At 69.4% G+C, this 53,360-nt stretch carries 67 protein-coding genes (1 of these 67 running past the window's edge); 58 read left to right on the forward strand and 9 right to left on the reverse strand.

What is annotated here, in order from left to right:
- Window positions 1-130: 130 nt before the first annotated feature.
- The 3 genes from ACWDD7_RS09180 to ACWDD7_RS09190 all read right to left on the reverse strand — a co-directional run bounded on the left by ACWDD7_RS09180 (window position 131) and on the right by ACWDD7_RS09190 (window position 2,190).
- Window positions 131-730, reverse strand: a complete 600-nt coding sequence (locus tag ACWDD7_RS09180; RefSeq protein WP_351871107.1) for a phage tail tube protein — start codon at window positions 728-730, stop codon at window positions 131-133.
- Window positions 731-885: 155 nt separating this feature from the next.
- Complete coding sequence (locus ACWDD7_RS09185) at window positions 886-1,299, reverse strand: hypothetical protein (protein ID WP_351871110.1); 414 nt, start codon at window positions 1,297-1,299, stop codon at window positions 886-888.
- Between the two features lie 411 nt (window positions 1,300-1,710).
- Window positions 1,711-2,190 (reverse strand): helix-turn-helix domain-containing protein, encoded by a 480-nt coding sequence (locus tag ACWDD7_RS09190; RefSeq protein ID WP_351871111.1) that lies wholly within the window; start codon window positions 2,188-2,190, stop codon window positions 1,711-1,713.
- A gap of 304 nt (window positions 2,191-2,494) precedes the next feature.
- On the opposite strand from ACWDD7_RS09190, the gene ACWDD7_RS09195 reads away from it, so the two are divergent.
- The 9 genes from ACWDD7_RS09195 to ACWDD7_RS09235 all read left to right on the forward strand — a co-directional run bounded on the left by ACWDD7_RS09195 (window position 2,495) and on the right by ACWDD7_RS09235 (window position 11,333).
- The gene (locus tag ACWDD7_RS09195; RefSeq protein WP_450456913.1) at window positions 2,495-2,782 is read left to right on the forward strand and encodes a WhiB family transcriptional regulator; all 288 of its coding nucleotides are present in this window, start codon (window positions 2,495-2,497) and stop codon (window positions 2,780-2,782) included.
- Window positions 2,775-3,470 carry a hypothetical protein gene (locus tag ACWDD7_RS09200; RefSeq protein ID WP_450456914.1) on the forward strand — a complete coding sequence of 232 codons (696 nt, stop codon included), beginning with the start codon at window positions 2,775-2,777 and terminating at the stop codon, window positions 3,468-3,470. The genes ACWDD7_RS09195 and ACWDD7_RS09200 overlap by 8 nt, the downstream gene beginning before the upstream one ends.
- Window positions 3,467-3,664, forward strand: coding sequence for a hypothetical protein (locus tag ACWDD7_RS09205; RefSeq protein WP_450456915.1), 198 nt, complete (start codon window positions 3,467-3,469; stop codon window positions 3,662-3,664). The genes ACWDD7_RS09200 and ACWDD7_RS09205 overlap by 4 nt, the downstream gene beginning before the upstream one ends.
- Before the next feature lie 1,459 nt (window positions 3,665-5,123).
- Complete coding sequence (gene rpsL / locus ACWDD7_RS09210) at window positions 5,124-5,495, forward strand: 30S ribosomal protein S12 (protein ID WP_003948652.1); 372 nt, start codon at window positions 5,124-5,126, stop codon at window positions 5,493-5,495.
- Window positions 5,496-5,497: 2 nt separating this feature from the next.
- Complete coding sequence (gene rpsG / locus ACWDD7_RS09215; RefSeq protein WP_003992340.1) at window positions 5,498-5,968, forward strand: 30S ribosomal protein S7; 471 nt, start codon at window positions 5,498-5,500, stop codon at window positions 5,966-5,968.
- 39 nt (window positions 5,969-6,007) lie between these two features.
- Window positions 6,008-8,134 carry an elongation factor G gene (gene fusA / locus ACWDD7_RS09220; protein WP_450456916.1) on the forward strand — a complete coding sequence of 709 codons (2,127 nt, stop codon included), beginning with the start codon at window positions 6,008-6,010 and terminating at the stop codon, window positions 8,132-8,134.
- Window positions 8,135-8,290: 156 nt separating this feature from the next.
- A complete protein-coding gene (tuf, locus tag ACWDD7_RS09225; protein WP_285561837.1) occupies window positions 8,291-9,484 on the forward strand; it encodes an elongation factor Tu in 1,194 nt (397 codons plus the stop codon).
- 128 nt (window positions 9,485-9,612) lie between these two features.
- On the forward strand, window positions 9,613-10,530 hold the full coding sequence (locus ACWDD7_RS09230) for a hypothetical protein (protein WP_450456917.1): 918 nt from the start codon (window positions 9,613-9,615) through the stop codon (window positions 10,528-10,530).
- A gap of 134 nt (window positions 10,531-10,664) precedes the next feature.
- Complete coding sequence (locus ACWDD7_RS09235) at window positions 10,665-11,333, forward strand: serine/arginine repetitive matrix protein 2 (protein ID WP_450456918.1); 669 nt, start codon at window positions 10,665-10,667, stop codon at window positions 11,331-11,333.
- Window positions 11,334-11,392: 59 nt separating this feature from the next.
- On the opposite strand, the gene ACWDD7_RS09240 is transcribed toward ACWDD7_RS09235, so the two are convergent.
- On the reverse strand, window positions 11,393-11,836 hold the full coding sequence (locus ACWDD7_RS09240) for an ATP-binding protein (protein WP_450457052.1): 444 nt from the start codon (window positions 11,834-11,836) through the stop codon (window positions 11,393-11,395).
- 129 nt (window positions 11,837-11,965) lie between these two features.
- On the opposite strand from ACWDD7_RS09240, the gene ACWDD7_RS09245 reads away from it, so the two are divergent.
- From ACWDD7_RS09245 to truA, 40 genes are all read left to right on the forward strand, one after another.
- Entirely contained in the window at window positions 11,966-12,811 is an 846-nt protein-coding gene (locus tag ACWDD7_RS09245; protein ID WP_285561832.1) for a helix-turn-helix domain-containing protein, read from the forward strand.
- Window positions 12,808-12,987 (forward strand): DUF397 domain-containing protein, encoded by a 180-nt coding sequence (locus tag ACWDD7_RS09250; protein WP_285561831.1) that lies wholly within the window; start codon window positions 12,808-12,810, stop codon window positions 12,985-12,987. Before ACWDD7_RS09245 ends, ACWDD7_RS09250 begins: the two co-directional genes overlap by 4 nt.
- A gap of 178 nt (window positions 12,988-13,165) precedes the next feature.
- Entirely contained in the window at window positions 13,166-13,522 is a 357-nt protein-coding gene (locus tag ACWDD7_RS09255) for a hypothetical protein (RefSeq protein ID WP_450456919.1), read from the forward strand.
- A gap of 19 nt (window positions 13,523-13,541) precedes the next feature.
- Window positions 13,542-15,800, forward strand: coding sequence for a hypothetical protein (locus ACWDD7_RS09260; RefSeq protein ID WP_450456920.1), 2,259 nt, complete (start codon window positions 13,542-13,544; stop codon window positions 15,798-15,800).
- Window positions 15,801-15,820: 20 nt separating this feature from the next.
- The gene (locus ACWDD7_RS09265) at window positions 15,821-16,330 is read left to right on the forward strand and encodes a hypothetical protein (RefSeq protein ID WP_450456921.1); all 510 of its coding nucleotides are present in this window, start codon (window positions 15,821-15,823) and stop codon (window positions 16,328-16,330) included.
- A 102-nt stretch (window positions 16,331-16,432) separates the two neighbouring features.
- A complete protein-coding gene (locus ACWDD7_RS09270) occupies window positions 16,433-16,891 on the forward strand; it encodes a DUF397 domain-containing protein (protein ID WP_450456922.1) in 459 nt (152 codons plus the stop codon).
- Between the two features lie 98 nt (window positions 16,892-16,989).
- Window positions 16,990-17,451, forward strand: a complete 462-nt coding sequence (locus ACWDD7_RS09275; RefSeq protein WP_450456923.1) for a hypothetical protein — start codon at window positions 16,990-16,992, stop codon at window positions 17,449-17,451.
- Window positions 17,452-17,458: 7 nt separating this feature from the next.
- The gene (locus tag ACWDD7_RS09280) at window positions 17,459-19,282 is read left to right on the forward strand and encodes an alpha/beta hydrolase (protein ID WP_285561829.1); all 1,824 of its coding nucleotides are present in this window, start codon (window positions 17,459-17,461) and stop codon (window positions 19,280-19,282) included.
- 25 nt (window positions 19,283-19,307) lie between these two features.
- Window positions 19,308-19,838, forward strand: a complete 531-nt coding sequence (locus ACWDD7_RS09285; RefSeq protein WP_450456924.1) for a hypothetical protein — start codon at window positions 19,308-19,310, stop codon at window positions 19,836-19,838.
- A gap of 460 nt (window positions 19,839-20,298) precedes the next feature.
- A complete protein-coding gene (gene rpsJ, locus ACWDD7_RS09290; protein ID WP_003948644.1) occupies window positions 20,299-20,607 on the forward strand; it encodes a 30S ribosomal protein S10 in 309 nt (102 codons plus the stop codon).
- Between the two features lie 16 nt (window positions 20,608-20,623).
- Window positions 20,624-21,268 (forward strand): 50S ribosomal protein L3, encoded by a 645-nt coding sequence (rplC, locus tag ACWDD7_RS09295; protein WP_285561826.1) that lies wholly within the window; start codon window positions 20,624-20,626, stop codon window positions 21,266-21,268.
- Between the two features lie 8 nt (window positions 21,269-21,276).
- Window positions 21,277-21,936 (forward strand): 50S ribosomal protein L4, encoded by a 660-nt coding sequence (gene rplD / locus ACWDD7_RS09300; RefSeq protein ID WP_351871146.1) that lies wholly within the window; start codon window positions 21,277-21,279, stop codon window positions 21,934-21,936.
- On the forward strand, window positions 21,936-22,355 hold the full coding sequence (gene rplW, locus ACWDD7_RS09305; protein ID WP_070026316.1) for a 50S ribosomal protein L23: 420 nt from the start codon (window positions 21,936-21,938) through the stop codon (window positions 22,353-22,355). Before rplD ends, rplW begins: the two co-directional genes overlap by 1 nt.
- Before the next feature lie 40 nt (window positions 22,356-22,395).
- A complete protein-coding gene (rplB, locus tag ACWDD7_RS09310) occupies window positions 22,396-23,232 on the forward strand; it encodes a 50S ribosomal protein L2 (protein ID WP_285561824.1) in 837 nt (278 codons plus the stop codon).
- Window positions 23,233-23,244: 12 nt separating this feature from the next.
- A complete protein-coding gene (gene rpsS, locus ACWDD7_RS09315) occupies window positions 23,245-23,526 on the forward strand; it encodes a 30S ribosomal protein S19 (RefSeq protein WP_030641188.1) in 282 nt (93 codons plus the stop codon).
- A gap of 45 nt (window positions 23,527-23,571) precedes the next feature.
- Window positions 23,572-23,919, forward strand: a complete 348-nt coding sequence (gene rplV, locus ACWDD7_RS09320) for a 50S ribosomal protein L22 (protein ID WP_019329637.1) — start codon at window positions 23,572-23,574, stop codon at window positions 23,917-23,919.
- Window positions 23,919-24,743, forward strand: a complete 825-nt coding sequence (rpsC, locus tag ACWDD7_RS09325) for a 30S ribosomal protein S3 (RefSeq protein WP_010036723.1) — start codon at window positions 23,919-23,921, stop codon at window positions 24,741-24,743. Before rplV ends, rpsC begins: the two co-directional genes overlap by 1 nt.
- 5 nt (window positions 24,744-24,748) lie before the next feature.
- On the forward strand, window positions 24,749-25,168 hold the full coding sequence (gene rplP / locus ACWDD7_RS09330; protein ID WP_046418010.1) for a 50S ribosomal protein L16: 420 nt from the start codon (window positions 24,749-24,751) through the stop codon (window positions 25,166-25,168).
- Entirely contained in the window at window positions 25,168-25,392 is a 225-nt protein-coding gene (rpmC, locus tag ACWDD7_RS09335) for a 50S ribosomal protein L29 (protein WP_007494763.1), read from the forward strand. The genes rplP and rpmC overlap by 1 nt, the downstream gene beginning before the upstream one ends.
- Window positions 25,392-25,676 (forward strand): 30S ribosomal protein S17, encoded by a 285-nt coding sequence (gene rpsQ / locus ACWDD7_RS09340; protein ID WP_018543912.1) that lies wholly within the window; start codon window positions 25,392-25,394, stop codon window positions 25,674-25,676. Before rpmC ends, rpsQ begins: the two co-directional genes overlap by 1 nt.
- Before the next feature lie 134 nt (window positions 25,677-25,810).
- Window positions 25,811-26,179 (forward strand): 50S ribosomal protein L14, encoded by a 369-nt coding sequence (gene rplN / locus ACWDD7_RS09345; protein WP_003998823.1) that lies wholly within the window; start codon window positions 25,811-25,813, stop codon window positions 26,177-26,179.
- A gap of 2 nt (window positions 26,180-26,181) precedes the next feature.
- Window positions 26,182-26,505, forward strand: a complete 324-nt coding sequence (rplX, locus tag ACWDD7_RS09350; RefSeq protein WP_351871156.1) for a 50S ribosomal protein L24 — start codon at window positions 26,182-26,184, stop codon at window positions 26,503-26,505.
- Window positions 26,505-27,062, forward strand: a complete 558-nt coding sequence (gene rplE, locus ACWDD7_RS09355) for a 50S ribosomal protein L5 (RefSeq protein ID WP_351871159.1) — start codon at window positions 26,505-26,507, stop codon at window positions 27,060-27,062. The genes rplX and rplE overlap by 1 nt, the downstream gene beginning before the upstream one ends.
- A gap of 5 nt (window positions 27,063-27,067) precedes the next feature.
- Window positions 27,068-27,253, forward strand: coding sequence for a type Z 30S ribosomal protein S14 (locus tag ACWDD7_RS09360; protein WP_003948630.1), 186 nt, complete (start codon window positions 27,068-27,070; stop codon window positions 27,251-27,253).
- A gap of 211 nt (window positions 27,254-27,464) precedes the next feature.
- Window positions 27,465-27,863, forward strand: a complete 399-nt coding sequence (rpsH, locus tag ACWDD7_RS09365) for a 30S ribosomal protein S8 (RefSeq protein ID WP_014674378.1) — start codon at window positions 27,465-27,467, stop codon at window positions 27,861-27,863.
- Window positions 27,864-27,887: 24 nt separating this feature from the next.
- Window positions 27,888-28,427: a 50S ribosomal protein L6 gene (gene rplF / locus ACWDD7_RS09370; RefSeq protein WP_351871161.1), complete on the forward strand. Its 540-nt coding sequence runs from the start codon at window positions 27,888-27,890 to the stop codon at window positions 28,425-28,427.
- 3 nt (window positions 28,428-28,430) lie between these two features.
- Window positions 28,431-28,814 carry a 50S ribosomal protein L18 gene (rplR, locus tag ACWDD7_RS09375; protein WP_285561821.1) on the forward strand — a complete coding sequence of 128 codons (384 nt, stop codon included), beginning with the start codon at window positions 28,431-28,433 and terminating at the stop codon, window positions 28,812-28,814.
- A gap of 41 nt (window positions 28,815-28,855) precedes the next feature.
- Window positions 28,856-29,461 (forward strand): 30S ribosomal protein S5, encoded by a 606-nt coding sequence (gene rpsE / locus ACWDD7_RS09380; protein ID WP_007494753.1) that lies wholly within the window; start codon window positions 28,856-28,858, stop codon window positions 29,459-29,461.
- The gene (rpmD, locus tag ACWDD7_RS09385) at window positions 29,461-29,643 is read left to right on the forward strand and encodes a 50S ribosomal protein L30 (RefSeq protein WP_003974250.1); all 183 of its coding nucleotides are present in this window, start codon (window positions 29,461-29,463) and stop codon (window positions 29,641-29,643) included. The genes rpsE and rpmD overlap by 1 nt, the downstream gene beginning before the upstream one ends.
- Before the next feature lie 2 nt (window positions 29,644-29,645).
- A complete protein-coding gene (gene rplO / locus ACWDD7_RS09390) occupies window positions 29,646-30,101 on the forward strand; it encodes a 50S ribosomal protein L15 (protein WP_037657572.1) in 456 nt (151 codons plus the stop codon).
- 189 nt (window positions 30,102-30,290) lie between these two features.
- Window positions 30,291-31,604 carry a preprotein translocase subunit SecY gene (gene secY / locus ACWDD7_RS09395; protein WP_351871165.1) on the forward strand — a complete coding sequence of 438 codons (1,314 nt, stop codon included), beginning with the start codon at window positions 30,291-30,293 and terminating at the stop codon, window positions 31,602-31,604.
- Window positions 31,604-32,269 (forward strand): adenylate kinase, encoded by a 666-nt coding sequence (locus tag ACWDD7_RS09400; protein ID WP_351871168.1) that lies wholly within the window; start codon window positions 31,604-31,606, stop codon window positions 32,267-32,269. Before secY ends, ACWDD7_RS09400 begins: the two co-directional genes overlap by 1 nt.
- Before the next feature lie 102 nt (window positions 32,270-32,371).
- Complete coding sequence (gene map, locus ACWDD7_RS09405) at window positions 32,372-33,208, forward strand: type I methionyl aminopeptidase (protein ID WP_351871170.1); 837 nt, start codon at window positions 32,372-32,374, stop codon at window positions 33,206-33,208.
- 170 nt (window positions 33,209-33,378) lie between these two features.
- Window positions 33,379-33,600 (forward strand): translation initiation factor IF-1, encoded by a 222-nt coding sequence (infA, locus tag ACWDD7_RS09410; protein WP_003948620.1) that lies wholly within the window; start codon window positions 33,379-33,381, stop codon window positions 33,598-33,600.
- Between the two features lie 60 nt (window positions 33,601-33,660).
- A complete protein-coding gene (rpmJ, locus tag ACWDD7_RS09415) occupies window positions 33,661-33,774 on the forward strand; it encodes a 50S ribosomal protein L36 (protein ID WP_003998809.1) in 114 nt (37 codons plus the stop codon).
- A 192-nt stretch (window positions 33,775-33,966) separates the two neighbouring features.
- Window positions 33,967-34,347 carry a 30S ribosomal protein S13 gene (gene rpsM / locus ACWDD7_RS09420; protein ID WP_009300593.1) on the forward strand — a complete coding sequence of 127 codons (381 nt, stop codon included), beginning with the start codon at window positions 33,967-33,969 and terminating at the stop codon, window positions 34,345-34,347.
- 66 nt (window positions 34,348-34,413) lie between these two features.
- Window positions 34,414-34,818, forward strand: coding sequence for a 30S ribosomal protein S11 (gene rpsK, locus ACWDD7_RS09425; protein WP_003956432.1), 405 nt, complete (start codon window positions 34,414-34,416; stop codon window positions 34,816-34,818).
- Between the two features lie 129 nt (window positions 34,819-34,947).
- Entirely contained in the window at window positions 34,948-35,970 is a 1,023-nt protein-coding gene (locus tag ACWDD7_RS09430) for a DNA-directed RNA polymerase subunit alpha (protein ID WP_003966937.1), read from the forward strand.
- 128 nt (window positions 35,971-36,098) lie between these two features.
- Complete coding sequence (gene rplQ, locus ACWDD7_RS09435; protein WP_351871172.1) at window positions 36,099-36,569, forward strand: 50S ribosomal protein L17; 471 nt, start codon at window positions 36,099-36,101, stop codon at window positions 36,567-36,569.
- Between the two features lie 81 nt (window positions 36,570-36,650).
- Window positions 36,651-37,505, forward strand: a complete 855-nt coding sequence (gene truA, locus ACWDD7_RS09440; protein WP_351871174.1) for a tRNA pseudouridine(38-40) synthase TruA — start codon at window positions 36,651-36,653, stop codon at window positions 37,503-37,505.
- Window position 37,506: 1 nt separating this feature from the next.
- Here the strand turns inward: truA and ACWDD7_RS09445 are convergent, their stop codons facing one another.
- The gene (locus ACWDD7_RS09445; RefSeq protein ID WP_450456925.1) at window positions 37,507-38,400 is read right to left on the reverse strand and encodes a hypothetical protein; all 894 of its coding nucleotides are present in this window, start codon (window positions 38,398-38,400) and stop codon (window positions 37,507-37,509) included.
- A gap of 277 nt (window positions 38,401-38,677) precedes the next feature.
- Here ACWDD7_RS09445 and rplM point away from each other — a divergent pair, with 277 nt between their 5' ends.
- From rplM to glmM, 3 genes are all read left to right on the forward strand, one after another.
- Complete coding sequence (rplM, locus tag ACWDD7_RS09450) at window positions 38,678-39,121, forward strand: 50S ribosomal protein L13 (RefSeq protein WP_146463583.1); 444 nt, start codon at window positions 38,678-38,680, stop codon at window positions 39,119-39,121.
- A 42-nt stretch (window positions 39,122-39,163) separates the two neighbouring features.
- On the forward strand, window positions 39,164-39,676 hold the full coding sequence (rpsI, locus tag ACWDD7_RS09455; RefSeq protein WP_010036632.1) for a 30S ribosomal protein S9: 513 nt from the start codon (window positions 39,164-39,166) through the stop codon (window positions 39,674-39,676).
- 193 nt (window positions 39,677-39,869) lie between these two features.
- On the forward strand, window positions 39,870-41,228 hold the full coding sequence (glmM, locus tag ACWDD7_RS09460; RefSeq protein ID WP_450456926.1) for a phosphoglucosamine mutase: 1,359 nt from the start codon (window positions 39,870-39,872) through the stop codon (window positions 41,226-41,228).
- A gap of 100 nt (window positions 41,229-41,328) precedes the next feature.
- Here glmM and ACWDD7_RS09465 read toward each other — a convergent pair whose 3' ends face one another.
- From ACWDD7_RS09465 to ACWDD7_RS09475, 3 genes are all read right to left on the reverse strand, one after another.
- Complete coding sequence (locus ACWDD7_RS09465; protein WP_450456927.1) at window positions 41,329-42,252, reverse strand: DUF389 domain-containing protein; 924 nt, start codon at window positions 42,250-42,252, stop codon at window positions 41,329-41,331.
- Window positions 42,253-42,280: 28 nt separating this feature from the next.
- On the reverse strand, window positions 42,281-43,249 hold the full coding sequence (gene coaA, locus ACWDD7_RS09470; protein WP_351871194.1) for a type I pantothenate kinase: 969 nt from the start codon (window positions 43,247-43,249) through the stop codon (window positions 42,281-42,283).
- 127 nt (window positions 43,250-43,376) lie between these two features.
- Window positions 43,377-44,906 (reverse strand): FG-GAP-like repeat-containing protein, encoded by a 1,530-nt coding sequence (locus tag ACWDD7_RS09475; RefSeq protein WP_450456928.1) that lies wholly within the window; start codon window positions 44,904-44,906, stop codon window positions 43,377-43,379.
- A 163-nt stretch (window positions 44,907-45,069) separates the two neighbouring features.
- Between ACWDD7_RS09475 and glmS the strand changes: the two genes are divergently transcribed.
- Entirely contained in the window at window positions 45,070-46,917 is a 1,848-nt protein-coding gene (gene glmS, locus ACWDD7_RS09480) for a glutamine--fructose-6-phosphate transaminase (isomerizing) (RefSeq protein WP_351871188.1), read from the forward strand.
- A gap of 9 nt (window positions 46,918-46,926) precedes the next feature.
- Here the strand turns inward: glmS and ACWDD7_RS09485 are convergent, their stop codons facing one another.
- A complete protein-coding gene (locus tag ACWDD7_RS09485) occupies window positions 46,927-47,733 on the reverse strand; it encodes an SDR family NAD(P)-dependent oxidoreductase (protein WP_450456929.1) in 807 nt (268 codons plus the stop codon).
- Window positions 47,734-47,782: 49 nt separating this feature from the next.
- Between ACWDD7_RS09485 and ACWDD7_RS09490 the strand changes: the two genes are divergently transcribed.
- The 5 genes from ACWDD7_RS09490 to ACWDD7_RS09510 all read left to right on the forward strand — a co-directional run.
- The gene (locus ACWDD7_RS09490; protein WP_351880246.1) at window positions 47,783-48,154 is read left to right on the forward strand and encodes a holo-ACP synthase; all 372 of its coding nucleotides are present in this window, start codon (window positions 47,783-47,785) and stop codon (window positions 48,152-48,154) included.
- A gap of 51 nt (window positions 48,155-48,205) precedes the next feature.
- Entirely contained in the window at window positions 48,206-49,636 is a 1,431-nt protein-coding gene (locus ACWDD7_RS09495) for an NAD(P)H-hydrate dehydratase (RefSeq protein ID WP_450456930.1), read from the forward strand.
- A gap of 52 nt (window positions 49,637-49,688) precedes the next feature.
- On the forward strand, window positions 49,689-50,753 hold the full coding sequence (locus tag ACWDD7_RS09500) for a hypothetical protein (RefSeq protein WP_450456931.1): 1,065 nt from the start codon (window positions 49,689-49,691) through the stop codon (window positions 50,751-50,753).
- 83 nt (window positions 50,754-50,836) lie between these two features.
- Complete coding sequence (gene alr / locus ACWDD7_RS09505) at window positions 50,837-52,006, forward strand: alanine racemase (protein ID WP_450456932.1); 1,170 nt, start codon at window positions 50,837-50,839, stop codon at window positions 52,004-52,006.
- 144 nt (window positions 52,007-52,150) lie between these two features.
- Window positions 52,151-53,360, forward strand: partial view of an alpha/beta fold hydrolase gene (locus ACWDD7_RS09510; protein WP_450456933.1) — the 5' portion only. 41 nt of this gene lie beyond the right edge of the window; the window shows 1,210 of its 1,251 coding nt (coding positions 1-1,210); its start codon is at window positions 52,151-52,153; the stop codon falls past the right edge of the window.

The following is a 53,360-nucleotide window of genomic DNA, read 5'->3' on the forward strand; positions in this document are numbered from 1 at the left end:
TGGGGGGGGGGGTGGTGTGGGGAGGGTAGTCGTTTTTAATAATAAACAAAAAAAAAACTAATCTTGGGGGGGGGGGGGGGCGGGCGGGGGGGGGGGGGCCCCCCCCCCCCCCCCGCCGGATCCGGCCGGATCAGGCCGTGGCGTACGCCGAGTCCTTCATCACGAAGCTGGCCAGCGCGGAGCCGTCCGCCGCGGACATCGCGGTGAAGGTGATGCCGAGCTGGGAGGCGGCCTTGCGGGCCAGCTTGATGTCGTCCGCCGCCGTGACCTGGCCGCGCGGGATGCCGAAGCGGTAGGTCACGGTGGAGCCGTCGCTCGCCCGGACGTCGGTGAACTCCAGGCCGAGGGCGCGCACATCGGCGAACGGGCGCTCGGCGATGTCGTACTGGTACACGCCGGTCGCACCGGTCACCGGGGCGACGGCGCCGCCGCCCATGAAGAACGGCAGCGTGTCCTCGTTGAACTGCAGCAGCGAGAACTTCAGCGTCAGGTCGCGGTCCGAGTACACGAAGTGCACCGGGCTGACGGCCTGCCACACGTCGATCGGCTCCAGCTTGTCCTTCTTGCTGAAGGTCACGCCGTCGCCGGTGGTGAAACCGAGGTTCTTCCAGCCGGTCCAGTCGGCGGAGCCGTCGGCGGAGAAGGTCGTCGGGACCTTGGTGTCGGGGCCGGCGACGTACAGACGGCCGACGCCGGCGACGCGGATCTCGGAGGTGTTGGTACCTGCCATGGTGGTGTCTCTCCTTCGTTGGGATTCATCCGTGGTGCATCGGGGGTGCCGTGCCCGGCGGTTCCGGGTACGGCGAAGGCCCCGCCGGGATGGGGAGGGCGGGGCCTTCGGTCTGGGGTGGCGCGGTGGCCGTCGGCCGGACGGCCGGGTACGGATCAGTACACGTCGAGGTGGACCTTGTGCACGCTCACGTACCGGTTGGCCGCGCGGTAGAGGTAGTCGGGCAGCCAGCGGGGGCCGTCCTGTTCCTCCACGTCGGTGATGAGGTTGGTGCCGTACTGGTGGTCGGCCGTGGCCAGCAGCGCGCGGCGGGCCTCGTTGGCGAGGACGTGCGCGTCCTGCTTGGTGGGGCCGTACACCTCCAGCTCGATGAGCGGCTGGTCGACGTGGAGTTCGCCGACCCAGGCGCCGCCGCGCCGGTTGACGAGCACGGCGGCGGTGGTGCCGTCGAAGGTCGAGGGGGGCTGTACGGCGACGAGCGCGGTGGCGAGCGCGGGGTCCTGCTTGAGGATGTCGACGACCAGGGCCTCGACGTCCGGGAACGCGCTCGGTGGGGTGGGTGTGGTCATGCCGGGTCACCTCGGGGCTGCGGGGCGCGCGGGGCGCGGGGTGGGTGGCGTGCGGGGACCGGGGCCTCGGCGCCGGGCGCCTGTCACCAGGGCCTGTGGGCACAGCTCCGCCGCTGCGCCAACTGTGACAGAGGAGCGTGCGCGCACGCAACTAAAAAGTGAAAGTGGCGGGGCGGGGCGGGGTGGACGGGGCCGGACATGCCGATGCACCCGCGCGGGGCGGGTGCGTCCTCAGGGGGATGGGTGCCTCTTCGAGCGGGCGCGGGCGCTTCTCTGCGGGGCGGGGTTGCTTCTTCGGGCGGGGTCGGGCGCTCCGCCGGGCCGTGGGCAGCCCCCTCGGGGGCGGGGTCGGGACCCTCTCCGGGAGCGGTCGGGGTGGCGGGTGGTTTCCGTGCGACCGGCCCGCGAAGGTCAGTCGCCCACCGCGGCCGCCTCCGCCGGCCTCCGCGCTCCCTCGCGCTCGCGCGCGACGGCCTCGGACTCCTGCGGCAGGAACTGTTCCACGACCCGTACGAACATCTCGCGCCGGTCGGCCGGGATCCCCAGCAGCTCGGCGACCTCCTCCAGCGTGGGCCGGCGGCCGAGTTCGGTGCTGGGCGCGGGGGAGGCCGGACGGTCGTGCGGGTCGGCCAGTTCCTCCGCGGTCAGCCGGCCGGAGCGGATCAGCATCTCGCGCACCGGGACGCCGAGGACCCGGGCGAGCCGGCGGGTGGTTTCGAGGTCCGGCATGCTCTGCCGCTGCAGGAGCCGGGTGACGGCGGCGCGGTGCACCCCGGCCTCGTCCGCGATCCGCGACTTCCCGCCCCCCCGCGGGCTGTCGATGTCGTATCCGCGTTCGCGCATCAGGTCTTCGACCCACGCGGCGAACGCGTCCAGGTCCTGGCTGGTCATCTGTGTGCTCGCTCTCCCTCGGGGACTCCGAGTTTAGCTTGCTTGCGCGCGCGGTATTACGTGCTTTCGTGCAAGCACGGTGAAGGGGGCGTAAAGGGGGTGAGCCGGAAGGCTGGGCCGCCAGGGGCTGGGCGGGCGTAGGTAAATGTTTGTTGCGAGCGCGCGCGCAATCTGTAAGTCTGGACCGCGCTTCAGCCCGCCCCGTCAGGGGTCCGGGCCGCTCGTGCTCGCCTGTTCCGCCCCCTCAGGAGGCCCCATGTCCGTCTCCGGCTCGTGCCCACCGCGTCTTCCGGACGCCCCCGGGGTGAGTGGTGATGCCCCGCCGCCGGAACCCCCGGGCTGGCGGTCCGCCGCGGCCTGCGTCGGGCTGCCGCCCAAGGTCGTCTTCTCCAAGAAGGTCAAGGAGGCCGCTCCCGCGCTGCGGGCGTGCGCCGGTTGCACGGTCCGCGGTCACTGCGAGCGGGTCGTCGCCCCGGCGGACAACTGGTTCGACGGCGTCTGCGCCGGCCGGCTGTGGCGCTCGGGCCGCCCGGTACCGCTTCCGGCGGGCCTCGCCGCGGCACCCGCCCCGAACGGAGGCCGAGTTGCCTGACGCGTCCACGATGCCCGACGACAACCGTCCGGTGGCCCAGGCCGCCCTGTGGATCGGTCTGCTGCTCCAGCAGTTCCCGGAGCTTTCCACCGAACTGGCCCCCGGCCGCGCCACCCCCTCCCACCGCCCCGCGTCCCCGCCACCCCCGGACCTCGCCGCCCGCCGTCACGAGGAGCGAACGGAGGCCCTGCTCCTCGAACAACGGCACGGACTCGTCGCCCCCGGCTACAGCGCGGCGCCGCTGCGGCTGCACATCTCCGACACCATCCGCGATCTCTCCGACGGGGTGGTCGAGTTGGAGGAGGCGGTGCGTGACCGGCTCGGCCTGCCGCGCGCCCGCCGGGCCCCGGTGCTCGAACGGCTGCGCCGCATCGCCGCGTTGCTCGACGACGTGGCGGGGGACGCCGTACTGGCCGCGCACGTGCGGGACGAGACGCGCCGCATGGCCCGCCGGTGCGCCCGCGCGCTGGGCGACACGGAGACGGTGGTCCGGATGCCGGGCCGCTGCCCCTGGTGCGACTCGGTCTCCCTGCGCGCCTTTCCCGACCGCGGCGCGATCCTCTGCATCAACCCCGCGTGCCGCTGCGCGGACCCGCTCTGCGGCTGCCACGACGACCCGTCGTACCGGCACGCGTGGGAAGAAGGGGAGTGGGAACGCGCGAGCGGCCAGGGGGGCCGCACCCGATGAACGACTGCCCCCTCATCCCGGCTCCCCTGGCCGCCCGGGAGGTCGGCGTCGCCCCCGCGACGATCCGCAAGTGGGTCCAACTCGGCCACCTCCAGCCCGCGGGCAAGTCGGGCCGCGCCCACCTCTTCCGCCTGGCCGACGTCTTCCAGGCCGAACGCACGATCCGCCGCACCGGCGAACGCCCAGCCCCCTGAGCTCGACCGGCCGCCGCGTCCTTCGCTCCCGGCCGGCGGATCCGGTCGGCGCGGCGACGCCCGACGGCTCGTCAGGCTGCCGCCCCGCCGGCCGGGTGACCGCCGTGTCGATTCCCGGCAGCCTGGACGACCACCGCCCGCGGGCGACCGGGCGCCGTGGCGGCCTGCGGCCCTGCCCGTCGCCGGGCGGCACCCCGCGTCCGTCGGCTCCGCTGCCGTATGGCCGGCCGCCGCGCATCGCGGGTGGCCTGCCCCGGCCGGCCGCCGTGGCGGCTCGCACCCGTCGATCGCCGGGCGGCGGCGGGTGGTTGGGGTTTTCCGCGTTGGTGGGATCTGTCGTCGTTCGGCCGGCTGTCGTGCGTCCTGGCGGCTTGTGGCTCCGTCGATCGCCGGACGGCCGGTCTCGCGGCCTTCCGGCGATCGACGGAGCCGCCGTCGTGCGGCTGGGCGCCGCGGATCGCAGCGTCCGCTGGTTGCCGGGTGTCCCTCGCCGGGGCGGACCGCAGCGTCCGCCGATTGCCGGGCGCCCCTCCCCGCGGCGGGCCGCGGCTCCCGTCGGCTCCACGGTCTGTCGGGACGGCTGTCGGCGGTGGCGTCTCATCGGCCGCCTGGCGGGTGAGCGCCTCGGCGGTCGCCCATGGTTGCCGGTATCCGGACGGTGGCTCGCCGTGGCTCCCCGACATGTGGGGGAAACGCGGACGGCCCCGGGAGCCTCCACGGGGTACCGAACGCCTGATGATGGAGCGCGGCTCGCGGCCGTCCGCCCGGCTCCCGTGTCGCCGGATGCCTGCCCGCGGCGCCGCCCGCCGGGTTCGCCCGGCAGCGGCGGCGCACCCGTCGCCTGCCGGGTCTCCGGGGCGGGGCGTGCCGCGGCACCGGGACCGTCGTCCTCTCCCTCGTCGCGACGCCGACGCGAACACCCCCGCGGGTCTGTCGGTGCCGGGCTCCCCGTCGTGGCGTCCGCCGGCCTCGTCCGCCACCGGCTCACGCGACACCTGCTCGCCCTGTCGGCTCGCGCCCGCCCGCCGCCACGCCGTTCCGCGGCTCCGCCCACCGGGCCGCCCGCCCGGCCTCGCCCACCGGACTGCCCGCCCGGCCTCGGCCACCGGACCGCCGCCGCGCCCCTCACTCCGCCCGCCGCCCCGCCCCGTACCTCGCGCGCTCCGGCTCCTGGCGTGCGCCACCCCCGGCCCTGTGGTATAAGGCCCCCTACCTGCGCCCACGCCTCTTTCTGTTTTGACCGGAGTCTGTCGCCTAGGTACGCTCAGACCTTGTGCCTGGGGTGTGCCCTGGCTGCTGTGCGTGCCTTGAAACCGTATGGCGAGCCGCAATCGGCCACCGTAATTCGCGCCCTTTCCGCCTTGCGGCGGGAGTCTGGCGGATTCGACACACCCGACCGCGTGGGTCGGCGATGTTCCAGGTTAGCTGTACCCATCGGCACACAGAAACCGGAGAAGTAGTGCCTACGATCCAGCAGCTGGTCCGCAAGGGCCGGCAGGACAAGGTCGAAAAGAACAAGACGCCCGCACTTGAGGGTTCCCCTCAGCGTCGCGGCGTCTGCACGCGTGTGTTCACGACCACCCCGAAGAAGCCGAACTCGGCCCTCCGCAAGGTCGCGCGTGTGCGTCTGACCAGCGGCATCGAGGTCACCGCTTACATTCCGGGTGAGGGACACAACCTGCAGGAGCACTCCATCGTGCTCGTGCGCGGCGGCCGTGTGAAGGACCTGCCGGGTGTTCGCTACAAGATCATCCGCGGCTCCCTCGACACCCAGGGTGTCAAGAACCGCAAGCAGGCCCGCAGCCGCTACGGCGCCAAGAAGGAGAAGTAAGAATGCCTCGTAAGGGCCCCGCCCCGAAGCGCCCGGTCATCATCGACCCGGTTTACGGCTCTCCTCTGGTGACCTCCCTGATCAACAAGGTGCTGCTGAACGGCAAGCGCTCCACCGCCGAGCGCATCGTCTACGGCGCCATGGAGGGTCTGCGTGAGAAGACGGGCAACGACCCGATCATCACGCTGAAGCGCGCGCTTGAGAACATCAAGCCGACCCTTGAGGTCAAGTCCCGCCGTGTCGGTGGTGCGACGTACCAGGTTCCGATCGAGGTCAAGCCCGGTCGTGCCAACACGCTCGCGCTGCGCTGGCTGGTCGGTTACTCCCGCGCCCGTCGCGAGAAGACCATGACCGAGCGCCTGCTCAACGAGCTTCTCGACGCGTCCAACGGCCTCGGCGCCGCTGTGAAGAAGCGCGAGGACACCCACAAGATGGCCGAGTCCAACAAGGCCTTCGCGCACTACCGCTGGTAGTCGCTACCCACATCGAGACCGAGAGAAGACTGAAGCCTTATGGCTACCACTTCACTTGACCTGGCCAGGGTCCGCAACATCGGGATCATGGCCCACATCGACGCGGGCAAGACGACCACCACCGAGCGGATCCTGTTCTACACCGGTGTGTCCTACAAGATCGGTGAGGTCCACGACGGCGCTGCCACCATGGACTGGATGGAGCAGGAGCAGGAGCGTGGCATCACGATCACGTCTGCTGCCACCACCTGCCACTGGTCGCTGGACGACGTCGACCACACCATCAACATCATCGACACCCCGGGCCACGTCGACTTCACCGTCGAGGTGGAGCGCTCCCTGCGCGTGCTCGACGGTGCCGTGACGGTGTTCGACGGCGTCGCCGGCGTTGAGCCCCAGTCCGAGACGGTGTGGCGTCAGGCGGACCGCTACGGCGTTCCGCGTATCTGCTTCGTCAACAAGCTCGACCGCACCGGTGCCGAGTTCCACCGCTGTGTCGACATGATCGTCGACCGCCTGGGCGCGCAGCCGCTGGTCATGCAGCTGCCGATCGGTGCGGAGGCGGACTTCAAGGGCGTCGTCGACCTGGTGACGATGAAGGCCTTCGTGTGGTCCGCCGAGGCCACCAAGGGCGAGATGTACGACGTCGTCGACATCCCGGACACGCACACCGAGGCTGCCGAGGAGTACCGCGGCAAGCTGCTGGAGGCCGTGGCCGAGAACGACGAAGAGATCATGGAGCTGTACCTGGAGGGCGAGGAGCCTTCCGTGGAGCAGCTGTACGCCGCGATCCGTCGTATCACCATCGCGTCCGGCAAGAGCGACGGCACCACGGTCACCCCGGTGTTCTGTGGCACCGCGTTCAAGAACAAGGGCGTGCAGCCCCTGCTCGACGCGGTCGTGCGCTACCTGCCCTCCCCGGTCGACATCGAGGCCATCGAGGGCCACGACGTCAAGGACCCCGAGGTCGTCGTCAAGCGCAAGCCGTCCGACGACGAGCCGCTGTCCGCGCTGGCGTTCAAGATCATGAGCGACCCGCACCTCGGCAAGCTCACCTTCGTCCGGGTCTACTCGGGCCGCCTGGAGTCCGGCTCTTCGGTGCTGAACTCCGTCAAGGGCAAGAAGGAGCGCATCGGCAAGATCTACCGCATGCACGCCAACAAGCGTGAGGAGATCGAGTCGGTGGGCGCCGGTGACATCGTCGCCGTCATGGGCCTGAAGCAGACCACCACCGGTGAGACGCTGTCCGACGACAAGAACCCGGTCATCCTGGAGTCCATGGACTTCCCGGCGCCGGTCATCCAGGTCGCCATCGAGCCCAAGTCGAAGGGCGACCAGGAGAAGCTCGGCGTCGCGATCCAGCGCCTCGCCGAGGAGGACCCGTCGTTCCAGGTCCACTCGGACGAGGAGACCGGCCAGACCATCATCGGTGGTATGGGCGAGCTGCACCTTGAGGTGCTGGTCGACCGTATGCGCCGTGAGTTCAAGGTCGAGGCCAACGTCGGCAAGCCGCAGGTGGCGTACCGCGAGACGATCCGCAAGGCCGTCGAGCGCGTCGACTACACCCACAAGAAGCAGACCGGTGGTACCGGTCAGTTCGCGAAGGTGCAGATCGGCATCGAGCCGCTTGAGGGTGGCGACACCTCGTACGAGTTCGTGAACAAGGTGACCGGTGGTCGTATCCCGAAGGAGTACATCCCTTCGGTCGACGCCGGTGCGCAGGAGGCCATGCAGTTCGGCATCCTGGCCGGCTACGAGATGACCGGTGTCCGTGTCATCCTCCACGACGGTGCCTACCACGAGGTCGACTCCTCCGAGCTCGCCTTCAAGATCGCCGGTTCGCAGGCCTTCAAGGAGGCCGCGCGCAAGGCTTCGCCCGTGCTCCTTGAGCCGATGATGGCCGTTGAGGTCACCACGCCCGAGGACTACATGGGTGAGGTCATCGGCGACATCAACTCCCGCCGTGGCCAGATCCAGGCCATGGAGGAGCGGGCTGGTGCCCGCGTCGTGAAGGGCCTCGTGCCCCTGTCGGAGATGTTCGGCTACGTCGGCGACCTCCGCAGCAAGACGTCGGGTCGCGCAAGCTACTCGATGCAGTTCGACTCCTACGCCGAGGTTCCGCGGAACGTCGCCGAGGAGATCATCGCGAAGGCCAAGGGCGAGTAACGCACCGCGTTCCCACGCTTTAGGCTTGACTCCGGAGCCTCCAGGGGCAAACAGCCGCAAACCCGGATGTTTGCCCCGGGCCCCGGGCATTAACAGCAAAGATCACCTGGCGCCGATGAAGTAAGGCGTACAGAACCACTCCACAGGAGGACCCCAGTGGCGAAGGCGAAGTTCGAGCGGACTAAGCCGCACGTCAACATCGGCACCATCGGTCACATCGACCACGGTAAGACGACCCTCACGGCCGCCATTACCAAGGTGCTGCACGACGCGTACCCGGAGCTGAACGAGGCCACCCCGTTCGACAACATCGACAAGGCGCCCGAGGAGCGTCAGCGCGGTATCACCATCTCCATCGCGCACGTCGAGTACCAGACCGAGGCGCGTCACTACGCCCACGTCGACTGCCCGGGTCACGCGGACTACATCAAGAACATGATCACCGGTGCCGCGCAGATGGACGGCGCGATCCTGGTGGTCGCCGCCACCGACGGCCCGATGCCGCAGACCAAGGAGCACGTGCTCCTGGCCCGCCAGGTCGGCGTTCCGTACATCGTGGTCGCCCTGAACAAGGCCGACATGGTGGACGACGAGGAGATCATGGAGCTCGTCGAGCTCGAGGTCCGTGAGCTCCTCTCCGAGTACGAGTTCCCGGGCGACGACCTGCCGGTCGTCCGTGTCTCCGCTCTGAAGGCGCTCGAGGGCGACCCGGAGTGGACCCAGTCGGTCCTGGACCTCATGAACGCCGTCGACACCTCCATCCCGGAGCCCGAGCGTGACGTCGACAAGCCGTTCCTGATGCCGATCGAGGACGTCTTCACCATCACCGGTCGCGGTACGGTCGTCACCGGCCGTATCGAGCGTGGTGTCCTCAAGGTCAACGAGACCGTGGACATCATCGGCATCAAGCCGGAGAAGACCTCCACCACGGTCACCGGCATCGAGATGTTCCGCAAGCTGCTCGACGAGGGCCAGGCCGGTGAGAACGTCGGTCTGCTGCTCCGCGGCATCAAGCGCGAGGACGTCGAGCGCGGCCAGGTCATCATCAAGCCGGGTTCGGTCACCCCGCACACCGAGTTCGAGGCGCAGGCCTACATCCTGTCCAAGGACGAGGGTGGCCGCCACACGCCGTTCTTCAACAACTACCGTCCGCAGTTCTACTTCCGTACGACGGACGTGACGGGCGTTGTGACCCTCCCCGAGGGCACCGAGATGGTCATGCCGGGCGACAACACCGAGATGTCCGTCCAGCTGATCCAGCCGGTCGCCATGGAGGAGGGCCTGAAGTTCGCCATCCGTGAGGGTGGTCGCACCGTGGGCGCCGGCCAGGTCACCAAGATCGTCAAGTAAGTTCCGCTTGCTTGAAGGTCGCTGACCGACCTTGGAGAGGCCCGTACGACTTCGGTCGTACGGGCCTCTTCGTCGTACCCTCGGTGCGTGTCACCGCTCCCGTACGGCCGTTCGACGAAAGTGAGCCCGTGAGCACCGTCCCGCCTGCCGAAGGCCCCGACGAGTCCCCGTCCGACGCGCAGTGGGAGGCGTTCCTGCGGGACGCGGCGGCCGGCGGTGCCGGCGCCCCGAAGGAACCGTCCGCACGGGCGCGGTCCCGTCTGCCAGGCGCCCGGATACGACGCCCGCGCCGGCCGGGTCGTATGAGGTCGGCGACCGCGTGGCTGGCGAGCGCGGCTCCCTGGCTGGCGGCCGGGGCGGTGGTCGTCTTCGGCGCCTTCCAGATGGGGCTGATCCCCTTGTCCTCCACGCCCACCTCGGGCCCGGCCGAGGCGGTGCCCCTGCCCGGCGGCGGCACCTCCGACGGCGACCGGTGCGGCACCAAGGGCTACCACCGCTTCCCGCTCCCGAAGAGCGCGACCACCCCGCCGAGGCCGTCCTCCGGCACCGGTGAGCCCGGCCCGAAGCTGGTCCTGAGCCATTACGGCTACGAATGGAACCCCGACGACGGGGGCCGCCTGACCATCGGCCTGCTCTTCGCCACCCCCGGCTCGAAGAAGCCGTTCCATGTCTCGCGTGCGCTGGGCGGTGACGGCGTGGCGGTGGAGATCGAGGGCCCGAAGGGTCTGGTGGCCGGCGCCCACGGCCTCCCTGTCACCTGGCCCTCGACCGAACAGGCGGGCGCCCTCGTCGATGTGAGCGACGGGGGCGGTGGCGAGGTCACCCTCCCCTTGCAGGCCGTGTGCCCCGGCCACGACGGGCGGTCCGTGGCGAAGTCCCTGCAGCCGCCCGTCGATTCCCACAACACCATCACCGGCCAGCCCGCCTACCGCATGGTGGTCTCCCTCCGCGACCCGGCCGTCGGTACCCTGCGCACCTCTCTCGGCCTCCCGGCGGGCGGGAACCTGCTCAGCGCGAACAACCTGGTCCTGCCGGTGGGTTCCTGACGTTCCGGCCGGAACGCGGCGGGGCGGCGGGTACCACCGCTCGGCGGCGGCCACGGCCTCCTCTCGGCCCGTCATGCAGCCCCGCCGCTCAACTCACCGGACACGCCACGATGGTTCCTCTACGATGCGGCGTCATGTCCATACCCAACGCCTGGGGCGCACCGTACGGCGGCTACGGCGGTGCGCCGCCCGCACCGCCCGTCATTCCGGCGAAGGATCTGCGCCCCCGGCGCTTCTGGTACGTGGTGGCGGCGCTGCTCGGCGTCGTCCTGGTCGGTGCCGGGGTCACCTTCATCGTGCTGACGGTCGGGAACACGATGCGCTCGGTCGATGCGGCGCACAGTTTCGCCGGCGGTGACCAGCGCACGTTCAGCTTCACGCGGGGGAGGACCCGGGCGATCTACGTCTCCCCGTACGGCAGGGGGCACGTCGACTGCCGGGTCCCGACGGCGCTGGCCGATTCGATGACCCAGCCGGCCGGCACCTTCCGCGTCACCCGCGGAGCCCGCTCCTGGGACCGCGTCTTCGAGTTCACCCCGAAGACCACCGGCGACTACCCGGTCTCCTGCACCTCGGAGCTGCCGGCCGAGTTCGCCCTCGGCGACAAGCCCGAGGTGGGCGACATGGTCGGCGGCATCTTCGCCGCGATCGGCTGCTTCCTCACGGCGGCCGTCGCGGTCCCGGTCATCTGCGTCGTCACGGCGGTCCGCCGCGGCCGCTGTCGCCGCCGGCTCATCGCGGCGGCGCCCGCGCCCCCGATGCCCCCGATGTGGGGCCCACCGCCCATGGGCCCGTCGGCCTGAGGACGCACGCGGACGCGACGTCCCCCTACCGGTGGGTGCCCGAGTCGCAGGCCGCCCTTCTAGGTGCCCACCGGGACAGTGATCTCGGCCCACACGGTCTTGCGCGGCACGCTGTCCGACGACACGCCCCACCGGTCGGCCAGCGCCTCCACGATGACCAACCCTCGCCCCGACTCCTCGTCGGCGCACGGGCGTCGGGCCTCGGGCAGCCGTTCGCGGCGGGTGTCGGTCACCTCGATGCGCAGCGTGTCGCCGACGACGTGCAGCGTGAGCCGGAAGTTTCTGCCGGGCACCCGGCCGTGGGTCGCGGCGTTCGCCGCCAGCTCGGCGATCACGTGCGTGGCCGCGTCGGACAGGATCCCCCAGGTGCGCAACTGCTCCGTGGCGAGCAGCCGGGCGAGCCGGGCGCCGCGGCGGGTGGGGGACAGCAGGACCATGAAGGCGAGGGTGGGGTGGGCCAGTTCGGCCGGCGGCTCGACGGTTTCTCGATTCACGTCACTCAGCGTGGTCGCCCATGCTTCCCTAAGTAAGGGAAAGCGGCTGTACGTACGGTGACCGTCCCCCCTTTGTCTCGGCTGTCTCGGCTGTCTCGGGCGTTGTCACGAGTACGAGTACGCATCGGAGGAGGCGCGATGAACGAGGGCGTGGACGAGCCGGGCTGGGATGTCGAGCCGGGGGACGAGATCGAGCCGGTGGTGCAGGCGGTGGCGCGTCTGCTCAAGGTGTGCCGGGAGGCCGCCGAGCTGACCGTGGCCGAACTGGCCGAGGCCCTCGGGTACAGCGAGGACCTGATCCGCAAGATCGAGCGTGGGGCGCGGATTCCCCGGCCGGAACTACTGGACAGGGCGGACCAGATCCTGAGGGCGCAGGGACATCTGCGGGCGTTCATGGAGGACATGAGGAGGGCGCGGTATCCGAAGAAGGTGCGCGACCTGGCGGACTTGGAGGGGCGGGCCGTGGAGATGCTGCTCTACGGCAGTCACAACCTCCACGGTCTGTTGCAGACGCCGGAGTACGCGCGATCGCTGTTCGAGATGAGGCAGCCCGCGCTCACCGAAGACCTCGTGGAGCGGGCGTTGGCCGCGCGCATGGCACGGAAGGTGGTCTTCGAGCGTGAGTCGGCTCCGACACTGAGTTTCGTCCAGGAGCAAGTCACACTCGAACGCCCCTACGGTGGGAAGATGGTGCTGCGTCGACAGCTCGAACACCTCTTGGAGGTGGCGCAGTTGCGCAACGTCACGTTTCAGGTGATGCCGACCGACCGGGAGGAACACGCCGGAGCCGGAGGCCTGATCGAGGTGCTGAAGTTCGCAGACGGCACAGCGATCGGACGTTCCAGTGGCGCGTTCAACCGCCGTCCGGTCGTGAGCCCCAAAGATCTCCGCATCCTTGAGTTGCGCTATGGCATGATCCGGGCGCAGGCCCTCACGCCGAGGGAGTCGCAGGCCTTCATCGAGCAAGCGCTGGGGAGACTATGAGCACCACGGAACTCCACTGGTTCAAGAGCAGCTACAGCAGCAGCAGCGAGCCCGACGACTGCGTCGAGATCGCCTCCACCCCCGCCACCATCCACGTCCGCGACTCCAAGAACGCCGACGGTCCCCGAATCGCCCTCGCGCCGGAGGCATGGTCGGAGTTCGTGCGGGGCCTCTGACGGCCTGGCCGCCAGGAACGCGTCAAGGTGCCGCTCGCCCAACCAACTTCACCAGGACGCTTGTTAACGTGGCGTCGGCATGTCAGTACGGTGGGCGGGGGTTGACGCATGTCGGGAAGCGGCCGCGAACAGCCTGTGGGAATGCGGCTCAACCAGTTGCAGATGGACCCGGGTGGCGGTGGGGCGGCCGGACCTCGCGCACTCGCCCGCTGACAAGCAGAGCGCGGCGAACGCCCTCCACAAGGACATCGGGCCGGACACGACGGACGCGGGACGCTGGGCGGACGACGAGACGAGCGCCGTGGTCAAGGCGTTCGACGCGAAGGACGGGAACGGCTGGCTCACCTCCGGCGCCGTGAGCAAGGCGCACAAGACCTGGGGCGAGCAGGTCCAGAACCTGGTGAGCCGGCTGGCGCAGGACGAGACGGCCCTCCGGACCGACAACACTCTGATGACCGGCACGGACGTCGGAGCGGGTGCCGGTGTGCGCAAGGTGTCGATCTTCGACGCGTACTCACCGCCAGCTGAGCACTGACCGACTTCACGGGGGAACCATGCCGACGTACCACGAGATCCTGACGACCGACCTGTCCACGCTCACCACGGCCGCCGAACGCTGGGACGGCATGGCGAAGGAGATGGGCAAGCAGGAGACCGCCTACCGGAAGGACGTTCACGGCATCACCTTGCGTCCGACCTGGGCGGGGGAAAGCCAACAGGCCGCCAACGCGCGCTTCGGCGTCCGGCTCACGGAGTATCAGAGCGCCCAGACCGAGGCCAAGGCCATCGCCTCGCTCCTCCGTGACGCGCACACCCAGTTCGTGGACCTGCGCAAGAAGCTGGAGTCGGCCCGGGACGACGCGGTCGCCAAGGGCATGAAGGTGTCGGACCAGGGCGTGGTCTCCTTCGACACCGAGAAGCTGAGCCAGGGTGCGCGGATGGCCTACGTGCATGATCGTGAATATCAGGACAGCATCGGCAAGGACGTCGCTTCCTGGCAGGCCCGCATAGACCAGTGCGTGAAGGACGTGGACGACGCCGACAAGGGCGTCGAGGTCGCCTTCACCGCCGTCGTGAAGGGCCCAGACATGGGCGACAGCACGGTTCCCGGCTTCAACGGCAAGGCCCAGGGCGACATCGAGAAGTACGAGGCCCGGGAAGCGGACGACATCGCCCGGCGGGTCGCCAAGGGCGAGAAGGTCTCCGCCGCCGACCTCGCCGAACTGCGGCGCGCTTTCCGGGACAACAAGGGCGACAAGGCGTTCGACCGGACGTTCCTGAACGGACTGGGGCCGGACGGCACACTCAGGTTCACGAACAGGCTCGATGACCTGGCGTACTTCGACGACACCAAGAACAAGAGCACGTACCTCGAGATCAATGGTGGCCTTGCGGACTCCCTGGCGGTCGCCACGAGGGTGCCGGATTTCAAGGACTCCGACGGCAGACATCTGCGCTTCGGGAGCGACGCGTACAACCAGGCGTTCCAGGCATGGACGAAGACCGACGACGCCCGGTTCTATAACAAGTGGCGCGCGGAACTTCGTCAGCACGGCGGGGACGAATACGACCTCGAAGCGGCCGGGAACAAGATAGCCGTCGGATACGGGCACGGTCAGAAGATCCGCGGCTACCAGAGCCTCGCCACGCTCATGCAGCAGGGACACGGCTACTCGCCCCAGTTCGTCGCCGACGTGACCGACGACATGATCACCATGGAGAAGAAGGACCCGGATGCCTGGGATCTCTACGGCAGGTTCGGCGAGAAGGACGGCGACGGCTGGTTCGCGAACGACCCCGTCGATGGCGCGCTCGAAGTCATGTCACGCGACCCGGAAGGCGCGGCCGGCTATCTCGACCCCGGCACGTCCGCTGGAAAGGAGCGCTCCGACTACCTCCTCGGCCACGGGCACGGCAGCCGGGACTGGAACGTCGTCAACACCACGCACGAGGGCGCCAAGACCGAGTACGTCGGCCCCGATGTGCAGGACGCCGACGACCGCAAGGGTCTGGGCGACGCTCTGACGGCGGCGGCCACGGGGGTTGACCCGAACGGCCCCCGTCCCATGAGCCCGACTGCACACACCGACGCGAACAACCGGGTGTTCACCCATGCGCTGGGAATCCTCTCTGGGCAGGGCGATGACATGCCGGCATCCCTGCGCGACGACATGGCGAAGATCATGGTCAATCACGGCCATGAGACATACGTGGCGATGAGCGACCCCAGCGGCAATCGGCACCCGGCCGACGGGCCGAACCTGGACCGTGACCAGGTCTTGCAGATGACGGAGCAGATATCGCGGAGCCGGGACTCCTACAACCTGCTTCACGAGGGCATGAACTACGCCATCACGGACGACATCCATGACTCCTCGCGTCGCCCCGAGGACACCCTCCACTCGGCCGGCACCGCGATCGGCTTCATGGAAGAGGGCCGATACCTGGCACTCAAGAGTGATCAGCACGACTACACCTGGGACAAGGCGTGGAGCTATCACGTTTCCGGGGCATTGCTGAACTTCATCCCGGTATACGGGGACATGGCCCAGCGTGGTGCCGACGTGATCACCAGCGCGTGGATCATGGATGAACAACGGGACCAGGCTGCCAAGTTGACCAGTGACAGCCAGGCCACGTTCTCCCTGCGTCAGAAGCAGCTCAACGCCATCGCGGACCAGTGGTACGCGGCCAACTCGAAGTGGGCCGACAGTCATGCCGGCTACTCTCACATTCAGGGCATATACGACCAGATCGACGGGGCGGCCAACAACGGCAATTCACTTGCGCGTGGCCGGGCGGGAGCACAGTGACGATGAGACCGGCTCGCGGAGTGGCGTTTCTGCTGTGTACCGGCGTCATCGCCGCAGCGGCGGGCTGCGGCAGCGATCACGCCGCCGTCCCCGCGGAATTCTGCAAGGTCCCGGTGTCGAAGGCGGCCTTGTCGCCGCTCGTCCCGCAAGGCGGATCGGTGAAGCAGACGTACACGGCCTGGGATGGCCGGCCAGGTGCGGTTTGCGCATTGGGGGTCGATGGCCACAAGGTGCTGTACGTCGCTACCGTCCGCTGGGACCGGGCTCCGGATCCTGTGGATTGGAAGGCCGTGGCCTCACGCTTCAAGTACGCCGCCGGGCGGGACGTGTCATTTCCGGGCCATGCGGTGATCGGAAGCAATGGCGCTGTGGTTCAGGCGACATGTGCATCTCGGGCCGGATACGTATCCTTCGATGTCGATTTCTCCGGTGCCCGTGTCGAGAACAGTCCCGGGGGCTACAGAAAGCTGCAGCGCTTCCTGAACGACTTCGTCCCCAGGGAGACCAAAGAGTTCGACTGCACTCACTGACCATGCCCGTCAGCGCGCGGTGGAGCACCCTGCGCGTGGGCGGCATCCGGAACAGCTCGGGCGCCCTCGCCGAAGGCTGGGACGGGTCGACACTCCCAGAAGGTGCTTGATGTCCCACGAGCGGGAAGAAGGAAGCCGCCTCCTCGCGGAGGCACGGTCCTGCGGGACCGACTGGGACTCGGTGGCTGGCGTCCTCTGAACAGCGCGCTCGCGCCGGCGGTCACTGGTGTCCTCCTCGGCGCGGGCGTCGTCGCCCGGCAGAGCGGCGCCTGGTCCTTCTCCGGACCTTCCTGCCACCCGAGCCAGCAGCTGCAGCAGCGGCGAGCGCGACGACTGCGTCGGGATCGCCCCACCCCCACCCCCACCCCCATCCACGTCCGCGACTCCAAGGACACCGACGGCCCCCGGCTCACCGTCACCCCCACCACTTGGACCACCCTCGTCGTGTACGCACGCCGAGAACCGGCCATGTCTACCCGACTCGGCCCGGACGCGCATGGGTTCAGGTACTCAGCCGCCGTAGTCCCCGCAACGGATCGGGCGGCAGTGACGTCCTGTTAACTTAAGAGGATCGTAAGGAATTCATACCCCGCGCGCAGGAACGCCGGTGTGAGTCGGCCGGAATGCGGGCGACGGGGGCACGGGGGAGGACGACGGGCATGTCCTGGGACGAATGGGAACAGCTGAAGGCCGATGCGGCCTCGCGTTCCGGTTCCGCTCGAATGCGGTTGAACCAGCTGCCGGACGCCGGTAGCGGCGGTTCCTCCGGTGGCGGCCCGGACCCCCTGAAGTCGGACCGGAAGGTGTGGTCGACCGCGGGCGGCGACGTCACGGGCCTGCGGACCGATGTGAGCACGGCGCTGGGGAAGCTGGACCAGGGGCAGTCGGGGCTGGGGGACGGCGCCGGGTGCGAGTCGGCCGCGGCGCAGAAGGAGCTCTTCGATTCCTGGAAGAAGTACGTCGGTGACGTGAGCGGCCGCTGCGGGAAGCTGGGCGGTCTGCTGGAGCGCGCGGGGCGCGATCTGTCGATGACCGACGGAGACGTCCGGGACGGGCTGAACAAGATCAAGACGGAGTACCAGGACACCGAGGCCGTCGGCGGCCAGGCGAAGGGCAAGTGAGCAGGTCATGGATCTTGCCGCGTTGAAGGCCATCAAGCCGTCCGAGTACCAGGAAGCCGCGGACGGCTACCGCGCCACGAGCGAGATGGCCGGCAAGGCCAGGGAAGCGATCGACAACCGGATCTCGGCGGGGATCCGCAACCAGCTCTCCGGGGAGACCGCGAAGGCCGCCCTGCGCGAGCTGAAGGAGTTGTCCAAGGACTTCCACTACGCCGAGACCGAGTGCGCGCTGGCCGGCACCGCGCTGAACGGCTTCGCCTTCGACATGGCCGCGGCCAAGCGGAAGCTGGAGGCGGCGATGGAGGACGCGAAGGCGGCCGGCTGCACGGTCGGCGCGGACGGATCGGTGACCTTCCCGGCCGGGGGCAAGGAGGTCGACGGCAAGGTGCCGGAGGGCGGCACGGTGCGGGTGAGCACCAGCCCGACGGACCCGACGGCGGCCGCTCTGGAGCGGCAGGCCGCCAACATCCACCCCAATCCGAACTTCGGCAAGGCCATCGGCTTCGCCGACCGCATCGGCGACGCCCTGAAGGAAGCCACGGACGCGGATGCCAAGTGGGCCCCGAAGCTGCGCGCCCTGAAGGCCGACGACGACCTGGTGGTCTCCGACAAGGACTGGACCGACGTCAAGTCGGACACGGACGGCGTGCGCGACGCGGGCAAGGGCTACCTCGACTCCTTGCCCCAGCCTCCCCGGCACGGCAGCCCGAAGGACAACGCCGCCTGGTGGAAGGGCCTCACCGACGAGCAGCGGTCGGACTACCTCTCCGTGCACCCCGACGCGGTCGGCGCGCTCGACGGGCTCCCCGCCACGGTGCGGGACCAGGCCAACCGAGTGGTGCTCGACGAGGCCCACGCGAAGGCCCAACTGGATTACGGCGACTGGCTGAAGAAGCATCCGGAGCCCGAGCGGTTCCAGCCCTACATCGACCCGTACACCGGGGCCATGCCGAAGGGCCTCAACGTCGAGAGCCAGGCGTGGAAGGACTGGGACGAGGCACGGAAGAACGCGCGCAAGTCCCTCGACGGCATGGACGCGATCCAGACGCGCTTCGACGCGACGGGTCAGAACGGGCTGCCCGAGGCGTACCTCCTGGGATTCAGCACGGACGGGGACGGCCGGGCGATCATCGCCAACGGCAACCCGGACACCGCGGACCACCAGGCGGTCTATGTGCCGGGCACGACGTCGGAGCTGGGAAACATCGGCGGGAACATCGACCGGATGGTCAAGGTCTGGCACGCGGCCAACGACGAGGCCGACGGGAAGTCCGTCTCCACGATCACCTGGCTCGGCTACGACGCGCCGGACAGCGTCTGGAAGGACGCGCCGTTCGAGCACTACGCGTACGACGGGGCCCCGGCGTTCAACAACTTCCTGGACGGGCTCGACGCCACCCACACCGGCGATACGCATCCGCACCGTACGGTCATCGCGCACTCGTACGGAACGACACTCGTCGGCGCCGCGGCCCAGACGGGCCATGTCAGCGCCGATGATCTCGTCTTCGCCGGCAGCCCCGGGGTCAAGGTCTCCGGTGCCGACGAGCTGGACGTCCCCAAGGGACACGTGTGGAACGAGGAGGCCGACGGTGACGTGGTCCCGGACATCGGTCGATGGGGCCACGGCGGGGACCGCTTCATCATCCCCAGCGACCCGGAATTCGGCGCCAACCAGATGACCACGGACACCGAAGGCCACAGCGGCTACTGGGACGAGACGCCTCACGGGCCCACGCAGAGCCTGGAGAACCAGGCCCTGGTCGTCGTCGGGAAGGGCGATGATGTGGCACTGAAGCCGCCGCCCGACCCGTGGGCGCATGTCAAGTAGCTGCGACGACGTAAGGCTCACCGACGTGAAGACCAGACTGGGCGCCTGTGCGCTCGCCCTGCCTCTTGTACTGACCACCATCACTGGATGCGGCATGACTGAGAAAGACTCCGACACGACCCCGTCCGCCGGCACGAGCACCACGCGTGACGCCTCCGACGCGATGGAAAGGCTGTCCAGCGGCATTTACGATCTCATCGGTGTCAGGGGGAAGACGTCCGGCAGCCGTCCGTTCGTCGCGGAATGCACGGGAAAGGACACGAAGACCCACTTCCGGATCTTCCACTGGTGGAGTTTCTATCCGGCGTCGGCGGAAGACCTCGACGTGGCGATGGAGCGGCTCAAGACCGAGCTGCCCAAGCACGGATGGAAGATCGTCACGTACGGGCCGGACACCAGCAAGAACAGGAACATCAACCTGACCGCCGACAACGATCAGCACAAGGCCGGCGTCAACATCGTCCAGCGGGCCAAGAACGACCCGCCGAAGCTGAGCCTGCATGTCGTGTCCGGGTGCTACAGGGTCCCGGACGGCCAGGAGGTCGAACGCTTCTGAGTGGCCCGCCCGCGGCGTCCGCCCGGCCGGAACCGCCCCGCGTTTGACCTAGGTCACTCCGGGGGTAATCTCTACGGCTCGATTGGCGGAGCCCCCCGCCCGTATGGCAGACTGTCGGAGTTGCTCGGTCGAGTGTTGATGCTGCGCGCCTCCCGCCGGGAGGACCGGAAGCGAGTCCCACAGTACTCGTCGTCCTAACTGCCCCACGGGCAGCACTGGGGCGGACGTACGGGAATCTTCCGGGAAGTGTGAGCGCGACACCGGCCAGGCGCCCGGTGGGCCCGAGGTCCCCGGTCCGCGGTTTCCGGAAGGGCCGTGTGCATTCCCCGCAGGGATGTTCGAACAAGGGACATTCATGTCAGCGGGAGCGCGACACGCCCGACCGCGTGGGTCGGAGGCATTGGGTACCGGAAACCACCGGGTCCCAGAGCGTAAGAAGAGACAGGACTACTGAGTAGCCATGGCGGGACAGAAGATCCGCATCCGGCTCAAGGCCTACGACCACGAGGTCATCGACTCCTCGGCGAAGAAGATCGTCGAGACGGTGACCCGCACTGGTGCGTCGGTCGCGGGCCCGGTGCCGCTGCCCACTGAGAAGAACGTGTACTGCGTCATCAAGTCGCCGCACAAGTACAAGGACTCGCGCGAGCACTTCGAGATGCGCACGCACAAGCGCCTGATCGACATTCTCGACCCGACCCCCAAGACCGTTGACTCTCTGATGCGACTCGACCTCCCGGCCGGTGTCGACATCGAGATCAAGCTCTGAGGCTGGTGGGCTGAGAATGGCTAAGCAGATCAAGGGCATCCTGGGCGAGAAGCTCGGCATGACGCAGGTGTGGGACGAGAACAACCGTGTCGTCCCGGTCACCGTCGTCAAGGCCGGCCCCAACGTCGTGACCCAGGTTCGTACGAACGACGTCGACGGCTACGAGTCGGTCCAGATCGCCTTCGGCGAGATCGACCCGCGCAAGGTGAACAAGCCCCTCAAGGGCCACTTCGCCAAGGCCGACGTCACCCCCCGTCGTCACCTCGTCGAGATCCGCACCGCGGACGCCTCCGAGTACACGCTGGGCCAGGAGATCACCGCGCAGGTGTTCGAGGCCGGCGTGAAGGTCGACGTGACCGGCAAGAGCAAGGGCAAGGGCTTCGCCGGTGTCATGAAGCGTCACAACTTCAAGGGCCTCGGCGCCGGTCACGGCACCCAGCGCAAGCACCGCTCGCCCGGTTCCATCGGTGGCTGCGCCACCCCGGGCCGCGTGTTCAAGGGCCTCCGCATGGCGGGTCGCATGGGCAACGAGCGGGTCACCACCCAGAACCTGACCGTCCACGCCGTTGACGCGGAGAAGGGTCTGCTGCTCATCAAGGGCGCGGTTCCCGGTCCGAACGGCGGCCTCGTCCTGGTCCGCACCGCGGCCAAGGGGGCCTGAGGTAACCGATGAGCACTGTTGACATCCTTTCGCCGGCGGGCGAGAAGGCCGGTTCCGTCGAGCTCCCCGCGGAGATCTTCGACGCCAAGGTCAGCGTTCCGCTGATCCACCAGGTCGTCGTCGCGCAGCTGGCCGCGGCCCGTCAGGGCACGCACAAGACCAAGACGCGTGGCGAGGTCCGCGGTGGTGGCAAGAAGCCGTACCGCCAGAAGGGCACCGGTCGCGCCCGCCAGGGTTCGACCCGCGCGCCGCAGTTCGCCGGTGGTGGCGTCGTGCACGGTCCCGTGCCGCGTGACTACTCGCAGCGCACCCCGAAGAAGATGAAGGCCGCCGCCCTGCGCGGTGCCCTCACCGACCGGGCGCGTCACAACCGCATCCACGTCGTCTCCGGCGTGGTCGAGGGCCAGGTCTCCACCAAGGCCGCGAAGAGCCTGTTCGGCAAGATCTCGGAGCGCAAGAACCTGCTCCTGGTCGCCGACCGCTCCGACGAGGCCGCGTGGCTGTCCGCCCGCAACCTGCCCCAGGTCCACATCCTGGAGCCGGGCCAGCTGAACACGTACGACGTTCTCGTCTCGGACGACGTGGTCTTCACCCAGGCCGCTTTCGAGTCCTTCGTGTCCGGCGCGCCTGCGTCGTCGGCTGCTGACACCGAAGGGAGCGAGGTCTGATGGCTATCCGTCACCCCGCTATTGCCTCGAAGGCCGCCAAGGCCGCCAAGGCCGCGCGCGTCGCCAAGGCGCGTCGCCACGCCGCCGAGGGCAAGAACACCGTCGAGACGCCGCTGAGCAAGTCGTACACGGACCCCCGTGACGTCCTGCTGAAGCCGGTCGTCTCCGAGAAGAGCTACGCGCTCCTCGACGAGAACAAGTACACGTTCATCGTCGACCCGAACGCCAACAAGACCCAGATCAAGCAGGCCGTCCAGGCGGTCTTCGACGTCAAGGTCACCGGGGTCAACACGATCAACCGCCAGGGCAAGCGCAAGCGCACGAAGACCGGCTTCGGTCAGCGTGCCGGCAGCAAGCGCGCGATCGTGACCCTCGCCGAGGGCGACCGTATCGACATCTTCGGCGGTCCGACCGCCTAAGGGCGGTCCGGATCGTCCGATATCGGACGAGGACTGAGAAATGGGAATCCGCAAGTACAAGCCGACTACGCCGGGCCGTCGTGGCGCCAGCGTCGCCGACTTCGTCGAGGTCACGCGGTCCACGCCGGAGAAGTCGCTGGTCCGTCCCCTGCACAGCAAGGGCGGCCGTAACAACGCCGGTCGTGTGACCGTTCGCCACCAGGGTGGCGGACACAAGCGCGCCTACCGTCTGATCGACTTCCGTCGTCACGACAAGGACGGCGTGCCGGCGAAGGTCGCGCACATCGAGTACGACCCCAACCGCACCGCGCGCATCGCGCTGCTGCACTACGCCGACGGCGAGAAGCGCTACATCCTCGCCCCGCGCAACCTGCAGCAGGGCGACACCGTGGAGAACGGTCCCGGGGCCGACATCAAGCCGGGCAACAACCTGGCCCTCCGCAACATCCCGGTCGGTACCACGATCCACGCGATCGAGCTCCGTCCCGGTGGCGGTGCCAAGTTCGCCCGTTCCGCCGGTGCCTCCGTGCAGCTGCTCGCGAAGGAGGGCTCCATGGCCCACCTGCGCATGCCGTCCGGCGAGATCCGCCTGGTCGACGTCCGCTGCCGCGCCACCGTCGGCGAGGTCGGCAACGCCGAGCAGAGCAACATCAACTGGGGTAAGGCCGGCCGTAAGCGGTGGCTGGGCGTTCGCCCGACCGTCCGTGGTGTGGTCATGAACCCGGTTGACCACCCGCACGGTGGTGGTGAGGGCCGGACCTCCGGTGGTCGCCACCCTGTGTCCCCGTGGGGCAAGAAGGAAGGCCGTACTCGTTCGCCCAAGAAGGCGTCGAACAAGTACATCGTCCGCCGCCGCAAGACGAACAAGAAGCGCTAAGGACGGGTTGAGATGCCTCGTAGCTTGAAGAAGGGGCCCTTCGTCGACGACCACCTGATGAAGAAGGTGGACACGCAGAACGAAGCCGGCACCAAGAACGTCATCAAGACCTGGTCCCGTCGCTCGATGATCGTCCCGGCCATGCTCGGTCACACGATCGCGGTGCACAACGGCAAGACCCACATCCCGGTGTTCGTCACCGAGTCGATGGTCGGCCACAAGCTCGGCGAGTTCTCGCCGACCCGCACCTTCCGGGGCCACGTCAAGGAAGACCGGAAGTCGAAGCGCCGCTAACAGCGGATCGCATTCAGACACGTAAGTAACTCTGAAGGGACAACCATGGAAGCCAGGGCCCAGGCGCGGTACATCCGCGTCACGCCCATGAAGGCCCGCCGTGTGGTGGACCTCATCCGTGGCATGGACGCCACGGAGGCCCAGGCTGTTCTGCGATTCGCTCCGCAGGCAGCCTCGGTTCCGGTGGGCAAGGTGCTCGACAGCGCCATTGCCAACGCCGCGCACAACTACGACCACACCGACGCCGACAGCCTCTACATCTCCGAGGCGTACGTCGACGAGGGCCCGACCCTGAAGCGGTTCCGGCCGCGCGCCCAGGGCCGTGCCTACCGGATCCGCAAGCGGACCAGCCACATCACCGTGGTCGTCAGCAGCAAGGAAGGAACCCGGTAATGGGCCAGAAGGTTAACCCGCATGGGTTCCGGCTCGGTGTCACGACCGACTTCAAGTCGCGTTGGTACGCCGACAAGCTGTACAAGGACTACGTCAAGGAAGACGTCGCCATCCGTCGGATGATGACGTCCGGCATGGAGCGCGCCGGCATCTCGAAGGTGGAGATCGAGCGCACCCGTGACCGCGTCCGCGTGGACATCCACACCGCTCGTCCGGGCATCGTCATCGGCCGCCGCGGCGCCGAGGCCGACCGCATCCGCGGTGACCTGGAGAAGCTGACCGGCAAGCAGGTCCAGCTCAACATCCTTGAGGTCAAGAACCCGGAGACGGACGCTCAGCTGGTGGCCCAGGCCGTCGCCGAGCAGCTCTCCTCCCGCGTCTCCTTCCGCCGTGCCATGCGCAAGAGCATGCAGTCGGCGATGAAGGCCGGCGCCAAGGGCATCAAGATCCAGTGCGGTGGCCGCCTCGGTGGCGCCGAGATGTCCCGCTCGGAGTTCTACCGCGAGGGCCGTGTGCCCCTGCACACGCTCCGCGCGAACGTGGACTACGGCTTCTTCGAGGCCAAGACGACCTTCGGCCGCATCGGTGTGAAGGTCTGGATCTACAAGGGCGATGTCAAGAACATCGCCGAGGTCCGCGCCGAGAACGCTGCGGCCCGTGCGGGTAACCGCCCGGCCCGTGGTGGTGCCGACCGCCCGGCCCGTGGTGGCCGCGGTGGCGAGCGGCGCGGTCGTAAGCCGCAGCAGGCTGCCGGCGCCGAGGCCCCCAAGGCCGAGGCTCCCGCCGCCGCCGCTCCGGCCGAGAGCACCGGAACGGAGGCCTGACCGAAATGCTGATCCCCCGTAGGGTCAAGCACCGCAAGCAGCACCACCCGAAGCGCGACGGTATGTCCAAGGGTGGCACGCAGGTTGCGTTCGGCGAGTACGGCATCCAGGCGCTGACCCCGGCCTACGTCACGAACCGCCAGATCGAGGCGGCTCGTATCGCGATGACCCGTCACATCAAGCGTGGCGGCAAGGTCTGGATCAACATCTACCCGGACCGTCCGCTCACCAAGAAGCCCGCCGAGACCCGCATGGGTTCCGGTAAGGGTTCTCCCGAGTGGTGGATCGCCAACGTCAAGCCCGGACGCGTCATGTTCGAGCTGTCGTACCCCAACGAGAAGATCGCCCGTGAGGCGCTGACTCGTGCGGCCCACAAGCTGCCGATGAAGTGCCGGATCGTCAAGCGCGAGGCAGGTGAAGCGTGATGTCGGCCGGTACCAAGGCGTCCGAGCTGCGCGAGCTGGGCAACGAGGAGCTTCTGGCGAAGCTCCGCGAGGCCAAGGAAGAGCTGTTCAACCTCCGCTTCCAGGCGGCGACGGGTCAGCTCGAGAACCACGGCCGTCTGAAGGCGGTCCGCAAGGACATCGCGCGGATCTACACCCTGATGCGCGAGCGTGAGCTGGGCATCGAAACGGTGGAGAACGCCTGATGAGCGAGAAGAACGTGACTGAGAACGCAGAGGCCCGCGGCTTCCGCAAGACCCGTGAGGGTCTCGTCGTCAGCGACAAGATGGACAAGACCGTCGTCGTCGCTGTCGAGGACCGCGTGAAGCACGCGCTGTACGGCAAGGTCATCCGCCGTACGAACAAGCTCAAGGCGCACGACGAGCAGAACGCCGCGGGTGTCGGCGACCGTGTCCTCCTCATGGAGACCCGGCCGCTGTCCGCGACGAAGCGCTGGCGCGTCGTCGAGATCCTTGAGAAGGCCAAGTAGCAGGTAATTCCCGCAGGGGAATTCCCATAAGCACGCCTGCGGGGCAGCTGCCTCGCAGGACAGTTCCGCCAGGCTCGGCAGGGGTTCCGTGACGGAGTCCCTGCCGGGAACCGGCAGACAAACAGGAGATAGACGTGATCCAGCAGGAGTCGCGACTGCGTGTCGCCGACAACACTGGTGCGAAGGAGATCCTTTGCATCCGTGTGCTCGGTGGCTCCGGTCGCCGCTACGCGGGCATCGGTGACGTCATCGTCGCCACCGTCAAGGACGCGATCCCCGGTGGCAACGTGAAGAAGGGTGACGTCGTCAAGGCGGTCATCGTTCGCACCGTCAAGGAGCGCCGCCGTCCGGACGGCTCGTACATCCGCTTCGACGAGAACGCCGCCGTCATTCTGAAGAACGACGGCGACCCTCGCGGCACCCGCATCTTCGGCCCGGTCGGCCGTGAGCTGCGCGAGAAGAAGTTCATGAAGATCATCTCGCTCGCGCCGGAGGTGCTGTAAGCATGAAGATCAAGAAGGGCGACCTGGTCCAGGTCATCACCGGCAAGGACAAGGGCAAGCAGGGCAAGGTCATTGCCGCTTACCCGCGCGAGGAGCGTGTCCTGGTCGAGGGTGTCAACCGGGTCAAGAAGCACACGAAGGCCGGTCCGACCGCCAGCGGTTCGCAGGCCGGCGGCATCGTGACCACCGAGGCGCCGGTCCACGTCTCCAACGTCCAGCTGGTCGTGGAGAAGGACGGTCAGAAGGTCGTCACGCGTGTCGGTTACCGCTTCGACGAAGACGGCAACAAGATCCGCGTTGCCAAGCGGACGGGTGAGGACATCTGATGGCTACCACCACCACTCCGCGTCTGAAGACGAAGTACCGCGACGAGATCGCGGGCAAGCTGCGTGACGAGTTCAAGTACGAGAACGTCATGCAGATTCCCGGCCTCGTCAAGATCGTGGTCAACATGGGTGTCGGCGACGCCGCCCGTGACTCGAAGCTGATCGAGGGCGCGATCCGCGACCTGACCACCATCACCGGTCAGAAGCCGGCCGTCACCAAGGCCCGCAAGTCCATCGCGCAGTTCAAGCTGCGTGAGGGCCAGCCGATCGGTGCCCACGTCACGCTCCGTGGCGACCGCATGTGGGAGTTCCTGGACCGCACCCTGTCGCTCGCGCTCCCGCGCATCCGCGACTTCCGCGGCCTGTCCCCCAAGCAGTTCGACGGCCGTGGCAACTACACCTTCGGTCTCACGGAGCAGGTCATGTTCCACGAGATCGACCAGGACAAGATCGACCGCGTCCGGGGTATGGACATCACCGTGGTCACCACGGCGACCAACGACGAAGAGGGCCGTGCCCTTCTCCGTCACCTCGGCTTCCCGTTCAAGGAGGCGTGAGCGAGATGGCGAAGAAGGCTCTCATCGCGAAGGCTGCTCGCAAGCCCAAGTTCGGTGTGCGTGGCTACACCCGCTGCCAGCGCTGCGGTCGCCCGCACTCCGTGTACCGCAAGTTCGGCCTGTGCCGCGTGTGCCTTCGTGAGATGGCTCACCGTGGCGAGCTGCCGGGCGTGACCAAGAGCTCCTGGTAATCCCGACTTTTAGGGATACCTGGACCTCTCGGTAAGCAACCGGGACGGTAGGGGCGCCGACTCTCATGGCTTAGGCTAGGAGGGTTGGGCCTCTGCCGCCCTGAACGACTTACTACGCCGTAGGTCCCCGCGCCGCACCCGTCCCGTCCATGTACGGGGAGAGGGATGGCGCATATAGGAAACCCCGGCGAGAAAGGCCACAGGCCAATTCATGACCATGACTGATCCGATCGCAGACATGCTTACGCGTCTGCGGAACGCGAACTCGGCTTACCACGACTCGGTGTCGATGCCGCACTCCAAGATCAAGTCGCACATCGCGGAGATCCTCCAGCAGGAGGGCTTCATCACGGGCTGGAAGGTCGAGGACGCCGAGGTCGGCAAGAACCTCGTTCTCGAGCTGAAGTTCGGCCCGAACCGTGAGCGCTCCATCGCGGGCATCAAGCGGATCTCCAAGCCCGGTCTCCGGGTGTACGCGAAGTCCACCAACCTGCCCAAGGTGCTGGGTGGCCTCGGCGTGGCGATCATCTCCACGTCGCACGGGCTCCTCACCGACAAGCAGGCCGGCAAGAAGGGCGTGGGTGGGGAAGTCCTCGCCTACGTCTGGTAGCAGAAGGGAACGGAGGAAACAGCTATGTCGCGTATCGGCAAGCTCCCCATCGCGGTTCCCGCCGGCGTGGACGTCACCATCGACGGCCGCACGGTCAAGGTCAAGGGCCCCAAGGGCGAGCTGACCCACACCGTCGTGGCACCGATCGACATCGCCAAGGGCGAGGACGGCACCCTGCAGGTGACCCGCCCCAACGACGAGCGTCAGAACAAGGCCCTGCACGGCCTGTCCCGCACGCTGGTGGCGAACATGATCACCGGCGTGACCCAGGGTTACGTGAAGAAGCTTGAGATCAGCGGTGTCGGTTACCGAGTGACCGCCAAGGGTTCCAACCTGGAGTTCGCTCTCGGTTACAGCCACCCGATCGTGGTCGAGGCCCCTGAAGGCATCTCCTTCAAGGTGGAGACCCCGACCCGTTTCTCGGTCGAGGGCATCGACAAGCAGAAGGTCGGCGAGGTTGCGGCCAACATCCGCAAGCTGCGCAAGCCCGACCCGTACAAGGCCAAGGGCGTCAAGTACGAGGGCGAAGTCATCCGCCGCAAGGTCGGAAAGGCGGGTAAGTAAGCCATGGCATACGGGCAGAAGATCCTCAAGGGCGACGCCTACAAGCGCGCCGCGATCAAGCGCCGTCACATCCGGATCCGTAAGAGGGTGTCCGGTACGGCGGAGCGTCCCCGTCTGGTCGTGACCCGCTCCAACCGCCACATCGTGGCGCAGGTGATCGACGACCTGAAGGGCCACACCCTGGCGTCGGCGTCCACCTTGGACGCTTCGATCCGCGGTGCCGAGGGCGACAAGTCCGCGCAGGCCAAGCAGGTCGGCGCCCTGGTCGCCGAGCGCGCCAAGGCCGCTGGCGTCGAGGCTGTCGTGTTCGACCGTGGTGGTAACCAGTACGCCGGGCGCATCGCCGCCCTGGCGGACGCCGCCCGCGAGGCCGGGCTCAAGTTCTGAGCCGGTTCCGTAGCTAGCGGAAAAAGAGAGAGGTAATTCCAATGGCTGGACCCCAGCGCCGCGGTGGCGGTGCCGGTGGCGGCGAGCGGCGGGACCGGAAGGGCCGTGACGGCGGCGCTGCTGCCGCCGAGAAGACCGCGTACGTCGAGCGCGTCGTCGCGATCAACCGAGTCGCCAAGGTTGTGAAGGGTGGTCGTCGCTTCAGCTTCACCGCGCTGGTCGTGGTGGGCGACGGTGACGGCACCGTGGGTGTCGGTTACGGCAAGGCCAAGGAGGTGCCGGCCGCCATCGCCAAGGGCGTTGAGGAGGCCAAGAAGCACTTCTTCAAGGTCCCCCGTATCCAGGGCACCATCCCGCACCCGATCCAGGGTGAGAAGGCTGCCGGCGTCGTGCTGCTCAAGCCCGCGTCCCCCGGTACCGGTGTTATCGCCGGTGGTCCGGTGCGCGCCGTGCTCGAGTGCGCCGGTATCCACGACATCCTGTCGAAGTCGCTCGGCTCCGACAACGCGATCAACATCGTGCACGCGACCGTGGCGGCCCTGAAGGGCCTGCAGCGTCCGGAGGAGGTCGCGGCTCGCCGTGGTCTGCCTCTTGAGGACGTCGCTCCCGCGGCTCTGCTGCGTGCGCGTGCCGGGGCGGGTGCGTGATGGCTCAGCTCAAGATCACGCAGGTCAAGTCCTACATCGGCAGCAAGCAGAACCACCGTGACACCCTGCGCTCCCTTGGTCTCAAGGGCATCAACACGCAGGTCGTCAAGGAGGACCGCCCCGAGTTCCGCGGCATGGTGCACACCGTCCGCCACCTCGTGACGGTCGAGGAGGTCGACTGATCATGGCGGAGCAGAACCCGCTCAAGATCCACAACCTCCGTCCCGCCCCGGGCGCCAAGACCGCCAAGACCCGTGTCGGTCGTGGTGAGGCGTCGAAGGGTAAGACGGCCGGTCGTGGTACCAAGGGCACCAAGGCTCGTTACCAGGTTCCGGAGCGCTTCGAGGGTGGCCAGATGCCGCTCCACATGCGCCTCCCGAAGCTGAAGGGCTTCAAGAACCCGTTCAAGACCGAGTACCAGGTCGTGAACCTGGACAAGCTGGCCGCGCTCTACCCGCAGGGTGGAGAGGTCACCGTCCAGGATCTCGTCGACAAGGGTGCCGTGCGCAAGAACAGCCTCGTCAAGGTCCTCGGCCAGGGCGAGATCTCCGTGGCGCTGCAGGTGACGGTCGACGCCGTCTCCGGCTCCGCCAAGGAGAAGATCACCGCCGCCGGCGGTACGGTCACCGAGCTCGTCTGAGTCCTTCGGACGACGCCTCGATGACGTAAGCGATCCCGACCGGGGGTACCTCACAATGAGGTATCCCCGGTTGGTCGTTCCACGGCGGGCATGGTCGCCGGTAAGGTGGCCAGCACTGTACTCACTCGTATTCGTCGAACCTCAGACCGTCACCCTTGACGCAGTTGCGCGGGGGTCGCAGGAGGCACCGTGCTCACCGCGTTCGCCCGGGCGTTCAAGACGCCCGACCTGCGCAAGAAGCTGCTCTTCACGCTGGGCATCATCGTGGCCTACCGGGTCGGTACCCACATCCCGATCCCCGGCGTCAACTACAAGGCCGTCCAGCAGTGCGTGAGCGAGGCGGGGGCCAACCAGGGCCTGTTCGGCCTCGTGAACATGTTCAGCGGCGGTGCGCTGCTGCAGATCACGGTCTTCGCGCTCGGCATCATGCCGTACATCACGGCCAGCATCATTCTCCAGCTGCTGACCGTGGTGATCCCGCGCCTGGAAGCCCTCAAGAAGGAGGGCCAGGCCGGCACCACGAAGATCACGCAGTACACGCGCTACCTGACTCTGGCCCTCGCGATCCTGCAGGGCACCGGCCTCGTCGCCACCGCCCGCAGCGGCGCGCTGTTCAGCGGCTGCTCGGTGGCCACCAGCATCGTCCCGGACCAGGCGATCTTCACCACGATCACGATGGTCATCTGCATGACGGCCGGCACCACGGTGGTCATGTGGCTCGGCGAGCTGATCACCGACCGCGGCATCGGCAACGGCATGTCGATCCTGATGTTCATCTCGATCGCCGCGACCTTCCCGTCCGCGCTGTGGGCGATCAAGAAGCAGGGCACCCTGGCCGGCGGCTGGATCGAGTTCGGCACGGTCATCCTGGTCGGCCTGGTCATGGTCGCGCTCGTGGTCTTCGTCGAGCAGGCCCAGCGCCGCATCCCGGTGCAGTACGCGAAGCGGATGATCGGGCGCCGGTCCTACGGCGGCACGTCCACCTACATCCCGCTCAAGGTGAACCAGGCGGGTGTGATCCCCGTCATCTTCGCCTCGTCCCTCCTGTACATCCCGGCCCTGGTCGCGCAGTTCGCGGGCGGCAACTCGGGCTGGAAGGAGTGGATCCAGCAGAACCTCACCAAGGGTGACCACCCGCTTTACATCACTTTGTACTTCTTGCTCATCGTTTTCTTCGCGTTCTTCTACGTGGCGATCTCCTTCAACCCCGAGGAAGTCGCCGACAACATGAAGAAGTATGGTGGCTTCATCCCGGGCATCCGGGCTGGCCGACCGACCGCTGAGTACCTTTCGTACGTGCTCAACCGGATCACCTGGCCGGGTTCGCTGTACCTGGGTCTGATCGCTCTCGTACCGACAATGGCGTTGGTCGGCTTCGGAGCAAGCCAGAACTTCCCGTTCGGTGGTACCAGCATCCTCATCATCGTGGGTGTCGGTCTGGAGACGGTGAAGCAGATCGAGAGCCAGCTCCAGCAGCGCAATTACGAAGGGTTCCTCCGCTGATGCGTATCGTCCTCGTCGGGCCGCCCGGTGCCGGTAAGGGAACGCAGGCCGTCCGGCTCGCAGACAAGCTGGCAATCCCGCACATCTCCACCGGCGACCTCTTCCGGGCCAACATCAGCCGGCAGACCGAGCTGGGCAAGCTCGCGAAGTCCTACATGGACGCCGGCAACCTCGTCCCCGACGAGGTCACCATCGCCATGGCCAAGGACCGCATGGAACAGCCGGACGCCGCGGGCGGCTTCCTGCTGGACGGCTTCCCGCGCAACGTGGCCCAGGCCGCGGCGCTGGACGAGCTGCTGCGCACCGAGAAGATGGCACTGGACGCGGTCCTGGACCTGGAGGCCCCCGAGGACGAGGTGGTCAAGCGCATCGCCGGCCGCCGGATCTGCCGCAAGGACTCCTCGCACGTCTTCCACGTGGCGTACAACGCGCCGCAGCAGGAGGGCGTCTGCGACGTCTGCGGCGGCGAGCTGTACCAGCGCGAGGACGACTCCGAGGACACCGTCCGCACGCGCCTGGAGGTCTACCACACGCAGACCGAGCCCATCATCGACTACTACAAGTCGCAGGGCCTGGTCCGCACGATCTCCGCGACGGGCCCGGTGGACGAGGTCACCGAGCGCGCGCTGGAGGCGCTGAAGAGCGAGCAGGCCGGGAACAAGTAGGTCCGGCCGCCTTCCGGCCGCGGCGCCCTTACGGGGGCGCCGCGGCCGTAGTGTTGTACAGGTACATCCAGCCGACGTGAGTGACGGAGAGCGCAGGCCCCCATGGTGCAGATCAAGACGCCCGAGCAGATCGCCAAGATGCGAGCGGCGGGCCTGGTCGTCGCCGCGATCCACGCGGCCACCCGGGAGGCGGCGGTGCCCGGCGCCTCCACGAAGGACCTGGACGAGGTCGCGCGCAAGGTGCTCGCCGAGCACGGCGCCAAGTCGAACTTCCTGGGCTACGGCGGCTTCCCCGCGACCATCTGCACCTCGGTGAACGACGTGGTGGTGCACGGCATCCCCTCCGACGACGTCGTCCTCAAGGACGGCGACATCATCTCCATCGACTGCGGCGCGATCGTGGACGGCTGGCACGGAGACGCGGCGTACACCGCCTTCGTCGGCTCCGGTCACGCCCCGGAGCTGGTCGAGCTGTCCCGGGTGACCGAGGGCTCGATGTGGGCCGGCATCGCGGCGATGAAGGCGGGCAACCGGCTGGTCGACATCTCCCGGGCGATCGAGACGTACATCCGCCGACAGCCGAAGCCGGGCGGCGGGCGCTACGGGATCATCGAGGACTACGGCGGCCACGGCATCGGCACCGAGATGCACATGGACCCACACCTGCTGAACTACGTCGAGCGGCGCCGGGGCAAGGGCCCGAAGCTGGTGCCGGGCTTCTGCCTCGCCATCGAGCCGATGGTCTCGCTCGGCACGCCCAGGACCGAGGTCCTGGAGGACGACTGGACGGTCATCACGACCGACGGCACGTGGTCCTCGCACTGGGAGCACTCGGTCGCGCTGACCGAGGAAGGCCCGCTGGTGCTGACGGCCGTCGACGGCGGCAGGGCGAAGCTGGCGGAGTTCGGCATCACGGCCGCTCCCGACCCCCTCGCCTAGACGAACACAGCTCGCATAGTGGTCCCCTCCGGTGGGAAGACTCCCTCGATTCGCGTTTCGGGTCGGCCCGACGTAGACTGACTCGTCGGCTCTCGTGCACCCGCATGTCCGCATGCGCCCGTAAGGGACGCGGGAGAGTCGATCAAGGTAGTCGATTCGAAGGGCGAAGCGTGGCCAAGAAGCAAGGTGCCATCGAGATCGAGGGCACTGTCGTCGAGTCTCTGCCGAACGCCATGTTCAAGGTCGAGCTCCAGAACGGCCACCAGGTCCTGGCACACATCAGCGGCAAGATGCGTATGCACTACATCCGCATCCTCCCTGACGACCGGGTCGTGGTGGAGCTGTCTCCGTACGACCTGACGCGTGGCCGGATCGTCTACCGGTACAAGTAGATCTTGCCCGCGCCCCGGGCCCGCCCGGTGCGATGGCACTGACCCGGAGAACCTCACCCCATGAAGGTCAAGCCGAGCGTCAAGAAGATCTGCGACAAGTGCAGGGTGATCCGCCGTCACGGCCGGGTCATGGTCATCTGCGAGAACCCGCGCCACAAGCAGCGCCAGGGCTGACGCACGACCACCCCTCTCTGCACCTCTATCGCAGAGTTTTCGCGCGACGCGAGCTGAATTGTTCATACGCAGGACCCGAGCCCACCAGCTCGACACCCCCGGTTCGGAGGCCGGGGACCCGGTTCGTACCTCATACGGCGGCCGGGAGCCGGTTCTGCGGAAGACCTCCGAAGATTCACCAGGAGCCATTGAATGGCACGCGTTTCCGGTGTTGACATCCCGCGCGAAAAGCGCGTGGAGGTCGCCCTCACCTACGTGTTCGGCATCGGCCGGACCCTCTCGAAGGAGACGCTGGCTGCGACCGGCGTCGACCCGAACACCCGCGTTCGCGACCTCAGCGAAGAGCAGCTGGTCGCCATCCGCGAGTACGTCGACAACAACATCAAGACCGAGGGTGACCTCCGTCGCGAGATCCAGGCCGACATCCGCCGCAAGGTCGAGATCGGTTGCTACCAGGGTCTCCGTCACCGTCGCGGTCTGCCCGTCCGCGGTCAGCGCACCAGCACCAACGCCCGTACCCGCAAGGGCCCGCGTCGCGCCATCGCCGGCAAGAAGAAGCCGGGCAAGAAGTAGTCCGCAGCGGACCTCTGTCCACGGTCTTCGCTGTAGGACCGACCACCTCCCTCTAGGAGTTTGTAGATGCCCCCCAAGGGTCGTCAGGGCGCTGCCAAGAAGGTGCGCCGCAAGGAAAAGAAGAACGTCGCTCACGGCCACGCGCACATCAAGAGCACGTTCAACAACACGATCGTCTCGATCACGGACCCCTCGGGCAACGTGATCTCCTGGGCCTCCGCCGGCCACGTCGGCTTCAAGGGCTCCCGGAAGTCCACGCCGTTCGCCGCGCAGATGGCCGCCGAGTCGGCTGCCCGCCGCGCCCAGGAGCACGGCATGCGCAAGGTCGACGTGTTCGTCAAGGGCCCGGGTTCCGGCCGTGAGACCGCGATCCGCTCCCTGCAGGCCACGGGTCTCGAGGTCGGCTCCATCCAGGACGTCACCCCGACCCCGCACAACGGCTGCCGCCCGCCGAAGCGCCGCCGCGTCTGACGCACAGCGCTCCGCTGGTTTCGCGGTTTCGGGCGGTACGGCCTCTGTGAGGACGCCGTACCGCCCGTACCCTTGCAGTACAGAGTCGGGCGTCAAATAGCGGGCGCCCCTGACTGAAGGATTCATTCCATGCTGATCGCTCAGCGACCTTCGTTGACCGAAGAGGTCGTCGACGAGTTCCGCTCCCGGTTCGTGATCGAGCCGCTGGAGCCGGGCTTCGGCTACACCCTCGGCAACTCCCTCCGTCGTACCCTCCTGTCCTCGATCCCCGGTGCCGCTGTCACCAGCATCCGGATCGACGGCGTGCTGCACGAGTTCACCACCGTGCCGGGCGTCAAGGAGGACGTCACCGACCTGATCCTCAACATCAAGCAGCTGGTCGTCTCCTCGGAGCACGACGAGCCGGTCGTGATGTACCTGCGCAAGCAGGGCCCGGGTCTGGTCACCGCCGCCGACATCGCGCCCCCGGCCGGTGTCGAGGTGCACAACCCCGACCTCGTCCTCGCCACGCTCAACGGCAAGGGCAAGCTGGAGATGGAGCTGACCGTCGAGCGCGGTCGCGGCTACGTCTCCGCCGTGCAGAACAAGCAGGTGGGCCAGGAGATCGGCCGTATCCCGGTCGACTCCATCTACTCGCCGGTTCTCAAGGTCACGTACAAGGTCGAGGCCACGCGTGTCGAGCAGCGCACCGACTTCGACAAGCTGATCGTGGACGTCGAGACCAAGCAGGCGATGCGTCCGCGTGACGCCATGGCCTCCGCGGGCAAGACGCTGGTCGAGCTGTTCGGTCTCGCGCGCGAGCTGAACATCGACGCCGAGGGCATCGACATGGGTCCGTCCCCGACGGACGCCGCGCTCGCCGCCGACCTGGCTCTGCCGATCGAGGAGCTGGAGCTCACGGTCCGCTCCTACAACTGCCTCAAGCGCGAGGGCATCCACTCCGTGGGTGAGCTCGTGGCTCGCTCCGAGGCCGACCTCCTGGACATCCGCAACTTCGGTGCGAAGTCCATCGACGAGGTCAAGGCGAAGCTGGCCGGCATGGGCCTGGCCCTCAAGGACAGCCCGCCCGGATTCGACCCGACCGCCGCCGCCGACGCCTTCGGCGCCGACGACGACGCGGACGCGGGCTTCGTGGAGACCGAGCAGTACTGATCCGGTACTGGACGCGTTCCACCCTCCGGGGGTCCCACGGGACCCCCGGATCTCCGACAGACAACCGTCTGCTCGGATACTGACCCCGGTACCTGATACGGCCGGGGCAGACACACAGGAGAAGAACCATGCCGAAGCCCACCAAGGGTGCCCGTCTGGGCGGCAGCGCCGCGCACGAGAAGCTGCTCCTCGCGAACCTCGCGAAGAGCCTCTTCGAGCACGGCCGCATCACCACCACCGAGGCGAAGGCCCGCCGCCTGCGCCCGTACGCCGAGCGTCTGGTCACCAAGGCGAAGAAGGGCGACCTTCACAACCGCCGTCAGGTGCTCCAGGTCATCACGGACAAGAGCATCGTGCACACGCTCTTCACCGAGATCGGCCCGCGGTACGAGAACCGTCCCGGTGGCTACACCCGCATCACCAAGATCGGCAACCGCCGTGGCGACAACGCGCCCATGGCCGTGATCGAGCTGGTCGAGGCGCTGACGGTGCAGCAGAAGGCCGTGGGCGAGGCCGAGGCCGCGACCAAGCGCGCCGTCAAGGAGGCCGACGAGGCCGCTGCCACCGAGGCTGCCGCCGAGGAGTCGAAGGACGCGTAAGCGTTCTGCCCCTTCAGGGCGTCGCGGGCCCGCCCCTTTGCGGGGGCGGGCCCGCTTTTCTGTACCCGAGAGGATCTCTGTGTGAGTGACGAAGCACTGCCCGGCCGTGTACGCGTCCGCCTCGACCTGTCCTACGACGGCGCCGGTTTCCACGGCTGGGCCAAGCAGGCCGGCGGCAAGCGGACCGTGCAGGGGGAGATCGAGGACGCCCTGCGGACGGTGACGCGGTCGAAGGAGACGTACGAGCTGACCGTGGCCGGGCGCACCGACGCCGGGGTGCACGCGCGCGGGCAGGTGGCACACGTCGACCTGCCGGTGGAGCTGTGGGCGGAGCACCGCGAGAAGCTGCTCAAGCGGCTCGCCGGGCGGCTGCCGAAGGACGTGCGGATCTGGCGGGTGGCCGAGGCGCCGGAGGGGTTCAACGCCCGGTTCTCGGCGATCTGGCGGCGCTACGCGTACCGGGTCACCGACGACCCCGGCGGCGTGGACCCGCTGCTGCGGGGACATGTGCTGTGGCATGACTGGCCGCTCGACGTGGCCGCCATGAACGAGGCCGCGCGGGCGCTGCTCGGCGAGCACGACTTCGCCGCGTACTGCAAGAAGCGCGAGGGCGCGACCACCATCCGCACGCTCCAGGACCTGAGCCTGGTGCGCGGCGCGGACGGGATCATCACGGCCACGGTCCGGGCGGACGCGTTCTGCCACAACATGGTGCGCTCGCTGATCGGCGCCCTGCTGTTCGTCGGCGACGGGCACCGCGGCCCCGAGTGGCCCGGGAAGGTGCTGGCCGCGGGGGTGCGCGACTCCGCCGTGCACGTCGTACGACCGCACGGGCTGACCCTCGAAGAGGTCGGCTACCCCGCCGACGAGCTGCTGGCCGCCCGTAACAAGGAGGCCCGGAACAAGCGCTCGCTGCCGTCGGCGGGGTGCTGCTGAGCTACTGGTTCGCGGCCGCCGACGCCTGGGCCTGGCCGCGGCGGTGGATCTGCTGGAAGGTGAACTCCGCCAGGTCGTCGCCGGCGCGGAAGACCGGGGTGTCCTTGGTGGTGACGTTCTTGCCGGTGGTGAAGCCGGCGAGGGTGAAGTAGGCGTAGCGGCCGTAGGCGTTGCGGGTCGAGCGGCAGGTGGCGCCGTCGCAGAAGGCCGCGACGCCCTGGCCGGGCAGCGCCCGCACGATGCTGTGGTCGTCGGTCTGCCTGCGGGCCTTCGTGGCCTGGGCCTCGGTGTCGAACAGGGCGACGCCGACGGTGACCGCGATGTCGCCGTTGGTGTACGTGGCGCGCATCACTCGGGTGCAGCCGTCGGCGGCGAGGATCTTGGGCAGGGAACCGCCGGTCGCCGTGGCGCAGCTCGTGGTGTCACCGGTGGCGCCCTTCTTGTACACGGTGCCGCCGATCGTCAGCCGGGTGCCCGGGAACAGGGTGGCGGGGCTCAGCGGGGCGGTGTCCTTCTTGGCGCTGGATATGAACTCCTTCGGGTCCAGCGGCGGCGGGGCGCTGGTGGGCGCGAAGGACGGCGCCGTGGGGGAGCTGTCGGGCAGGGAGGCGCTGGGCGCCTGGGTGGGGTGCCCGGAGGTGTCGTTCCGGCCGTTCGCGGAGACGACGGCCAGGGCGACCGCCGCGCCGACGGCGACCGTGGCCAGCGCGCCGCCGACGATGAACAGCAGCTTGCGCCGCTTGCCGCGGGTCTCCGAGGCCTCCGCGAGCGCGGCCCAGTCGGGTGTCCCCTCGTCGCCGCCGCCGCTCCAGGGCTGCTGAGGCTGCTGGGGCTGCTGTGATTGCGGTTTCCAGGGATCCCACTGAGACTGGGGTCCCCCCTGCCCGTAACTCATGGGGCGCATCTTAGACGCGGGCCAGCACGGGCGAGTACCGCCCGGCGGCCCGCCGGACGGCCTGCCTCGTTTTGACCCGTCCGGGGGCCGCCAGGTAACCTGCTTCTTCGTTGTGTATTGGCTTGCTCATTCTCACGGGACGGGCCCTTACACCGGTCCACCGGGCCGATGACCAGCGATCAGCACGCGGTTTGCGTCACCGCGGTGCGGTCGAGGCTGTCGTGATCGTTTCGGTGACCTGTTCAGGACCATTCACTCGAAGCGAAGGCTACGAACCGTGCGTACGTACAGCCCCAAGCCCGGCGATGTGACGCGCCAGTGGCACGTCATCGACGCTCAGGACGTTGTCCTGGGCCGTCTCGCCACCACTGCTGCGACCCTCCTCCGGGGCAAGCACAAGCCGATCTACGCGCCGCACGTCGACGCTGGTGACTTCGTCATCATCATCAACGCCGACAAGGTGCACCTGTCCGGCAACAAGCGGACCCAGAAGATGGCGTACCGCCACTCCGGCTACCCGGGTGGTCTGCGCTCCGTCCGCTACGACGACCTTCTGGCCAACAACCCCGAGAAGGCCGTCGAGAAGGCCGTCAAGGGCATGCTCCCCAAGAACTCCCTGGGCCGTCAGATGCTCTCGAAGCTGAAGGTCTACAAGGGTGACCAGCACCCGCACGCTGCCCAGCAGCCGGTGCCGTTCGAGATCACCCAGGTCGCGCAGTAAGTCCGGCCACCCCCTAAGACTGAAGAGAATCTGAGGAGAATCGTGGCCGAGACCACTGCCGAGCAGCCGCTCGAAGAGCTTGACATCGACAGCTACACCACCGAGTCCGAGGTCCCCGTCGAGGGCGAGTACACCTCCGAGTCGATGGCCTCCCGCTTCGGCGAGCCCCAGCCGGCCGCCGGCCTGGGCCGCCGCAAGAACGCCATTGCCCGTGTCCGGATCGTTCCGGGCACCGGCAAGTGGAAGATCAACGGCCGCACCCTTGAGGACTACTTCCCCAACAAGGTGCACCAGCAGGAGGTCAACGAGCCCTTCAAGGTGCTCGAACTCGAGGGCCGTTACGACGTCATCGCCCGCATCGCCGGTGGCGGTGTCTCCGGTCAGGCCGGTGCGCTCCGTCTCGGTGTCGCCCGCGCGCTGAACGAGGCGGACGTCGACAACAACCGTGGTGCCCTGAAGAAGGCCGGCTTCCTGCGCCGCGACGACCGCGCGGTCGAGCGGAAGAAGGCCGGTCTGAAGAAGGCCCGCAAGGCTCCGCAGTACAGCAAGCGCTAAACAGCAGGAGCTGCCTGCTCGTACTCCGAACGCCCCGGCGGCACGCCACATGTGCCGTCGGGGCGTTCGTTTATCTCAGCCAAGGGCGTATAACGACACAAGACGCTCAAAGGCTTGTGTGACCGGATGGCGAGGCCCCCCTTCGACGCGGTGCCCGTCCGTTTACGCCATCGACGCTTCCTCAGGAGGACAAGTGGGACGACTCTTCGGCACGGACGGCGTGCGCGGTGTCGCCAACGCGGATCTGACCGCGGAGATGGCCCTCGGCCTCTCCGTGGCCGCGGCGCATGTGCTGGCCGAGGCGGGGACCTTCGCGGGCCACCGGCCGAAGGCCGTGGTCGGGCGGGATCCACGCGCGTCCGGGGAGTTCCTGGAGGCCGCGGTGGTCGCGGGCCTGGCGAGCGCGGGCGTGGACGTCCTGCGGGTCGGTGTGCTGCCGACGCCCGCGGTGGCCCATCTCACCGGCGCGCTCGGCGCCGACCTCGGCGTGATGCTGTCCGCGAGCCACAACGCCATGCCGGACAACGGCATCAAGTTCTTCGCCCGCGGCGGCCACAAGCTCGCCGACGACCTGGAGGACCGGATCGAGGCGGTCTACGAGTCGCACCGGCACGGCGAGCCGTGGGAGCGGCCGACGGGCGCCGGGGTGGGCCGCGTACGGTCGTACGACGAGGGTTTCGAGCAGTACGTCGGCCATCTGCTGTCGGTGCTGCCCAACCGGCTCGACGGGCTGAAGATCGTCCTGGACGAGGCGCACGGGGCGGCCTCGGGGGTCTCGCCGGAGGCGTTCACCCGGGCCGGCGCGCAGGTCGTCACGATCGGCGCGGAGCCGGACGGCCTCAACATCAACGACGGCTGCGGCTCGACGCATCTCGGTCAGCTGAAGGCGGCCGTGGTCGAGCACGGCGCGGATCTCGGCATCGCGCACGACGGTGACGCCGACCGGTGCCTCGCGGTGGACCACACCGGTGAGGAGGTCGACGGCGACCAGATCCTCTCCGTGCTGGCGCTGGCGATGCGGGAGCGCTCCGCGCTGCGGGCCGACACCGTGGTGGCGACCGTGATGTCCAACCTCGGCTTCAAGCTGGCCATGGAGAAGGCCGGCATCCAGCTGGTGCAGACGGCGGTCGGGGACCGGTACGTGCTGGAGGAGATGAAGCAGCACGGGTACGCGCTCGGCGGCGAGCAGTCCGGGCACGTGATCATCCTCGACCACGCGACGACGGGCGACGGCACGCTGACCGGTCTGCTGCTGGCGGCGCGGGTCGCGCAGAGCGGGCGCAGTCTGCGGGAACTGACGTCCGTGATGGAGCGGTTGCCGCAGGTTCTCGTCAACGTGCCGGACGTGGACAGGTCGCGGGTGCGCACGTCCGCCGACCTCGCCGCCGCGGTTTCCGAGGCCGAGCGTGAACTCGGTGAGACGGGGCGGGTGTTGCTGCGTCCGTCCGGTACCGAGCCGTTGGTGCGGGTGATGGTCGAGGCCGCGGACATCGAGCAGGCGCGGTCGGTGGCGGGGCGTCTCGCCGATGCGGTGAAGGCGGCGCTGGGATAGTCCCGGGTCCGGGGAGGGGGACCGCACGTCGCGGGCCGCGGGTCCGTGGTGCTGGGTCGCGTGGTTCCCCGCGCCCCAGGGGCGCGACGGTCCCGCGTCGCTAACCGCGCTGCCGCTTCCAGAAGTACTTCTGCGCGAGCAGCGTGAGCGTTCCCGCCAGGATGATGCCCAGCAGGTTCAGCAGGAGCTGGTCGGTCGAGCCCAGGGTCTGGGTCGTGTCGCCGTAGGCGAGGGCGACCGCCGCGTTGGCGGCGGCCGGGACCGTGGTGACCGAGATGGCCACGCCCACCAGGGCACCGGACTTGGCGGAGGTCAGGGAGAGGGTGCCGGCCACGCCCGCCAGGAGCGCCACGATGAACGAGAAGGCGTCCGGGGCGTAGACGAACGCCGTGTTGGGGCGCCTGCCCTCCAGGGCGGAGCGGTGGAACAGGCCGAGGGCGTCCATCAACAGGCTGAAGCCGACCGTCACCGCCATCGCCACCGCGAAGCCCACGAGCAGCGCGGTCAGCGAGCGCAGCGCCAGGCGCGGATGGCGTCGGACCATGGCCGTGCAGACGCCGGCCAGCGGGCCGAACTCCGGTCCCACGGCCATCGCGCCGACGATCAGGATGGCGTTGTCCAGCACCACACCGCAGGCCGCGATCATCGTGGCCAGCGTGATGAAGGCGACGTAGGTGACCGACAGGGTCGACTCCTCGTGGGTGGCCTCGGTCAGGCCCTCCCACAGCACCGCGTCCGCGCCCTCGCCCGGGGCGTCCTCCTCCGCCTTGTCGGCGCGCCGGGACAGCGACAGGTCGATGTTCTCCACGGCGATGGAGCCGCTGCTGTCCAGGCCCAGGCGCCGGAGACCGGCGATGAGCGTGTCGCCCGCCTCGCGCGCGACGTCGCACATCACCAGGTCCCCGGCCGGCTCGCGGGCGGCCCCCGGTATCACCGCGAGGTGTGTGGTGCCGACCGTTGCTTCGATCAGTCGCACCACCTCGTCGGTCTGGTCGGCCGGGGTGATCAGGCGCAGATGCAGCATGGCGCCTTTCTAGCAGGTGCGCTTCGCCCTACAGCTTGCGCAGGCGCAGGCGTTGCACCTTGTGGTCCGGGCCCTTCCTGAGGATCAGGGTGGCGCGGCCGCGGGTCGGGGCGATGTTCTCGGTCAGGTTGGGTTTGTTGATGGTGCGCCACAGGGCGCGGGCGTAGTCGAGGGCCTCGTCCTCGGAGACCTGGGTGTACTTGCGGAAGTACGAGTCGGGGTCCTGGAAGGCCGTCTGCCGCAGTTTGCGGAAGCGGTCGAGGTACCAGCGCTCGATGTCCTCGGTGCTCGCGTCGACGTACACGCTGAAGTCGAAGTAGTCGGCGAGGCCGACCCGGGTGCGGCCGTCCTTGCCGGGCAGGGCGGGCTGGAGGACGTTCAGGCCCTCCACGATCAGGATGTCGGGGCGGCGGACCGTGAGCTTCTGGTCCGGGACGATGTCGTAGATGAGGTGGGAGTAGACCGGCGCCGTCACCTCGCTCTTGCCGGCCTTGATGTCGGCGACGAAGCGGGTCAGCGCCCGGCGGTCGTAGGACTCGGGGAAGCCCTTGCGCGACATCAGGCCGCGGGCCTCCAACTCCTCGGTGGGCAGCAGGAAGCCGTCCGTGGTGACCAGCTCGACGTGCGGGTGCTCGGGCCAGCGGGACAGCAGGGCCTGCAGGAGACGGGCGACGGTGGACTTGCCGACGGCGACGGAGCCGGCGACGCCTATGACGAACGGCGTGCCGGACTGGGAGCCCTGCTCGCCGAGGAAGGTGTTCAGCGCGCCTCTGAGGGCGTCGGTCGCGCCGACGTAGAGATTGAGCAGACGGGACAGCGGGAGGTAGATGTCGCGCACCTCGTCCAGGTCGATCACATCGCCCAGACCGCGCAGCTTCTCCACCTCCTCGGCGGTGAGCGGCAGCGGCGTCTTGTCGCGCAGCGCGCTCCACTCGGCGCGGGTGAGGTCGACGTAAGGAGTCGCCTCCGGCCTGTGCCGGTGGGCGCTCCGGGGCATCGAGGGGACCGGTGAGATCACATTCCATTGTTAACGGAGTTTGAACGGGGTGGCGGGGTGGGGTACGTCACGCGTTCGGTGGCGTGCGTCACGCGGTCGCTCCCCACCCCGCCGCCTCGACGGGGCCTCAGGTGTTGATCAGCGACACCTGGCGGGAGTTCTGCAGGATGCTGCCGAACTGCGGGATGGCGTTGAGTATCTCCATCCCGACCTGGCCGGGCTTGAGCAGCTGGGCCCCCGCCGTCCCGATCCGCCGCCGGCCGTCCGCCGCGGTGCCGGAGGGCAGCACGGCCACGGTGCCGTCGCCGTTGTTCTGCCAGGGGCTACCCGAGATCAGGTCGGCCCCGCCGTCGTGGTCGAGGTCGGTGAGCAGCACGGCGGTGCCGAAGTTGCCGTCCGGATCGCCGGGGACACTGTGGTTGCCCGGGTAGAAGTACTGGGGTGCCGCCGTGGTGTCGACGCCCGCCTTGGAGCCGTACAGCACGGTGACGGTGCCCATGTTGTAGTACATGAGCCCCCACAGCCGCATGTTCTCCTGCGGGGCGCCGATGGCGAGGTCGAGCAGTCCGTCGCCGTTGATGTCGCCGAGGGCCACCGACTGCCCGAACTTGTCCCAGCTCTCGGAGTCGCCGGGGATGGTGCCCGACTCCTGGGTGATGGTCTGGGTGCGGCCGGAGGGGCCCGAGGCGGAGCCGTAGGTGACGACGACCTTGCCGCCGATGGGGCCGTCCGCGCTGTTCCGGCCCCAGTAGACGCCGGTGACGATGTCGCCGCGGCCGTCGCCGTCGAGGTCGCCGATGGCGCCGGCGACGCCGCCGGGCATCTTCTCGGCGCTGGTGGTCGAGGGGCCGGTGGCGGTGCCCGGCACGAAGTAGTTGACGTTGTAGTACGTGCCGTCGGCGCCCTTGGCGGGGTTCAGGCCGTTGACCATCAGGTCCGCGCGGCCGTCGCCGTTGACGTCCCCGGCGGTGAGGTTGGTGATCCCGGCCTCCGGTGCGGCGCGCAGCGGCAGGGAGCGGGTGGCGAGGGCTCCGGCCCTGCCGCCGCGGGAGATGCCCTTGCGGAAGGTGTAGAGGGTGGACCCGTTGGTGCCGACGGCCAGGTCGGTGCGGCCGTCGCCGTCGAAGTCGCCGGCCGCGAGCGAGGCGCCGAAGCGGTCGTGGGCGGCCGGGGCCGGGTCGGGGACCGTGGAGGCCGAGGTCAGGCCGTTCGCGGAGCCCCACATGATCTGCACCAGGCCGCCGTTGACGTCGCTGCCCACGTCCTCCAGCGGGGTGCCGACGGCGAGGTCGGTGTAGCCGTCGTGGTCGAAGTCGCCCGCGGTGGTCGCGGCGCCGAACAGGTCCCCGTTCTCGGCCGTGCCCGGCACCCAGGACGCGTCCTGGGTGATGGTGGTGCGCCGGTCGGCGGAGACACCCTGGGCGGACCCGTAGAGGACGGCGACCGCGCCCACCCGCCACTTGCCGTTCAGCCGGGCGGCCGGGGCGGTGGCGGCGAAGTCGCCGTACCCGTCGCCGTTGAAGTCGGTCAGGGGCTGCTTCGCGGCCGTCGCGCTCGACCCGGTCGCGGCGGCGGGCCCGGTCAGCCCGACGGTGAGGCCCCCGGCCAGGGCCGCGGCGACGGCCGTGGCCAGGACGGTGCGATGTCTACGCTTCACCTGTGTGTCTCCCGTTGTTCGCTTGCGGCGTTCGGCCGCTAGACCTCTGACCGGGTCGCACGGTTGTGCGGGAGCGTGGGTGTGCTCTGAAAGGGCCCAGGATTTCCGAATTCGGGCACGCGGCGCCACTTTTGACGGGGGAGCGGCCCGTAGGCTGCGGCTCATGTGCGGAATCGTGGGATACGTAGGGTCGCAGTCGGCGCTCGATGTCGTGATGGCCGGGCTGAAGCGGCTGGAGTACCGGGGTTACGACTCGGCGGGCGTCGCTCTGCTGGCGGACGGCGGTCTGGCCGCCGCGAAGAAGGCGGGGAAACTGGTCAACCTGGAGAAGGAACTGGTCGAACGGCCGCTGCCGGCCGGCTCGACGGGCATCGGACACACCCGCTGGGCCACCCACGGCGGCCCCACGGACGACAACGCGCACCCGCACCTGGACAACGCGGGCCGGGTCGCCGTCGTCCACAACGGCATCATCGAGAACTTCGCGGTGCTGCGGGCCGAGCTGGCCGAGCGCGGCCATGAGCTGAGGTCCGAGACGGACACCGAGGTCGTCGCCCATCTGCTGGCCGAGGAGTACTCGGCGACCGGTGACCTCGCCGAGTCGATGCGACTGGTGTGCCGGCGTCTGGAGGGCGCGTTCACGCTGGTCGCGGTGCACGCGGACGCCCCGGACGTGGTGGTCGGCGCGCGCCGCAACTCCCCGCTGGTGGTCGGCGTCGGCGAGGGCGAGGCGTTCCTCGCCTCGGACGTCGCCGCGTTCATCGCGCACACCCGCTCGGCGATCGAGCTGGGCCAGGACCAGGTGGTGGAGCTGCGCCGCGACGGCGTGACCGTGACCGGCTTCGACGGCCGCCCCGCCGAGGTGCGGTCCTACCACGTGGACTGGGACGCCTCGGCCGCCGAGAAGGACGGCTACGACTACTTCATGCTCAAGGAGATCGCCGAGCAGCCCAAGGCGGTCGCCGACACCCTGCTCGGCCGGATCGACCCGTCCGGCTCCCTCACCCTGGACGAGCTGCGGATCACCCCGTCCGAGCTGCGCGAGATCGACAAGGTCGTGATCGTGGCGTGCGGTACGGCCTTCCACGCGGGTCTGATCGCCAAGTACGCGATCGAACACTGGACGCGCATCCCCTGCGAGGTGGAGCTGGCCAGCGAGTTCCGTTACCGGGACCCGATCCTGGGCGGCCGCTCCCTGGTGATCGCGATCTCCCAGTCCGGCGAGACCATGGACACGCTGATGGCGCTGCGGCACGCCCGTGAGCAGGGCTCCAAGGTGCTCGCCATCTGCAACACCAACGGCTCCACCATCCCGCGCGAGTCCGACGCGGTGCTGTACACGCACGCGGGTCCCGAGGTCGCGGTCGCCTCCACCAAGGCGTTCCTGACCCAGCTGGTCGCCTGCTACCTGGTCGCCCTGTACCTGGGCCAGGTGCGCGGCACCAAGTGGGGCGACGAGATCCACTCGGTGATCAGGGACCTGTCGCGGATCTCGGTCGAGGTCGAGCGCGTCCTGGAGACCATGGAGCCGGTACGGGCGCTGGCCCGCACGCTGGCCACCAAGGACACGGTGCTCTTCCTGGGCCGGCACGTGGGCTACCCGGTCGCCCTCGAAGGCGCGCTCAAGCTCAAGGAACTCGCCTACATGCACGCCGAGGGCTTCGCGGCGGGCGAGCTGAAGCACGGGCCGATCGCGCTGGTCGAGGAGGACATGCCGGTGGTGGTCGTCGTACCGTCGCCGCGCGGTCGCTCGGTGCTGCACGACAAGATCGTCTCCAACATCCAGGAGATCCGGGCGCGCGGGGCGCGCACCATCGTGATCGCCGAGGAGGGGGACGAGGCGGTCGTCCCGTACGCCGACCACCTCATCCGCATCCCGGTCACACCGACCCTGCTCCAGCCGGTGGTGGCCACGGTGCCGCTCCAGGTCTTCGCCTGCGAGCTGGCCGCCGTGCGGGGCAACGAGGTGGACCAGCCGCGGAACCTGGCGAAGTCGGTGACCGTGGAGTGACGCACCCGGCTAGTGGACCGAGAAGCCTCCGTCGACACAGATCGACTGGCCCGTGACGTAGGCGGAGGCACCGCTCGCGAGGAAGACGGCGGCGCCCGCGAAGTCATCGGCGAGGCCGTTGCGCCCGGTCATGGTGCGCGCGGCCAGCGCCGCGACCTTCTCCGGGTCGGCGGACAGGCGGGCGTTGAGCGGGGTCATCACGAAGCCCGGCACCAGCGTGTTGCAGGTGACGCCGTACGGCGACCACGCCTCCGCCTGCGAGCGGGCGAGCGACTCCAGCGCGCCCTTGGAGACGCCGTACGCGCCGCTGCCCACGAAGGCGCGGTGCGCCTGCTGGGAGCTGATGTGGATGATCCGGCCGAAGCCGCGCTCGGCCATCTGGGGCCCGAACCGCTGTCCCAGCAGGAACGGCGCCTCCAGGTTCACGGCCATGGTGGCGTCCCAGACGCCCTCGTCCAGCTCGTCCATCGGGGGCCGCAGATTGATCCCGGCCGAGTTCACGAGGATGTCCGGCTCCCCGAACGCGTCCGCCGCCTCCTCGGCCGCCGCGCGCACGCCCTCCCGGCTGCCGAGGTCCCCGGCGACCCAGGCCACCCGGCACCCCTCCGTCGTCAACTCGGCTGCGGTGGCGGCGAGTTGCTCCTCGCCCCGGGCCACGACCACCACGCTCGCCCCGGCCCGCGCCAGCGCCCCCGCGATGCCCCGGCCGATGCCGGAACTGCCCCCGGTGACCAGGGCGACGCGGCCGTCGAGGGAGAACAGGTCGGTGAGGTAGGTCTGCTGGGGCGGGGTCTGCGAAGACGCGGCGCTGTTCATGGCCGAAGCGTAGAGGGCGCCCCGGGAACGGCTGTCTAGGGTGCTGTCCATGAGCATCATCGGAGTCGGGATCGACGTGGCGGAGATCGACCGCTTCCGGGCGTCCCTGGAGCGGACCCCCCAGCTGGCCGACCGGCTGTTCGTGGTGGGGGAGTTGCTGCTGCCCAGCGGGGAGCGGCGCGGGATCGCCTCGCTGGCGGCCCGGTTCGCGGCGAAGGAGGCGCTGGCCAAGGCGCTCGGGGCACCGCCGGGGCTGCTGTGGACGGACGCCGAGGTGTACGTCGAGGACAGCGGGCGGCCGCGGCTGCGGGTGCGCGGCACCGTCGCCGCGCGCGCCGCCGAACTGGGGGTGCGGTCCTGGCACGTGTCCCTCAGCCATGACGCGGGCATCGCCTCCGCCGTGGTGGTCGCCGAGGGCTGAGCGGCCCGGCCCGGGTGTGGGCGGTGGGGGTTACGGGGCAGACTCGGTGCCATGCGGAATGCGTACAGCGTGGAGACGGTGCGGGCGGCCGAGCGGGCCCTGATGGCGCGGCTGCCCGAGGGGGCGCTGATGCAGCGGGCGGCGGCCGGGCTGAGCGCCGCCTGCGCCGACCTGCTGGGCCGGGTGTACGGCAGCCGGGTGGTCCTGCTGATCGGCAGCGGCGACAACGGCGGGGACGCCCTGTACGCGGGCGCCCGGCTGGCGCGACGGGGGGCCGGAGTGACGGCCGTCCTCCTCGCACCGGACCGCGCGCACGGCGGGGGACTGGCCGCGCTGCGGCGGGCCGGGGGCGTGAGCGTCGTACCGGGATCGGCGGACGAGGCGATCGGGCGGGCCGATCTCGTGGTGGACGGCATCGTCGGGATCGGCGGGCGGGGCGGGCTGCGGCCCGATGCCGCGCGGCTGCTGGAGGCCGTGCAGCGGTCCCGCGCCGCGGTGGTGGCGGTGGACCTGCCCAGCGGCGTCGAGGCGGACACCGGGGAGGTGCGCGGCGCGGCCGTACGGGCGGACCTCACCGTCACGTTCGGCGCGTACAAACCCGGACTGCTGGTGGATCCGGCGCGGGAGTACGCCGGGGTCGTACGGCTCGTGGACATCGGCCTGGAGCTGCCCGCCGAGGCCGAGCTGGAGGCGCCGCAGCACGCCGACGTGGCACGGCTGCTGCCGCGCCCCGCCGCCGAGAGCGACAAGTACCGGCGGGGTGTGGTCGGCATCGCCGCCGGGTCCGCCCGCTACCCGGGCGCCGCGGTGCTCGCCGTCTCCGGGGCGCTGCGCGGTGGCGCCGGGGCCGTGCGCTACGTCGGCCCGGCCGCGGACGCGGTCATCGCCCGCTTCCCCGAGACCCTGGTCTCCGACCGGGGCCCGGCCAAGGCGGGCCGGGTGCAGGCATGGGTCACCGGACCGGGCGCGGGCGACGACGCGGCGACCGTCGCGGAGGTGCTGGCCACCGAGGTCCCGGTGCTGCTGGACGCGGACGGGCTGCGGCTCGCCGAACGGGACGCCGTACGAGGCCGTCCGGCCCCCACCCTGATGACGCCGCACGCGGGCGAGGCCGCCGCGCTCCTCGGCGTGCCGCGCGAGGAGGTCGAGGGCGCCCGGCTCGCCGCGGTACGCGAACTGGCCGCGGTCTACCGGGCGACGGTGCTGCTCAAGGGCTCCACCACGCTGGTCGCCGACGCGGCGGGCGGCGCCACCCGGGTGAACGCCACCGGCACCCCCTGGTTGGCCACCGCCGGCAGCGGCGACGTCCTCTCCGGCCTCGGCGGCTCTTTGCTGGCCGCGGGCCTGTCCGCGCTGGACGCGGGCAGTGCGGCCGCGTATCTGCACGGCCTGGCGGGGCGGTTCGCGGCGCGGGGGGCTCCGGCGGGTGCGCATGACGTGGCGGAGTGTGTGCCGCAGGCGTGGCGGGACGTGTGGGACTGAGAGGTGGGGCGGGACGCGGCGCGAGGGGCCGGGGGCCGGGCAGAGTGGGGGCATGACGAGGACCACGCCGCCGCGCCCGCTCGATGTCGAGGCGCTTTTCCCGGAGTTGGCGGCGCACCGGGGCACCACCACCCGACTCCATCCGCGCCCGGGTGTGCCGGGCGTGACGGAGAGTTCCGTGGGCGGGCCGCTGCTCTGGCCGGCGGACGAGCCCTGGCCGGTGTGCACCGAGCCGCACCCCCACGCGCGCGGGCGGCGCCCGGACGACATCCGCCGGCGGCGGCGGATCCTGGCCGAGGCATGGGCGAGGGAGGAGCCGGACAGCGGCCCCACGGACGAGGAACGCCTGCTGCTCACGGAACTGGAGCGGCGGCACCGCCTCGAAGGGGACGCGGCGGACGGCCCGTTGCCGCTGATCGGCCTCGCGCAGCTGTTCCGCCGGGACATACCCGACCTGCCCGCCGGGCCGGACGGCTGCGACCTGCTCCAGGTGTTCTGGTGCCCCTTCGACGCCCACGGCCCGTCCTGCCGCGGCATGCTGCTCGACCTGCGCTGGCGCCGCTCGTGGGAGGTCACCGGCGTACTGACGGCGCCGCCGCGGCCGCAGGTCGTCGGCTTCGACGGGTATGTGCCCGAGCCGTGCGTGCTGCGTCCGGAGCAGGTCGTCACCTATCCGTTCGCCGGGCTCCTGCCGGAGGACCTCCGCGACCGGATCGAGGCATGGGAGGAGGAGCGGGAGGAAGCCTGGGAGGAGGCCGAGGAGGACCGCGGCGAGCCGCTCGGCGGGGACACCGGGGCGCCCGAGGGGCCGGTGAGCTACCAGTGCGACCTGTCCATCCCGCCGGGCTTCCGCGTCGGCGGCTTCGCCTCCTGGCACACCACCGACCCCTCCCCGGTGAACTGCCCCGCCTGCACGGCCCCGATGCGGCTGCTGCTCACCGTCGACAGCTCCGAGTGGGACGGCGGCAGCGGCAGCTGGCGGCCGGTGGAGGAGCAGGGCCTGCCCGCGCACTCGCACGGCACCCCGACCGAGGTCACCGTGGGCCGCGCAGGCGAACTCAACGTCTTCGCCTGCGCGGTGGACCCCCGCCATCCGCACCGCTGGAGCATCCAGTGACCACGGGCGCGTCACCCGCGCGGTGGGCCGCCTCCGGCACCGCACCGGGAGCCGGCGGCGCCCTCTGAGAGACTGGGGGCGCCATGACTGAGACTGCACCTGTGCCGACCGCCCCCCTGCGTGCCCGTGCCGAGATCGATCTGGGTGCCCTGCGCGCCAATGTGCGGACCCTGCGCGCCCGCGTGGGGGACGCGGCCGTGATGGCCGTCGTCAAGGCCGACGGATACGGCCACGGCGCGCTCCCCTGTGCCCGTGCGGCCGTCGAGGCCGGGGCCACCTGGCTCGGCACCGCCACGCCCGAGGAGGCCCTCGCGCTGCGCGCGGCCGGGCTGACCCAGCGCGTGCTGTGCTGGCTGTGGGTGCCCGGCGGACCCTGGCGGCAGGCGATCGAGGCCGACATCGACGTGTCGGTCAGCGGGATGTGGGCGCTGGACGAGGCCACCGCGGCCGCCCGCGCCGCCGGGCGGACCGCGCGCGTCCAGCTCAAGGCGGACACCGGGCTCGGCCGCAACGGCTGCCAGCCCGGTGCCGACTGGGCGGAGCTGGTCGCCGCCGCCCTGCGCGCCGAGGCCGACGGCCTGGTCCGGGTCACCGGCCTGTGGTCGCACTTCGCCTGCGCCGACGAGCCCGGCCATCCCTCCATCACCGCCCAGCTCACCCGCTTCCGGGAGATGGTGGCGTACGCCGAGGGACAGGGAGTGCGCCCCGAGGTGCGGCACATCGCCAACTCGCCGGCCACGCTCACCCTTCCCGAGACCCACTTCGACCTGGTCCGTCCCGGTATCGCCATGTACGGCCTGTCGCCCAGCCCCGAGCTCGGCACCCCGGCGGACTTCGGCCTGCGCCCGGTGATGACGCTCAGCGCCTCGCTCGCGCTGGTCAAGCACGTGCCGGGCGGACACGGCATCAGTTACGGCCACCACTACGTCACCCCCGGCGCCACCACCCTCGGCCTCGTCCCGCTCGGCTACGGCGACGGCATCCCGCGGCACGCCTCCGGCGCCGGCCCGGTCCTGGTCGACGGCAAGTGGCGGACGGCCGCCGGGCGGATCGCCATGGACCAGTTCGTGGTGGACCTCAGCGGCGACGAACCCCCGGTCGGCGCCGAGGCCGTGCTCTTCGGGCCCGGCGACCGGGGCGAGCCCACCGCCGAGGACTGGGCGGCGGCCTGCGGCACGATCGCCTACGAGATCGTCACCCGCATCGGTACCCGGGTGCCGCGCGTCTACGTCAACGAGAAGGAGCGCGGGTAACTCGTCCGGGGTCATCCGAAATCACGTGTAACAACGGTCACATCCGCGCCCCCGGTCCACCCGTCTCGGCGAACATCGGTACGGCGAACATCGGTACGGCGAGCCGGTACGACGGGTCGGTACGACGGCGAGGAGGAGCGGCACGTGAGCGACAGCAGGGCGGCGGACGTTGTGACGGACGCCGCCGCCTCCGTCGCGGGGGCGGCCGGGAGCTGGCGCAGGGCGACCGGCATCGCCGGTGCCGCGATAGGCGTCCTCGCCGCGGGCGCGGCGGCCGGCGTCGCCGTCGAGCGGATGACGGTGGGCCGCGCGGTGCGTCGCAAGGCCCGGCTGGCGCTGGACTCCGCGGGGCCCTACGGCACCCTGCGCGGCACCCCGGGCAAGGCGTACGCCGACGACGGCACCGAGCTGTACTACGAGGTCGACGAGGTCGAGCCGGACACGGGCGCGCTGCCCTCCCCGCGCAGGCGCAGGCTCTTCGGCCGCAAGGCGCCCGTCCCGGCCACCGTCGTCTTCTGCCACGGCTACTGCCTCAACCAGGACTCCTGGCACTTCCAGCGGGCGGCCCTGCGCGGGGTCGTGCGCACCGTGCACTGGGACCAGCGCAGCCACGGCCGCTCCGGGCGGGGCGTGGCGCAGCACCGGGACCGGGAGCCGCTCACCATCGACCAGCTCGGCCGCGATCTGAAGGCGGTCGTCGACGCCGCCGTGCCCGAGGGGCCGATCGTGCTGGTCGGCCACTCGATGGGCGGGATGACCATCATGGCGCTCGCCGCCGAGTACCCGGAGCTGATCGAGGAGCGGGTGGTCGCCACCGCGTTCGTCGGCACCTCCTCGGGGCGGCTCGGCGAGGTGAACTTCGGGCTGCCGGTGGCCGGCGTCAACGCGATACGCCGGGTCCTGCCCGGGGTGCTCAGGGCGCTCGGGCAGCAGGCGGAACTGGTGGAGAAGGGGCGCCGGGCCACGGCGGAGCTGTTCGCCGGGATCATCAAGCGGTACTCGTTCGGTGGGCGGGACGTCGACCCGGCGGTGGAGCGGTTCGCCGAGCGGATGATCGAGTCCACGCCGATCGACGTGGTCGCCGAGTTCTATCCGGCCTTCACCGACCACGACAAGACGGACGCGCTGGCCCGTTTCCGGGACATGCCGGTGCTGGTGCTGGCGGGTGTGCGGGACCTGGTGACGCCGAGCGCGCACAGCGAGGCGATAGCCGACGAGCTGCCCGACGCCGAGCTGGTGCTGGTACCGGACGCCGGGCATCTGGTGATGCTGGAGCACCCGGAAGTGGTCACCGACCGCCTCGCCGACCTGCTGACCCGCGCGGGCGCGGTGCCCGCAGGGGCTACGGTTAGTG

Source organism: Streptomyces sp. NPDC001056 (genome assembly GCF_053598955.1).

What these genes read in the sequence shown, in the direction of transcription:
- rpsE (WP_007494753.1), top strand. Translation starts at nt 28,856, where the DNA reads ATGGCTGGACCCCAGCGCCGCGGTGGCGGTGCCGGTGGCGGCGAGCGG.
- ACWDD7_RS09360 (WP_003948630.1), top strand. Translation starts at nt 27,068, where the DNA reads ATGGCGAAGAAGGCTCTCATCGCGAAGGCTGCTCGCAAGCCCAAGTTC.
- rplP (WP_046418010.1), top strand. Translation starts at nt 24,749, where the DNA reads ATGCTGATCCCCCGTAGGGTCAAGCACCGCAAGCAGCACCACCCGAAG.
- ACWDD7_RS09190 (WP_351871111.1), bottom strand. Translation starts at nt 2,190, where the DNA reads ATGACCAGCCAGGACCTGGACGCGTTCGCCGCGTGGGTCGAAGACCTG.
- rpsK (WP_003956432.1), top strand. Translation starts at nt 34,414, where the DNA reads ATGCCCCCCAAGGGTCGTCAGGGCGCTGCCAAGAAGGTGCGCCGCAAG.
- rplR (WP_285561821.1), top strand. Translation starts at nt 28,431, where the DNA reads ATGGCATACGGGCAGAAGATCCTCAAGGGCGACGCCTACAAGCGCGCC.
- ACWDD7_RS09500 (WP_450456931.1), top strand. Translation starts at nt 49,689, where the DNA reads ATGACGAGGACCACGCCGCCGCGCCCGCTCGATGTCGAGGCGCTTTTC.
- rpsC (WP_010036723.1), top strand. Translation starts at nt 23,919, where the DNA reads ATGGGCCAGAAGGTTAACCCGCATGGGTTCCGGCTCGGTGTCACGACC.
- rpmD (WP_003974250.1), top strand. Translation starts at nt 29,461, where the DNA reads ATGGCTCAGCTCAAGATCACGCAGGTCAAGTCCTACATCGGCAGCAAG.
- rplF (WP_351871161.1), top strand. Translation starts at nt 27,888, where the DNA reads ATGTCGCGTATCGGCAAGCTCCCCATCGCGGTTCCCGCCGGCGTGGAC.
- rplV (WP_019329637.1), top strand. Translation starts at nt 23,572, where the DNA reads ATGGAAGCCAGGGCCCAGGCGCGGTACATCCGCGTCACGCCCATGAAG.
- ACWDD7_RS09280 (WP_285561829.1), top strand. Translation starts at nt 17,459, where the DNA reads ATGGATCTTGCCGCGTTGAAGGCCATCAAGCCGTCCGAGTACCAGGAA.
- ACWDD7_RS09245 (WP_285561832.1), top strand. Translation starts at nt 11,966, where the DNA reads ATGAACGAGGGCGTGGACGAGCCGGGCTGGGATGTCGAGCCGGGGGAC.
- map (WP_351871170.1), top strand. Translation starts at nt 32,372, where the DNA reads ATGGTGCAGATCAAGACGCCCGAGCAGATCGCCAAGATGCGAGCGGCG.
- rpsG (WP_003992340.1), top strand. Translation starts at nt 5,498, where the DNA reads ATGCCTCGTAAGGGCCCCGCCCCGAAGCGCCCGGTCATCATCGACCCG.
- fusA (WP_450456916.1), top strand. Translation starts at nt 6,008, where the DNA reads ATGGCTACCACTTCACTTGACCTGGCCAGGGTCCGCAACATCGGGATC.
- ACWDD7_RS09430 (WP_003966937.1), top strand. Translation starts at nt 34,948, where the DNA reads ATGCTGATCGCTCAGCGACCTTCGTTGACCGAAGAGGTCGTCGACGAG.
- rplC (WP_285561826.1), top strand. Translation starts at nt 20,624, where the DNA reads ATGGCTAAGCAGATCAAGGGCATCCTGGGCGAGAAGCTCGGCATGACG.
- ACWDD7_RS09250 (WP_285561831.1), top strand. Translation starts at nt 12,808, where the DNA reads ATGAGCACCACGGAACTCCACTGGTTCAAGAGCAGCTACAGCAGCAGC.
- ACWDD7_RS09180 (WP_351871107.1), bottom strand. Translation starts at nt 730, where the DNA reads ATGGCAGGTACCAACACCTCCGAGATCCGCGTCGCCGGCGTCGGCCGT.
- ACWDD7_RS09445 (WP_450456925.1), bottom strand. Translation starts at nt 38,400, where the DNA reads ATGAGTTACGGGCAGGGGGGACCCCAGTCTCAGTGGGATCCCTGGAAA.
- rplX (WP_351871156.1), top strand. Translation starts at nt 26,182, where the DNA reads ATGAAGATCAAGAAGGGCGACCTGGTCCAGGTCATCACCGGCAAGGAC.
- ACWDD7_RS09260 (WP_450456920.1), top strand. Translation starts at nt 13,542, where the DNA reads ATGCCGACGTACCACGAGATCCTGACGACCGACCTGTCCACGCTCACC.
- ACWDD7_RS09465 (WP_450456927.1), bottom strand. Translation starts at nt 42,252, where the DNA reads ATGCTGCATCTGCGCCTGATCACCCCGGCCGACCAGACCGACGAGGTG.
- rpsQ (WP_018543912.1), top strand. Translation starts at nt 25,392, where the DNA reads ATGAGCGAGAAGAACGTGACTGAGAACGCAGAGGCCCGCGGCTTCCGC.
- ACWDD7_RS09495 (WP_450456930.1), top strand. Translation starts at nt 48,206, where the DNA reads ATGCGGAATGCGTACAGCGTGGAGACGGTGCGGGCGGCCGAGCGGGCC.
- ACWDD7_RS09275 (WP_450456923.1), top strand. Translation starts at nt 16,990, where the DNA reads ATGTCCTGGGACGAATGGGAACAGCTGAAGGCCGATGCGGCCTCGCGT.
- ACWDD7_RS09490 (WP_351880246.1), top strand. Translation starts at nt 47,783, where the DNA reads ATGAGCATCATCGGAGTCGGGATCGACGTGGCGGAGATCGACCGCTTC.
- rplB (WP_285561824.1), top strand. Translation starts at nt 22,396, where the DNA reads ATGGGAATCCGCAAGTACAAGCCGACTACGCCGGGCCGTCGTGGCGCC.
- coaA (WP_351871194.1), bottom strand. Translation starts at nt 43,249, where the DNA reads ATGCCCCGGAGCGCCCACCGGCACAGGCCGGAGGCGACTCCTTACGTC.
- rpsM (WP_009300593.1), top strand. Translation starts at nt 33,967, where the DNA reads ATGGCACGCGTTTCCGGTGTTGACATCCCGCGCGAAAAGCGCGTGGAG.
- rplD (WP_351871146.1), top strand. Translation starts at nt 21,277, where the DNA reads ATGAGCACTGTTGACATCCTTTCGCCGGCGGGCGAGAAGGCCGGTTCC.
- rpsS (WP_030641188.1), top strand. Translation starts at nt 23,245, where the DNA reads ATGCCTCGTAGCTTGAAGAAGGGGCCCTTCGTCGACGACCACCTGATG.
- rpmC (WP_007494763.1), top strand. Translation starts at nt 25,168, where the DNA reads ATGTCGGCCGGTACCAAGGCGTCCGAGCTGCGCGAGCTGGGCAACGAG.
- rplW (WP_070026316.1), top strand. Translation starts at nt 21,936, where the DNA reads ATGGCTATCCGTCACCCCGCTATTGCCTCGAAGGCCGCCAAGGCCGCC.
- ACWDD7_RS09400 (WP_351871168.1), top strand. Translation starts at nt 31,604, where the DNA reads ATGCGTATCGTCCTCGTCGGGCCGCCCGGTGCCGGTAAGGGAACGCAG.
- rplQ (WP_351871172.1), top strand. Translation starts at nt 36,099, where the DNA reads ATGCCGAAGCCCACCAAGGGTGCCCGTCTGGGCGGCAGCGCCGCGCAC.
- alr (WP_450456932.1), top strand. Translation starts at nt 50,837, where the DNA reads ATGACTGAGACTGCACCTGTGCCGACCGCCCCCCTGCGTGCCCGTGCC.
- rpmJ (WP_003998809.1), top strand. Translation starts at nt 33,661, where the DNA reads ATGAAGGTCAAGCCGAGCGTCAAGAAGATCTGCGACAAGTGCAGGGTG.
- rpsH (WP_014674378.1), top strand. Translation starts at nt 27,465, where the DNA reads ATGACCATGACTGATCCGATCGCAGACATGCTTACGCGTCTGCGGAAC.
- rplO (WP_037657572.1), top strand. Translation starts at nt 29,646, where the DNA reads ATGGCGGAGCAGAACCCGCTCAAGATCCACAACCTCCGTCCCGCCCCG.
- ACWDD7_RS09235 (WP_450456918.1), top strand. Translation starts at nt 10,665, where the DNA reads ATGTCCATACCCAACGCCTGGGGCGCACCGTACGGCGGCTACGGCGGT.
- ACWDD7_RS09185 (WP_351871110.1), bottom strand. Translation starts at nt 1,299, where the DNA reads ATGACCACACCCACCCCACCGAGCGCGTTCCCGGACGTCGAGGCCCTG.
- rpsJ (WP_003948644.1), top strand. Translation starts at nt 20,299, where the DNA reads ATGGCGGGACAGAAGATCCGCATCCGGCTCAAGGCCTACGACCACGAG.
- ACWDD7_RS09485 (WP_450456929.1), bottom strand. Translation starts at nt 47,733, where the DNA reads ATGAACAGCGCCGCGTCTTCGCAGACCCCGCCCCAGCAGACCTACCTC.
- rplE (WP_351871159.1), top strand. Translation starts at nt 26,505, where the DNA reads ATGGCTACCACCACCACTCCGCGTCTGAAGACGAAGTACCGCGACGAG.
- glmS (WP_351871188.1), top strand. Translation starts at nt 45,070, where the DNA reads ATGTGCGGAATCGTGGGATACGTAGGGTCGCAGTCGGCGCTCGATGTC.
- ACWDD7_RS09205 (WP_450456915.1), top strand. Translation starts at nt 3,467, where the DNA reads ATGAACGACTGCCCCCTCATCCCGGCTCCCCTGGCCGCCCGGGAGGTC.